47 protein-coding genes, 1 pseudogene and 1 other annotated feature (1 of these 49 running past the window's edge) are annotated in these 57,671 nt (G+C 40.6%); of the genes and pseudogenes, 28 read left to right on the top strand and 20 right to left on the bottom strand.

Translation table 11 applies throughout. The annotated features are described in order from the left end of the window. On the top strand, window positions 1-608 hold the 3' portion of the coding sequence (locus tag H7J92_RS03725) for an NAD(P)/FAD-dependent oxidoreductase (RefSeq protein WP_221835411.1). 589 nt of this gene lie to the left of the window's left edge; only the last 608 of its 1,197 coding nucleotides appear in the window; the start codon falls outside the window, past its left edge; the stop codon is at window positions 606-608. Between the two features lie 213 nt (window positions 609-821). Further along, a complete protein-coding gene (locus H7J92_RS03720) occupies window positions 822-2,249 on the top strand; it encodes a carbon starvation CstA family protein (protein ID WP_221835410.1) in 1,428 nt (475 codons plus the stop codon). A 51-nt stretch (window positions 2,250-2,300) separates the two neighbouring features. On the opposite strand, the gene H7J92_RS03715 is transcribed toward H7J92_RS03720, so the two are convergent. The 5 genes and pseudogenes from H7J92_RS03715 to H7J92_RS18020 form a co-directional block, all read right to left on the bottom strand. Then, window positions 2,301-3,623 (bottom strand): CitMHS family transporter, encoded by a 1,323-nt coding sequence (locus H7J92_RS03715; protein WP_246602491.1) that lies wholly within the window; start codon window positions 3,621-3,623, stop codon window positions 2,301-2,303. Window positions 3,624-3,811: 188 nt separating this feature from the next. Beyond that, on the bottom strand, window positions 3,812-4,513 hold the full coding sequence (locus H7J92_RS03710) for a response regulator (RefSeq protein ID WP_221835408.1): 702 nt from the start codon (window positions 4,511-4,513) through the stop codon (window positions 3,812-3,814). Window positions 4,514-4,528: 15 nt separating this feature from the next. Further along, window positions 4,529-6,169: an ATP-binding protein gene (locus tag H7J92_RS03705; protein WP_221835407.1), complete on the bottom strand. Its 1,641-nt coding sequence runs from the start codon at window positions 6,167-6,169 to the stop codon at window positions 4,529-4,531. A 210-nt stretch (window positions 6,170-6,379) separates the two neighbouring features. Continuing rightward, window positions 6,380-7,276, bottom strand: a complete 897-nt coding sequence (locus H7J92_RS03700; protein ID WP_425516841.1) for a DUF6612 family protein — start codon at window positions 7,274-7,276, stop codon at window positions 6,380-6,382. Window positions 7,277-7,294: 18 nt separating this feature from the next. Further along, window positions 7,295-7,645, bottom strand: a pseudogene (locus H7J92_RS18020) (stalk domain-containing protein); the annotation flags it as partial. A 336-nt stretch (window positions 7,646-7,981) separates the two neighbouring features. Between H7J92_RS18020 and H7J92_RS03695 the strand changes: the two are divergent. The 7 genes from H7J92_RS03695 to H7J92_RS03665 all read left to right on the top strand — a co-directional run bounded on the left by H7J92_RS03695 (window position 7,982) and on the right by H7J92_RS03665 (window position 15,074). Next, complete coding sequence (locus H7J92_RS03695) at window positions 7,982-9,559, top strand: ATP-binding protein (protein WP_221835405.1); 1,578 nt, start codon at window positions 7,982-7,984, stop codon at window positions 9,557-9,559. Then, window positions 9,552-10,220: a response regulator gene (locus H7J92_RS03690; RefSeq protein ID WP_221835403.1), complete on the top strand. Its 669-nt coding sequence runs from the start codon at window positions 9,552-9,554 to the stop codon at window positions 10,218-10,220. Before H7J92_RS03695 ends, H7J92_RS03690 begins: the two co-directional genes overlap by 8 nt. 137 nt (window positions 10,221-10,357) lie before the next feature. Then, a complete protein-coding gene (locus tag H7J92_RS03685; protein ID WP_221835401.1) occupies window positions 10,358-11,407 on the top strand; it encodes a DctP family TRAP transporter solute-binding subunit in 1,050 nt (349 codons plus the stop codon). Continuing rightward, entirely contained in the window at window positions 11,404-12,444 is a 1,041-nt protein-coding gene (locus tag H7J92_RS03680; protein WP_009765943.1) for a DctP family TRAP transporter solute-binding subunit, read from the top strand. Before H7J92_RS03685 ends, H7J92_RS03680 begins: the two co-directional genes overlap by 4 nt. Before the next feature lie 212 nt (window positions 12,445-12,656). Further along, window positions 12,657-13,154 (top strand): TRAP transporter small permease, encoded by a 498-nt coding sequence (locus H7J92_RS03675; protein WP_009765942.1) that lies wholly within the window; start codon window positions 12,657-12,659, stop codon window positions 13,152-13,154. Further along, on the top strand, window positions 13,135-14,406 hold the full coding sequence (locus H7J92_RS03670; RefSeq protein ID WP_078817198.1) for a TRAP transporter large permease: 1,272 nt from the start codon (window positions 13,135-13,137) through the stop codon (window positions 14,404-14,406). The genes H7J92_RS03675 and H7J92_RS03670 overlap by 20 nt, the downstream gene beginning before the upstream one ends. Before the next feature lie 101 nt (window positions 14,407-14,507). Continuing rightward, window positions 14,508-15,074, top strand: a complete 567-nt coding sequence (locus H7J92_RS03665) for a DUF488 domain-containing protein (RefSeq protein WP_245799465.1) — start codon at window positions 14,508-14,510, stop codon at window positions 15,072-15,074. Window positions 15,075-15,106: 32 nt separating this feature from the next. Here the strand turns inward: H7J92_RS03665 and H7J92_RS03660 are convergent, their stop codons facing one another. Both H7J92_RS03660 and H7J92_RS03655 read right to left on the bottom strand, forming a co-directional pair. After that, window positions 15,107-15,472, bottom strand: coding sequence for a DUF2188 domain-containing protein (locus H7J92_RS03660; protein ID WP_078817200.1), 366 nt, complete (start codon window positions 15,470-15,472; stop codon window positions 15,107-15,109). Window positions 15,473-15,766: 294 nt separating this feature from the next. Next, a complete protein-coding gene (locus H7J92_RS03655) occupies window positions 15,767-17,449 on the bottom strand; it encodes a M14 family metallopeptidase (protein ID WP_078817201.1) in 1,683 nt (560 codons plus the stop codon). Window positions 17,450-17,887: 438 nt separating this feature from the next. On the opposite strand from H7J92_RS03655, the gene H7J92_RS03650 reads away from it, so the two are divergent. Both H7J92_RS03650 and H7J92_RS03645 read left to right on the top strand, forming a co-directional pair. Beyond that, entirely contained in the window at window positions 17,888-18,079 is a 192-nt protein-coding gene (locus tag H7J92_RS03650) for a hypothetical protein (protein WP_009765937.1), read from the top strand. Beyond that, window positions 18,072-19,490, top strand: a complete 1,419-nt coding sequence (locus tag H7J92_RS03645; RefSeq protein WP_078817202.1) for an amidase — start codon at window positions 18,072-18,074, stop codon at window positions 19,488-19,490. Before H7J92_RS03650 ends, H7J92_RS03645 begins: the two co-directional genes overlap by 8 nt. A gap of 342 nt (window positions 19,491-19,832) precedes the next feature. On the opposite strand, the gene mgtE is transcribed toward H7J92_RS03645, so the two are convergent. Then, window positions 19,833-21,191 (bottom strand): magnesium transporter, encoded by a 1,359-nt coding sequence (gene mgtE, locus H7J92_RS03640; RefSeq protein ID WP_009765935.1) that lies wholly within the window; start codon window positions 21,189-21,191, stop codon window positions 19,833-19,835. Window positions 21,192-21,340: 149 nt separating this feature from the next. Further along, the gene (locus tag H7J92_RS03635) at window positions 21,341-21,826 is read right to left on the bottom strand and encodes a general stress protein (RefSeq protein WP_009765934.1); all 486 of its coding nucleotides are present in this window, start codon (window positions 21,824-21,826) and stop codon (window positions 21,341-21,343) included. Window positions 21,827-22,100: 274 nt separating this feature from the next. Between H7J92_RS03635 and H7J92_RS03630 the strand changes: the two genes are divergently transcribed. Then, the gene (locus H7J92_RS03630) at window positions 22,101-22,685 is read left to right on the top strand and encodes a 3D domain-containing protein (RefSeq protein WP_009765933.1); all 585 of its coding nucleotides are present in this window, start codon (window positions 22,101-22,103) and stop codon (window positions 22,683-22,685) included. Window positions 22,686-22,812: 127 nt separating this feature from the next. Here the strand turns inward: H7J92_RS03630 and H7J92_RS03625 are convergent, their stop codons facing one another. From H7J92_RS03625 to H7J92_RS03615, 3 genes are all read right to left on the bottom strand, one after another. Further along, window positions 22,813-24,225 (bottom strand): GGDEF domain-containing protein, encoded by a 1,413-nt coding sequence (locus tag H7J92_RS03625; RefSeq protein WP_221835399.1) that lies wholly within the window; start codon window positions 24,223-24,225, stop codon window positions 22,813-22,815. Between the two features lie 240 nt (window positions 24,226-24,465). Then, window positions 24,466-24,765, bottom strand: a complete 300-nt coding sequence (locus tag H7J92_RS03620; protein WP_040758379.1) for a hypothetical protein — start codon at window positions 24,763-24,765, stop codon at window positions 24,466-24,468. A 74-nt stretch (window positions 24,766-24,839) separates the two neighbouring features. After that, window positions 24,840-25,316 (bottom strand): VanZ family protein, encoded by a 477-nt coding sequence (locus H7J92_RS03615; protein ID WP_009765930.1) that lies wholly within the window; start codon window positions 25,314-25,316, stop codon window positions 24,840-24,842. A gap of 386 nt (window positions 25,317-25,702) precedes the next feature. Between H7J92_RS03615 and H7J92_RS03610 the strand changes: the two genes are divergently transcribed. Further along, on the top strand, window positions 25,703-28,231 hold the full coding sequence (locus tag H7J92_RS03610; protein ID WP_221835397.1) for an S-layer homology domain-containing protein: 2,529 nt from the start codon (window positions 25,703-25,705) through the stop codon (window positions 28,229-28,231). A 151-nt stretch (window positions 28,232-28,382) separates the two neighbouring features. Then, window positions 28,383-29,942: an FMN-binding glutamate synthase family protein gene (locus tag H7J92_RS03605; protein WP_221835395.1), complete on the top strand. Its 1,560-nt coding sequence runs from the start codon at window positions 28,383-28,385 to the stop codon at window positions 29,940-29,942. 39 nt (window positions 29,943-29,981) lie between these two features. Here H7J92_RS03605 and H7J92_RS03600 read toward each other — a convergent pair whose 3' ends face one another. The 5 genes from H7J92_RS03600 to H7J92_RS03580 all read right to left on the bottom strand — a co-directional run bounded on the left by H7J92_RS03600 (window position 29,982) and on the right by H7J92_RS03580 (window position 36,614). Continuing rightward, entirely contained in the window at window positions 29,982-30,662 is a 681-nt protein-coding gene (locus tag H7J92_RS03600; RefSeq protein WP_246602487.1) for a C40 family peptidase, read from the bottom strand. Between the two features lie 206 nt (window positions 30,663-30,868). After that, window positions 30,869-31,453, bottom strand: coding sequence for a YflT domain-containing protein (locus H7J92_RS03595; RefSeq protein ID WP_221835390.1), 585 nt, complete (start codon window positions 31,451-31,453; stop codon window positions 30,869-30,871). A 142-nt stretch (window positions 31,454-31,595) separates the two neighbouring features. Continuing rightward, on the bottom strand, window positions 31,596-33,863 hold the full coding sequence (locus H7J92_RS03590) for a VWA domain-containing protein (RefSeq protein ID WP_221835388.1): 2,268 nt from the start codon (window positions 33,861-33,863) through the stop codon (window positions 31,596-31,598). Window positions 33,864-33,881: 18 nt separating this feature from the next. Next, complete coding sequence (locus H7J92_RS03585) at window positions 33,882-35,315, bottom strand: S-layer homology domain-containing protein (protein ID WP_246602484.1); 1,434 nt, start codon at window positions 35,313-35,315, stop codon at window positions 33,882-33,884. A gap of 51 nt (window positions 35,316-35,366) precedes the next feature. After that, window positions 35,367-36,614: a hypothetical protein gene (locus H7J92_RS03580; protein ID WP_221835386.1), complete on the bottom strand. Its 1,248-nt coding sequence runs from the start codon at window positions 36,612-36,614 to the stop codon at window positions 35,367-35,369. An 85-nt stretch (window positions 36,615-36,699) separates the two neighbouring features. On the opposite strand from H7J92_RS03580, the gene H7J92_RS03575 reads away from it, so the two are divergent. From H7J92_RS03575 to H7J92_RS03560, 4 genes are all read left to right on the top strand, one after another. After that, a complete protein-coding gene (locus H7J92_RS03575) occupies window positions 36,700-37,119 on the top strand; it encodes a cation transporter dimerization domain-containing protein (RefSeq protein WP_221835384.1) in 420 nt (139 codons plus the stop codon). A 154-nt stretch (window positions 37,120-37,273) separates the two neighbouring features. Continuing rightward, on the top strand, window positions 37,274-37,858 hold the full coding sequence (locus H7J92_RS03570; RefSeq protein ID WP_221835382.1) for a TetR/AcrR family transcriptional regulator: 585 nt from the start codon (window positions 37,274-37,276) through the stop codon (window positions 37,856-37,858). 81 nt (window positions 37,859-37,939) lie between these two features. Beyond that, on the top strand, window positions 37,940-38,326 hold the full coding sequence (locus H7J92_RS03565; RefSeq protein ID WP_009765921.1) for a DMT family transporter: 387 nt from the start codon (window positions 37,940-37,942) through the stop codon (window positions 38,324-38,326). Next, a complete protein-coding gene (locus H7J92_RS03560) occupies window positions 38,289-38,603 on the top strand; it encodes a DMT family transporter (protein WP_009765920.1) in 315 nt (104 codons plus the stop codon). The genes H7J92_RS03565 and H7J92_RS03560 overlap by 38 nt, the downstream gene beginning before the upstream one ends. 46 nt (window positions 38,604-38,649) lie before the next feature. Here the strand turns inward: H7J92_RS03560 and H7J92_RS03555 are convergent, their stop codons facing one another. Together H7J92_RS03555 and sda are read right to left on the bottom strand one after the other, a co-directional pair. Continuing rightward, on the bottom strand, window positions 38,650-39,804 hold the full coding sequence (locus H7J92_RS03555) for a polysaccharide deacetylase family protein (protein ID WP_009765919.1): 1,155 nt from the start codon (window positions 39,802-39,804) through the stop codon (window positions 38,650-38,652). Window positions 39,805-40,014: 210 nt separating this feature from the next. Beyond that, window positions 40,015-40,152, bottom strand: a complete 138-nt coding sequence (gene sda, locus H7J92_RS03550; RefSeq protein WP_078817213.1) for a sporulation histidine kinase inhibitor Sda — start codon at window positions 40,150-40,152, stop codon at window positions 40,015-40,017. Window positions 40,153-40,721: 569 nt separating this feature from the next. On the opposite strand from sda, the gene ilvD reads away from it, so the two are divergent. The 9 genes from ilvD (at window position 40,722) to H7J92_RS03505 (ending at window position 53,580) form a co-directional block, all read left to right on the top strand. Beyond that, entirely contained in the window at window positions 40,722-42,389 is a 1,668-nt protein-coding gene (gene ilvD, locus H7J92_RS03545; protein ID WP_009765918.1) for a dihydroxy-acid dehydratase, read from the top strand. Window positions 42,390-42,576: 187 nt separating this feature from the next. After that, window positions 42,577-42,828, top strand: a binding site (T-box leader). Window positions 42,829-42,943: 115 nt separating this feature from the next. Then, a complete protein-coding gene (gene ilvB / locus H7J92_RS03540) occupies window positions 42,944-44,695 on the top strand; it encodes a biosynthetic-type acetolactate synthase large subunit (RefSeq protein ID WP_009765917.1) in 1,752 nt (583 codons plus the stop codon). Then, window positions 44,692-45,210, top strand: coding sequence for an acetolactate synthase small subunit (gene ilvN / locus H7J92_RS03535; protein ID WP_221835381.1), 519 nt, complete (start codon window positions 44,692-44,694; stop codon window positions 45,208-45,210). The genes ilvB and ilvN overlap by 4 nt, the downstream gene beginning before the upstream one ends. A gap of 27 nt (window positions 45,211-45,237) precedes the next feature. After that, window positions 45,238-46,272, top strand: coding sequence for a ketol-acid reductoisomerase (gene ilvC / locus H7J92_RS03530; protein WP_078817214.1), 1,035 nt, complete (start codon window positions 45,238-45,240; stop codon window positions 46,270-46,272). Continuing rightward, window positions 46,259-47,800 (top strand): 2-isopropylmalate synthase, encoded by a 1,542-nt coding sequence (locus H7J92_RS03525; RefSeq protein WP_078817215.1) that lies wholly within the window; start codon window positions 46,259-46,261, stop codon window positions 47,798-47,800. Before ilvC ends, H7J92_RS03525 begins: the two co-directional genes overlap by 14 nt. Window positions 47,801-47,867: 67 nt before the next feature. Further along, the gene (gene leuB / locus H7J92_RS03520; RefSeq protein WP_221835377.1) at window positions 47,868-48,968 is read left to right on the top strand and encodes a 3-isopropylmalate dehydrogenase; all 1,101 of its coding nucleotides are present in this window, start codon (window positions 47,868-47,870) and stop codon (window positions 48,966-48,968) included. Between the two features lie 162 nt (window positions 48,969-49,130). Continuing rightward, window positions 49,131-50,543 (top strand): 3-isopropylmalate dehydratase large subunit, encoded by a 1,413-nt coding sequence (leuC, locus tag H7J92_RS03515; protein ID WP_221835375.1) that lies wholly within the window; start codon window positions 49,131-49,133, stop codon window positions 50,541-50,543. Window positions 50,544-50,556: 13 nt separating this feature from the next. Beyond that, a complete protein-coding gene (leuD, locus tag H7J92_RS03510) occupies window positions 50,557-51,141 on the top strand; it encodes a 3-isopropylmalate dehydratase small subunit (RefSeq protein ID WP_078817216.1) in 585 nt (194 codons plus the stop codon). Window positions 51,142-51,330: 189 nt separating this feature from the next. Beyond that, window positions 51,331-53,580 carry an S-layer homology domain-containing protein gene (locus H7J92_RS03505; RefSeq protein WP_246602482.1) on the top strand — a complete coding sequence of 750 codons (2,250 nt, stop codon included), beginning with the start codon at window positions 51,331-51,333 and terminating at the stop codon, window positions 53,578-53,580. 45 nt (window positions 53,581-53,625) lie between these two features. Here H7J92_RS03505 and H7J92_RS03500 read toward each other — a convergent pair whose 3' ends face one another. Then, on the bottom strand, window positions 53,626-55,653 hold the full coding sequence (locus tag H7J92_RS03500) for an S-layer homology domain-containing protein (RefSeq protein ID WP_246602472.1): 2,028 nt from the start codon (window positions 55,651-55,653) through the stop codon (window positions 53,626-53,628). Between the two features lie 413 nt (window positions 55,654-56,066). Between H7J92_RS03500 and H7J92_RS03495 the strand changes: the two genes are divergently transcribed. After that, the gene (locus tag H7J92_RS03495; RefSeq protein ID WP_009765908.1) at window positions 56,067-57,524 is read left to right on the top strand and encodes an O-antigen ligase family protein; all 1,458 of its coding nucleotides are present in this window, start codon (window positions 56,067-56,069) and stop codon (window positions 57,522-57,524) included. The last annotated feature ends 147 nt before the right edge of the window (window positions 57,525-57,671 follow it).

Genomic DNA, 57,671 nt, shown 5'->3' with positions numbered 1-57,671 from the left:
GGATGGATGTTTTTGAATATACAGAAGTTCTGGAGATCGATGATCAAGATGAATATGCAGTAATAAATACATCAGAGGGAGATTTTTATACTCGGACTGTCGTAGTGACAACAGGTTACACACCGGCTCCAGAATTAGACGTTCCTCAGAAAGACCTCAAAATCACATACGCTGTCGCTACGCAGCCAATAGAGGATCTATCGTTTTGGCATGAGCGCATGATGATATGGGAGACAAAACGTCCTTACTTATACATGCGTTTGACGGATGATCAGCGAATCATTGCTGGCGGGCTTGATCAAGATGCCAAGAAACTGCTGAGTTCAACGGATGCAGCCGCAAAAAAGTTCGATGAGTTGAGAAGTGAATTAGAGAAGCTTTTCCCGAATGGAGAAATTCGATCTGAATATGAGTGGGTTGCTGTATTTGGAGAGTCGACTGATGAACTGCCAGTCATTGGCCGTCATCCAAATGAATCGCATGTCTATTATTTAATTGGGCTAGGTGGAAATGGCACAGTTTACAGCATGCTTGGTGCTTATTTGATTCGGGATGAGATAGCTGGAAAAGACAATCCCAATCAATCTATTTTGGAAGTTGAAAGATGAAAAACATCTGGAGAATAATTCATTCTTCAGATGTTTTTTGAGGATTTTTATGAAATTTTTCCGTTCATTATTTTAGTTTGTAAATTTTTTAACTTAATTAAAAAATCTATGTTGATATAATTTTCTAACTATTATATACTAAGATAATGAATTGTCTGATTAATCTACAGGCAGATAATGTTATAGAAAAGAAGACGAGAAAGAAGGGGTTTTATGCTTACATTTTTATCATCAATCGTCTTGCTGATTGTGGGATATCTAGTGTATTCAAAAGTGGTTGAACGAGTTTTCGTTATTGACGATTCGCGAAGAACTCCAGCCTATACCCAAGCAGATGGTATGGATTATGTACCAATGAGCTGGTGGAAGGGCTGGTTGATTCAATTATTGAACATTGCTGGGCTCGGTCCGATTTTCGGAGCGATTGCAGGGGCGTTATATGGTCCTGTGGCATTTATTTGGATTGTGTTCGGCAGTATTTTTGCCGGTGCTGTCCATGATTACTTTTCAGGCATGCTGTCCTTAAAGCATGGAGGCGCACAATTCCCTAAAATAGTTGGAGAATATTTAGGAGATTTTGCACGCCGGTTTATTAATGTTATTTCCGTTGTATTGATGGTATTAGTTGCGGCAGCTTTCACGGCAGGTCCCGCACAGCTAATTTCGTCTATTACACCTTTGTCATTCATGGTTTCACTTATTTTGATATTCGGATACTTTGTTTTAGCTGCAATTTTACCTATTAATAAGATTATTGGACGTTTGTATCCGGTATTCGGGATTGTCTTAATTATTATGGCTGTTGGGATTGGGGTCGCTTTATTATTTGGAACAGAAAAAATCCCGAATTTAACACTGCAGAACTTGCATCCAGGTGATTTACCAATTTGGCCGCTTTTGATGGTAACGATATCTTGTGGAGCCATCTCGGGCTTCCATTGTACACAGAGCCCGATTGTTTCAAGAACAATGAAAAAGGAATCAGAAGGCCGTAAAGTATTCTACGGAGCGATGATCGCAGAAGGAGTTATTGCGATGGTTTGGGCTGCTGCCGGCATGACGTTCTTTGGCAGTACAGCGGGTTTACAAGAAGCGTTGGCAGCAGGAGGACCTGCGGGGGCAGTCAATGAAATTTCAAGTACATTATTAGGTTCGTTCGGTGGGCTATTGGCTATTTTAGGTGTCATTATTTTACCTATCACTACAGGTGATACAGCACTTCGTTCGGCACGAATGATTTTTACTGAAGCCGTATCCAAGTGGATGGATCCTAATAAAAAGTGGGTCGTTTTAGCGGTTACACTTTTATTGGGCACACCTATGTTTTATTTGTCGATGATTGATTACTCTTTCTTATGGCGCTATGTTGGCGGTACGAATCAACTAGTCGCAGCTGTAATGCTGTGGACCGCTACCTCTTATCTAATGAGGGAAAACAAAGCACATTTGATTGCGGGGATTCCTGCATTGTTCATGACAGCAGTCGTCATAACGTATTGGATGTATGCACCGGAAGGTTTGAGCTTAAGCTATGGAGTTTCCGTGGGGACAGGAATTGTAGTTTCAGCAGTTATTGGTGTATTCTATGCACTAAAGGTCATTCAATCCAAACAGCAACGCGCAGTCGTGAAAATAGGATAAGAGAAAGGCTCTCAGCGACATTTTGCTGAGAGCCTTTTCGTACCATCCGACTTAAAATGTAATAACGCCAAGTGCCATTGTGATAAGGAACAATACGATACTGAAACCCCACATGATTAAGAAAGAGTAACGGATATGCTTACCCATTTCGAGACCCGCTAAGCCAAGTGCCAACCAAAGGGCAGGGGAGAAAGGACTGACGAATGTACCGATGATATTTCCAACGATCAATGCATAGGCAATGGAGATTGAAGGTACACCGAAGCCTGACACAACTTGTTCTACAATCGGCAACAATGCAAAGTAATAGGCATCCGTACTGAGTAATAAATCAAAAGGAACACCAAAGAATCCAATGATAATATGTAAATAAGGCACGATAAATGCCGGAAGAATTTTCACCAAATCTGTTGCAATGGAATCCAGCATATTGGCTCCATTCAATATACCTAAGAATGAACCTGCCGCTAAGATGATAGCTGCCATAAGCAAAGCATTTGGCGCATGGGCTTTAATTCGGTCCATTTGTTCATTCACTGTACGATAATTCAATGGCAATGCCAAACTGAATCCTATCATAAAGATAAAGCCGGCCGGGACTTTACCCCAAACGAGTAAACCGATAACAGTCAGTGCAATGACTACATTAATCCAAAGCAGTTTAGGACGGTGAAGAGAGTTAGCTGTTTTGGTTGATTCATCCTCAACCTCATCGAATATGGACTCACCTTCGTCAGAAGAATCATCTGTAACCTTTCTGGCAATTCGACGTTTTTCGCGCATTCCAAGAACAAAGGCGACTGCAACTAATAACACCAAACCGATCACTTGGATTTTAATCAAAGGACGCCATAATTCAGTGACATCAACGCCAAGGACGGCGGCAGCACGCCCAAGGGGACCTCCCCAAGGCACCATATTGACGATACTCGCAGACGTACCAACGAGTAATAATAATAAATATGGGCTCATTCTCAACCGTTTATAAAGAGGTAATAAAGCTGGAATCGTAATCAAAAATGTTGAAGCGCCTGAACCGTCTAGCTGGGCGATCGCAGCAATGACAACAGTCGCCATCGATACGGCAATCACATTTCCTCGAGATACTTTGATCATTGTATTGATAAGTGGATCAAAGACTCCCGCATCTTGCATAACTCCGAAGAACAGAATTGCGAAGATGAACATAATGACGACACTGATGACCGAGTCAATACCACTCCCGAAGAACTCTCCAATTTCTTTAAAGTTGTATCCGGCAAAAAATGCTCCGAAGATTGGTACAATGACCAGACCAACAATCGGTGTGATTCTGCCGCTGATCAGAAGAGCGACAATTATGAAAATAGTTAATAACCCTATGATACTCAACATAGCTTTTCCCTCCAAAGTACAAGTTATGAAAGAAAGGTGTAAGCGGATACAAAATGAGGTATCCGAAAATTCTTTCTTAAAGTTGTTCATAATGTATCATAGGAAAAAGCAGCTAAAAAGCTTATGGAAATAAAACAAATAGAGTTTATTGTATGCATTTTGTTCATTTTGCTCACGAATGGATTAGATTAAATTTTGACGTAAGTTCGCTCAGGTCTCCCAACATCACCATATTGCAGCTGGGCTTTTACTTTCCCAACAGACACCAAATATTCTAGATAACGCCTTGCGGTAGACCGGCTGACACCTGCTGCCTCGCCGGCATCGAAGGCATTAATGCCTTCTGCCGAGCTGTGTTCTGAGATTTCTTCTATACGTTCCAGCGTTAAACGATCAATTCCTTTTGGTAATCCGTCGGCAGTGATCGACTTGTCCGCACGTAATCCTGATCCGAATAGGAGACGGTCCAGCTCTTCTTGATTGACTTCTTTTTTGGAGGCTAATAAGACTTTTTGTTTTCGGTAGCGTGTAAATGTCTTATTGAATCGATCAAAATCAACCGGTTTAATCAAAAAGTCGAATACACCGCCTTGTAAAGCTGCTTCTACTGTAACTGTCTCCTTAGCGGCTGTTACCAATATGATAGCGATGGATGGAAAGTCTTTACGAAGACGCCAAAACAGTTCGAGTCCTGGACTATCCGGTATGTAAACATCCAATAAGATCAGATCAGGCAATTGTTCGGCTTGCTGTAAATAGTGCAGGGTTTCTGCTGCTGTCCTCAGTTCTGCCAATACATTAAACCCCGAAACTTGTTCAACAAACCGTCGATTAATTTCAGCTACTCGAAAATCATCTTCCACAATTACTACCTGCCATGTCTTTATCATTCGAAACACCTACTTTCAGTTGCTTTTTGGAATTGAAACGATGAAACAAACGCCTCCTAACTCACTAGGTTCTATGGAAAGTTGACCATTTGCTGCATCAATGGCTTGTTTTGTCAGCGCCAGACCATGACCTCTGCCCGTGCCTTTTTTTGTAGAAACGCCTCGAGTGAAAATTTTCTCGAGCAGAGTGTCTTCAATACCAGGTCCAGCGTCGTCAATTTCAAATAGAATATCCTGTCCGATATCCGTGAAATAAACAGATATTTCCCGGGAAATTGCCCGTTCATCATAAACCGCGTCAAATGCATTATCCAGCAAATTTCCGACAGCAGTCAACAGTGCTTGTCGGCTGCGCTCGGACAAAGCGGTATGCAAGCGGCTCCCCGGTTGAATAGAAATATCAACTTGCAATTCACTTGCTTGGTTTAGTTTTCCAACAAGCAGTCCACTTACGTAAGGATCTTGTATTTCATCAAGTAATGTATCGATCCATTGTTGCTGAATTTTCGTTTCATTTTGGATAAAGTCTAGCACTTCCTCTTTTTTATCGAGCCGTGTAAGTCCTGCGATTGTGTAAAGTTTATTCGAAAATTCGTGTGTCTGTGAGCGCAAGGCATCAACATATTGTTGGATGTGGGTCAATTTCTTCGTTAATTCCTCGATCTCTGTTTTATTACGGAACGTTGAAACGGCACCAAGTAATTTATCTTCATAGAAAATTGGGACACTATTGACATAAACACTGTGCGTACCAAAAAGTTTTTCTTGATCAAATACAGCTTGACCATTCTTCAACACATATGGCAAATCAGAATTTGGAAAGCTTGTGTGGATTGACTGACTAATCCAGGAGTTTGTATGCGCGTCGTCTCCAGTTAAAAGTTTCAATGCGGCAGAGTTGATCATCGTTATTTGTCCTTCTGCATTGGTCGCTACGATGCCTTCATGAATGGAGTGGAGAATGGTTTCTTTTTGAAATAATAAATAGGAGATTTCTTCGGGTTCTAATCCAAACAATGCTCTCTTGATATAACTTGCAATTACAATAGAACCTAAAATCGCTGCTGCTGTAATTCCTAGAAGGACGAACCAGATTTCTTTACTGTAATCCCAAATCACAGACTCGATGGAATCCACCAAAAATCCTACCGACACGACACCGACAATTTCTTCATTAGAATATATAGGCACCTTCGCTCGTAATGAATTTCCTAATGAGCCGACAGATTTTGAAATATATGATTCACCGAACATAAGAGCTCGTTCATTGTCCTCACCGATCATTTTTTTACCGAGGCGGTCGGGGTTTGGATGCGCATAACGAATTTCTTGGCGATTACCGACAACGATAAATTTTGCATCCGTTTGCTCCTGTATCTGTTGCACGATAGGCTGAATTACAGCAGAAGGGTCGTCTGAATGAAATGCGGCACGAATTTCAGGGATCAGCGATACACTGGTGGCAACGCTAAGAGCTCTTTCCCCAATTTGAGCTTCCGTTGTATCCGTTACAAAGAAACTCATAAATCCACCAATCAGCAAAATAATTGTGACGACGAGTGCACCGATCAGAACAATCATTTTCATATGTAAATTGACGAAAGGTTTAGACTGGATTTGATGGCTGGTTAAATCTTCTTTTCGGATGCGAATCATGTCCAGACCTCCCTTAGAAAAGGATGATGCATTTAGCATACCATGTGGTGAGTATGTTAAGGATGGAAAAATACGAAATACAGCCAGCCATTAATGGAGTGTCAGAGCCAATGTTATTAAAAAAGCCCATTCGCAATGGAATGGGCTTTTACTAGATTTATCGGTGAGAGGCTCTCAATACAGAACAAAGGAGCTCTCGTTGACTAGTTATTATGCTTCAAGCTCAGGCTCAGCTTCTTCTTCATCCAAGCCTAATTCGTTCAAGTATTCCTCCATTGTAATTGCATTTTTGATTACATCGGCAGGAATTTTAATTTCTTCGACGTTATTATGGTTGCTGTATGCACCTGAAATAAGTTGAGTGATTGAGATTGTTTCGTCTTCAATGCCCATCGTCATTTTCGTAACGCCTGACATTTCAAGTGGGAACAATGTCTTCTTATCGATAGTGGAAACAACAAGGAATTCGTCAATATTGATATCTAAAGCATCCAAGATACTTTCCAAATCGTCAGCAATTTCTTCGTCTGTTACTTCCTCTTCAGTTGTTTCTTCTTCGATTACTGCATCTTCAGAATCCGTAGCTTTAGCGTCAACTGACACACCTTCTACTTTTTGAATTACACTCTCAGTAGTTTCGTCAGGAAGTAAACCAGGCAGAAGCGCCATTACTTCATCCAGAATTTCACGGAATTGCTCATTCGTTATCGTTTGTGTCATAACATACTGGTCTTCATATTCGTAAATATGAATGCCGTCGATGAACTTTTTAGTTAGTTCGAGCTGTGCAAGTGGGTCCATTTGTTGAACGGATGAATCGAATAATGCATCTGTTAATTCGTCATCCATTTTAATCCACTTATCTACCATGCTATCGTATTGGAAGAAACCATCTTTCGTCAAATACGCTTCTGATGATTGATCGAGGTTCTCGCCATCCATATTCATTTGCATCTTCGTTGAAGTGTAAAGTGCAAGAGGATCTTCGATCACATCCATTTTCATGTCCATGATCATGTCGATTTCTTCTTCCTCAGGATTGGATGTTTTCATTTTCTGATCGATTTTCATCGTTGCAGAATAACTATTCAAATCAACGTCGAGCATCTTTTCAAGAAAACCTTCAACATCTTTCACACGATTTGTTGTTACTTGTACAGATTTTTTGTCATTTGAAACGGATACTTCAAAGCCTTCCAATGTAGATAGGAACGAATCTGAAATATAATTTCCTCCATTATTTAGTGTAAGGGGAAATACAGTATCTGCTTTCTTTCCATCGACCAAAATCTTTCCAGCACTAGCATTAAAGTCTACTGTCAATTGAGAATTTGTTGCCGTTACCACGCCTTTGTCTTTTGAGACAGAGTAACCAGCCTCTTTAAAAAGATTTTCAACTGGGATCAGCACTTCACCATGAGATAAAAACGGTTGCTCATAGCCCGCAACTTCCACGCCATCGACTACCAGCTTCATTGAGTCGTTACTTGCTGCTTGTACATTACTGTTTGGAACTGCAAAAGCCAACAGTAATACGAAAGCAAATAACCAAGAACCTAACTTCTTCACTACATAAAACCCCCATTTCTTATTTTGGAAAAACTCACCTGTTTTGTGTACAGGTATACTAGATTGTACGGACAACTTTATAAAAGGTTTCAAAAGAATGATAGTTTAATATATTTAGTGCGAAATGACTTAGTTATTGGAAAAATTAAGTATAACTGTTCTCCTTAATACCTTTCTACTATATAATTAATATTCTGTTAAAATAAAGCGTATCCCGCGATTAGGTGAGAGGAAGATTTCTGAATGAATCGAATATCGCTTCGTATGAAAATGTTTATCTTTTCATTTATTCTTGTGTTTTTCTCTGTCATGACGAGTGGAGCAATTATGATCCATAATATTTCTGGCGCTTTTGAAAAAGAACTCGGAGCAAGAGCTATTGCGATTGCCCGAACGGTAGCTCAGCTGCCAGATATTAAGACGCATGTTGGTGAAACGAACGGTGCTTCCTCCATTCAGCCAATTGCTGAGAGAGTTCGATTGGCAACAGATGTAGATTATATTGTTGTATTTGATATGGAAAGGATCCGCTATTCACATCCCTCAGAAAGTAAAATAGGTACAGTATTTGAGGGCGGGGATGAGCAGGCTTCACTTTCGGAACACGAATATATATCAAAAGCTCAAGGTGTTATGGGGTTTGCAATTCGAGCCTTCGTACCGATTATGAATGATGAAGGCGTCAAACAAATTGGTGTTGTTTCAGTTGGCATTCTATCACCGACATTTCAAAGCTTATTAAATGATTACAAGACCGATATTTTATTTTCATTGATGAGTGGTCTGCTCATCGGCCTGATCGGTTCGTTGTTTATTGCTAACCATCTAAAGAAACAAACCTTTAATATGGAGCCTTATGAAATTGCACGTCTGGTCGAGGAGCGTTCCAGCATGATGCAGTCGATGGATATCGGAATTTTGGCTACGGATGAGAAGGAACGAATTGTCTTTATGAACCGGTTAGCCCAGCAGTATACAGGTTTGGAGAACGAAATCATCCCAGTAGCAGACGCGTTTCCTGATACATGGGTAACAGAGGAAGTGTTGAAAAATGAAGCAGAAATGACGCATAGACCCTTACTTCTGAACGGCACGATGCTGTTAGTCCGTATCTTTCCTATAAACGTAAATGATCAACGTGTAGGTTCCCTTTTAATGATGACTAATCAGAAAGAGGCGCATACACTTGCGGAAGAACTAACAGGTATCAAGTCTCTAGTCGATTCACTGCGTTCGCAAAACCATGAATATATGAATAAGTTACATAGTATTGCAGGTCTGATACAGCTCAATCGTTCAAAAGAGGCACTTACTATGATTGTAGATGAAATTTCCGATGAACAAGAAGTGATGCAGTTTCTGAAAGAACGAATTTCTGATTATTCAATTTTAGGCATTCTAATAGGGAAGCGATCACGTGCTAGGGAATTAGGTGTTCTTTTTACTATTGACGATGAGTCTTATTTATCTGAAGTGATGACGGGGTTTTCAAGTGGCGATCTAGTTACAATTTTAGGGAATTTAATAGATAATGCTATGGAAGCTTGCTTACTGGAGCAAGAGAAAGAGATTGTGCTGTTGATTGAAGGTAATAGAGATTATTTATTTATCGAAATACAGGATAGTGGATGCGGGTTACCTGAAGAGGCAAATAAAATATTTGATTACGGATTCAGCATGAAGAGGAAAGAGGGAAGAGGAATTGGATTGGCTTTAATAAAGCAGATTTTGGACTCCAATAAAGGCAGTATTACGGCGTATTCTCCGCCAGAATCAGGGACAATCATTACATTGAAAGCAGGTGAAAGAAAATATGGATAAGTTAACGGTCTACATAATAGAAGATGATCCTATGGTGTTAGAAGTGAATAAAGGCTTTTTGCAAAGGTTGGATGGCTTCAAGTTGGTAGGTGAAGCCGCGGAAGGTAAACCGGCAATTGAAGACATACATAAACTTCAGCCTGATCTTATTTTACTTGATATGTACTTACCAGACATGTCAGGGCTTGAGTTACTAAGGGAACTTCGGTTGGAGAATATATCGAGTGACGTGATTATGATAACGGCTGCCCGGGATGCGGTTACCATTCGTGAAGCATTGCGGTTCGGGGCAGTGGATTACTTAGTAAAGCCCTTTCGTTTTGAACGCTTTCAAGAAGCGCTTCAAAAATTCAGTAAAAACTATTGGAAATTCAATACGATTGATAAATTAAAACAGGAAGATATCGATCTTTGGATTGGAAGTGCTGAAAAAATAAGTGCACTTCCAAAAGGGTTAAATGAATTTACCTTGGAGCAGATTTTTGTCGGTCTCAAGAATGAAGAACATCCGTTGACTGCCGAACAGTTAGCTCAAAAAGTTGGAATGGCAAGGGTAACTGTCCGTAAATATTTAGATTTTTTGTCAGTTAATGGGAAGGTTCATATTGAATTGCAGTACGGGAATATAGGTCGTCCAACTCGCTATTATTCAATAAAATAGAAGTTTCATGTGTTTAGGGAAAATACCATAAAGACCAAAACGTCCATTAACTTCATAATATTGTGTTTTCTTGAACATTATTTAAAATATAAAATATCAGACTACTGATGATTCAGGAGGGAGCATGAAGAAGTTCTATGTATGCTCTGAAGAAGCACTTTTGTTTTTTCGTAAGTTTTGTCGGATTACTGTTTTTGTTGGCAGGTTGTCAAAAAACTTCCTATCCAGTTGATTATGAACAATTAAGTGCAGAAGAACGATTGGTTATCCGTTTTTCACATGTTGTAGGAGAAGATACTCCAAAAGGATTGGCAGCCAGAAAATTTGCCAAATTAATGAAAGAGCGGAGCAATGGATATATCGAAGTACAAATATTCCCGAATAGTATCTTATATAAAGATGGCGAGGAAATGGAAGCGCTTTCTAATAATGATATACAAATGATTGCACCTGCTACATCTAAGGTTACGTCAACCGTACCGGAATGGTCTGTTGTTGACTTGCCATTTGCCTTTTATAGCTATGAAGAAGTACATGCATATATGCAAGGGAAGGTCGGTCGGCAGTTAATAGGGAAATTCGAAAAGCAAGGTCTCGTGATGTTGGGAATGTGGGATAACGGTTTTAAGCAATTGACGAATCGTGAGTATCCTATCAACATGCCTGCAGATATAAAGGGGCTTAACATGCGGATTATGCCAAGTGACATATTAGAGCAGCAATTTGAGCTCTTCGGTGCCTCCGCTATGAAATTGGATTTCAATAATGTGTTCCAGTCATTGGATAATGGATTAATTGATGCTCAGGAGAATACTTTGTCCAATATTGTGAGCAAAAGCTTACATTTAAAGCAAGGCTACATGACGGTTAGTAATCATGGGTATTTAGGGTATGTGCTGTTGATGAATAAAGAGTTTTGGGATGGGTTACCTGAAAATGTTCAGTTCTTAATCCAAGATACGTTGTCTGAGGTGAGCGAATGGCAACGAGAAATTGCACACCAACTAAATGAAAAAGACCTCTCTGAATTGGAGAAATGCGATTGTATTCAAATTCACAATTTATCGGAAGATGAGAGACAACAATGGGAAGAAGCTTTCAGCCCGGTTTACGATTTTTATCGGGGGCGGTTTGGGGCTAAATATATAAATTCACTTCCAAAAATAAAAGGGGGAAATAAAGAATGAAAAAAATTCTTTTAGTTGCAGTGATTAGTATGTTTGCTATCGTGGCGGCTGCTTGTTCATCTGACAAAGAGTCATCTTCTTCAGGCGACGGCGAAAAATCATCTTCTTCTGATAAGCCAGTCATTATCAAGTTTTCACATGTAACGGCAATTGATAGTGTAAAGGGGAAAGCTGCTGACCGTTTTGCGGAACTAGTTGCAGAAAAAACAGATGGAAAAGCGAAAGTAGAAGTATACCCGTCATCTCAATTATATGGAGATGCAGATGAATTAGATGCATTGGTATCAGGCAATGTTCATATGATTGCACCATCCGTTACAAAAATGGTGAAGTTGGATCCACGCTGGCAGTATGTAGATATGCCTTTCTTGTTTGAAGATCAAGATCATGCGCGCAAATTCTTTGAGAGTGATGTAGCACAAACAATCTTGAATAGTGATCAATTAGCAAATAACGACATTATGGGATTGGAATTCTGGGAGAATGGGTTCAAACACTTTTCAGATAATAAACATCCTTTGAAAACTCCAGAAGACTTCAAAGGTCTGAAATTCCGTGCGCAAGCAGGTAAAGTCCTTGAATCTCAGTTCAATGCTTTGAACGCGGGAAGTGCAACGATTTCATTTGGTGAAACCTATGCAGCCCTGCAACAAGGCACTGTAGATGGACAAGAAAATACATTCAATAACTTTGATACTCAAAAGTACCAAGAAGTACAAAAGTATTTGACGACAAGTGAACATGGCCGTCTAGACTATGCGATTTTTGTTAACAAATCATTCTGGGAAGGTATGCCAGAAGATATTCGTACGCAAGTCGAGGAAGCTTTGAAAGAAGCAACAGAACTTGAGTGGCAGTTGGCTGCTGATGAGAATGAAGCAAGTTTTGAAAACATCAAGAACTCTGGAAAAGTTGAAGTTACTGAGTTGACTCCGGAAGAGCGCCAAAAGTTCGTTGACGCTTTACAGCCGGTATACGATGAGTTCTCTGATGATATTACACCTGAACTGCTTGAAGGAATCCGTAGCTTGAAATAAGAAGAATTGTCATCTAAGTGGGAAAGCGGAGATCATAGTACCTGTTTATACAGGGATATGGATGCCGATCTGATTACCGGATCGGCATTTCTTTGTTTATAGGTTGGCATAGGGCATGACTTGTCGTCTTTCGAATGATTAGCAGTAGGTTGGAAAGACGACAAGTCACGCACTTGCAATGTATCTGAATTCAGCAGAAGGGGTGCGAACTATTGAAAACATTACAAAAGATTTGGAGAGCAGTTGAGGAAATCTCAGCAGGAGTATTTTTCTTTGGTGGAATTACACTCATATTCTATGGCGTCGTCATGCGCTATGGCTTCAACTCTCCTAAAGCATGGGTTGAGGAAGTAGTGAGATATGTTATTATTTGGGGCGTTTTCTTAGGTTTCTCTATTGCATTACGACATAATCAGCACATCCAAGTAGATCTCCTCTATGATAAAATGCCAGGTAAAATGAAAAAGTTTGTTGATTTATTTGCTACGCTTGTCAGCATCTTTTTCTGCCTGGCCTATACGTATTACGGTTATGTACTCGTAGAAGCACGTTATCATTCTGGCATGGTATCACTGGATGTCGGCATTCCAATGTGGATTGTCTACTTAATCTTGCCTATTTCCGGTGTATTATTTACATTGCGTTTTATTGAAAGACTGGTTCAATTGGTACGCGGAAAGGATGTAAAATATGACAATCCTCTTACTTAGTATTTTCTTTATTTTACTTCTGTTGCGAGTTCCGATTGCCATCAGTCTTGCTTTATCGACTATGGTTGTGTTGTGGCAGATCGACTTTAATATGACGATGGTACCGCAACGGATATTTACGGCTCTTGATTCCTTTCCAATGATGGCGATTCCAGGATTCGTCCTAGCGGGCGTTCTGTTGGCCCGTGGCGGAATTTCGAAGTATCTAATCGAGGCTTTGAAATCATGGGTTGGCCATTTACCGGGTGGTCTTTCGGTTGTTACGATTTTAGCTTGTATGATTTTCGCGGCAATCTCGGGTTCTAGTCCGGCTACAGCAGCGGCAATCGGTTCGATCATGATTCCTGCAATGGTGAATGCAGGGTATGATAAGAAGTATTCTATGGGTCTGGTAGCAGCTGGTGGTACGTTGGGGATTTTGATTCCTCCAAGTATTCCATTGATTATTTATGGTATTACAGCAGAAGTCTCGATAGGAAAGTTATTTATGGCCGGTGTCATTCCGGGAGTCCTATTAGGAGGAGTCCTTATTGCTTCAGCTATTTTTTATGCAAAGAAAAATGGCTATAAAAGTGAGCGGAAAGCTACTTGGGATGAGAGAAGAAAGAGTTCATTAAAAGCAATTTGGGGAGCATTTCTCCCATTCTTGATTTTGGGTAGTATTTACAGCGGAGTAGTTACACCGACAGAATCTGCTGTTATTGCGGTGTTTTATGGAATCATTGTATCAGCGTTTATTTATCGCGAACTTCATTTTCGGGATATTCGTCCGATCATTATTGAGTCCATCAACATTACTGCGATGATCTTCTTGATTATCGGCGCTGCAAGTTTGTTCGGATTGTATTTAACCAATGCACAAATTCCTCATGAAATCGGGGCGTGGATTTCGGAAAGTAATGTGAATAAGTGGGTATTTATCCTGCTTGTGAATTTATTACTGTTTGTGTTGGGAATGTTCTTAGAAGCAGTTTCCATCATTCTGATTACACTACCAATTCTATTGCCTATGCTCGTTCATTTTGATATTAATTTATTACACTTCGCGATCATTATGACAATCAACATGGAGTTGGGTATGATTACCCCGCCAGTTGGTTTGAACTTATTCGTAGTGAGCGGAATATCGAAAGAAAAACTTGGAGATGTTGTAAGAGGAGTTATTCCTTTTATCTTCTTGATGATTCTAGTGTTGGCGATCGTAGTTTTCTTCCCTCAATTGTCATTATGGTTAACAGAAAAGATGGATTAACAGAAGGTCTTCCAGTATTTTTGCTGGAAGGCTTTTTATTTATCTAAAAGTTTATTCATACAGGCAAGTAGGGAAGAGTGATGGTAAGGGGAGGGGAGAAGGTGGAGATTTATACAATTGGTCATTCTACGCATACAAAAGAAGAATTCTTAAAATTGCTTGATGATGCGAATATCGAAAGGTTGATTGATATAAGGGCATTTCCAGGCAGTCGAAAGTTTCCTCATTTTCATGAGGATCTAATGAAAGAATGGCTCCCTGCAAACGACATTGCATATGAACACTGTGGAAAACTTGGTGGGCGACGGAGGAAATCGAAGACGATTGATCCAGAAATAAATGATGCGTGGGACAATCAGTCCTTTCATAATTATGCGGATTACACATTAACTGCAGATTTTAAAGAAGGCGTTGATCAATTGATGGAAAAGGCTTTAAAGCAGAGGATTGCGATATGTTGCTCTGAACGCCATCCCGCACGATGCCATCGTCTGTTAATCAGTAATTGGCTGGCGCTGCACGGATGGGAAGTAAAACATATTATAGACGGTCCAAAAGAGAAAACGCTTATTGAAGATCATGTTATCGGAAAATGGGGACCACATCATATAGTGCTAGAAAGTAATGGCACGGTTATTTATCCTCCAGGGCCAAAAGAAAAAAACTAGCTTGCCCTTACAATGTTGAAAGGGCGAGCTAGTTACTCGTAGAGGGTCTTTTCATGTGATCCATCAGCAAGGAAAATGGATAAAACTCCATCATGTTCATTCACATATTTCTTGGCTTTCTCTAGTAGATCTGTTTTCGTAGAATCTTTAAAGATGACATGGTCGCTGTCGGTCTTTTTTAGAATCCATTCGTCTTGCCTAGGTTTCACTTCGTAGTGTGGACGTCCTTCACTTTTTCCTTCTACATATTCATGAGCTTGGGCGGTAGCTATTGAGATGGCGCGGCCTTCTTCGTAGTTCTCTCTTAATAAGGCGTTGGCAATTTCAATCGCTTTTTCTCGGACATCTGGATCTAAGTTCTTCATTGAAGCAGGATAATCATTTTTACTCCATGGCATGAACCGTCACCTCCTGCTTCATAAATTCCCGCTTAGTAATGAAAATAAACGTAAGAAGTCATGAAGTTTTAGACGGCTCTAGTATTTACTGAAGATCTTTTGTTTGTCATTTGCCGGCTGCTCTGTCAGGGGGAAAGTGCTGTCGGAAAAGAGGATGGTTCGGTAAGATGGTGTATTGGTTCATCCCGACGAAGCATTGAAGTGTTTCTTTACTGTCCGAAGTTTGATACAGAAATAAAAGCCTGTCCTGAAAGAAATTACTGACTTTCAAGACAGGCTTTTTGGCATTTATTTTTATTCCAGGACTAAATCCAACTCTTTCATATATCGGTAAACAGGTACTTCATCTTTTACATTTACAGGGATAAAGTTGAATGTCACATAGCTATCGACAGATTCAGGTTCTAGCGAAAGAGCGACCAGATTGGCGGTAGGTTGTGCCATACTGATGACGTAGCTGCCAGCAGGGAAGAATACTCTTTTCTTGGAAAGTTGGGCTTCGATATTTGCTCGCATATGTCCTTCGTAATAGCTTGTGTCTACCTTTTTATCTGTGACTATATAACTCTCCACTTCTAACTCTTGAGCATTCTTTGTTTTCTTAACAGTAGCTCCTTGAATTTTCAGCTTGTCCGCAATATGGTGATATGCTGGCGGTAAAATATAAGCGGTAGGGCGAACGCGTTCTAATGTAGCGATACCATTCGTTGCGCTGTTATAGCCAACCGGTATTTCTTTTACCGTTCCTGTTGCAACATCAACGACTTCGAGAGTTTGGTTTTTCACTTCTGTACGATCACTTCTCAAAATAAGTGTGTCTTTTTCCGACACTGTTTTTCCTTTTTCAACTATTTCATCGCGAGCATCTTGCACCATTTTCTTAACAGACTCTGCATTTTCTGCAGTTGTTCTCAAAATACTTGAGTGTGTTTCGACTTGTGATGCGACTCGGCGGACAAAGTTCTCTTTACCAATACCGATCCCGCGGCTTTCTACTAAGAAGGAGAAGCTTGGCTGCAATCCATTTGCGTTTCTACCGATTCTTGCTTCTGCGCCGCCTTCATCCAATGTCACATGACCATCTTTGGAGCTGTTAGTAAAATATTCTCTACTCGAATAGCCAGTACGCTCGAGTGCCTGAAAAACATTTTTTCCGAATAAATCATCTGATTGCTTTCGGATTTGCTCTGGAATATTTAAGTTCTTTCCGGATAGCAATAAGATATCATGATACTTGATGGAGCCTTGCTCGCCAAATTGCTTGAAGGTTGAATCGCTCAATCCGTATTCATGTGCATCGACTACTACTTCAGGTTGGAATTGATTCATGCCTTTATGAACTGCTTGGGTTTCAGGAAGCTCTAATTTTACGTGATCTCGGTTCGCATCTAAAGGAAGTGCCGTTTGACGCTGGAAGTATTCTGCGCCATCTGGATTGATACGTGGATAAATGACGACGTTGATCTTATCCAAAACTTCTTTTCCTAGGTTTCCATTTGCCAACTCATTAGCCATGACCAGCATGGATTCTCCACCGGCAGGCTCGTTACCATGGACATGTCCTTGTAGCCAAACTGTAGGCTTTGATTTAAATTCTGCTGAATCTTTTCCGCTTGTAGTAGTGAAAATGAGCATAGGCAATTCAACACCTTCAAGAGAGTGCCCGGCAATCTCCATACTGGCTGAAGGGTTATTATCCACGATATCTTGCAGGTAACGCATCATGTCGGGATTCGTAGTCATCCATTTATCCTTTTTCAAGCCTGGCGTTACAAGCTCCATTTCTGGTTCTTTGTATAACTCTAATACTTTGAGAGATTGTTCATAATGAGTGCCGGGAGAATAAGACATATGTGAAGAGTTTGTTTGGCCGGCAGCTGGAGGTAAGGAGTGTTCTGCAGTTGCAGCTGAAGAATAAGTGGGCGCAGCGACAATTGTTGCTAAAATAGCAGGTATAACTAGTTTTCTTTTTAACATAGAATTCCCCCTAGAATAATGTTTTTATATAAATAATAGTAGTAAGCGCTTATAAGTCGAAGTTATAATAGATTGCTAAATAACTCAAGCAACTAAGTTTACACCAACTAAAATTGATTCGTTTTATCTAAAATATTAATATGTTCCAGTACTGTTGGTACAATTAATATAAATAATCATGCTTTTAGGTTAATTGTATGTAACTTTAGTGATATTTGGTAAAATGTTTTTACTTTTAGTTCAATGTCATAAAAGCCATTGTAAAAGAGATAGCGCAGTAAAATATAATTAAACTAAAGACCCAGAAGAAGATCACTATATTTGAATTATTTTGAATAATTTATAACTTGATGATAGAGTTAAAGAGAGAGCTTAGTATTGGTTCACAATAAGCTTTCACTTTGCACTAAACAATGTAGCAAAAACAAATTAAAAGGAGTGAACACATTGTCTCTATCCGTTAAGCAACTATTGGAGAACAAAGGGATTCAGGCTAAGCCGGAACATTTGGAGATCTTGGAAAGTCGCTGGAAGGGTATGCAAGAGTTAAGAGGGACATTAAAGGGTGTTAAAATCGAAGACGCCGATATCGGGCTTCGCAATATTCCCGGAGGTGATCATATTGGCTAAAGAATTGATTCAGAAATCTGTTGAAGAATTGGCTCCGCTTATACAAAATGGCTCCTTATCTCCTGTTGATTTAACGAAGGCGGTTTTAGACCATGCTGAGGACACTCAGGAATCCATTAATGCGTATATGACCATCTATCGTGATGAAGCAGAGCAGTCAGCCCGTGAGGCAGAAAAAGAAATTAAAGAAGGAAAGTATCGGGGAATGTATCACGGTATCCCGATGGCCTTAAAAGATAATTTATATTTCAAAAATAAAGTGACTACAATGTCATCTAAAATCCATAAAGATTTTGTTCCGGACGATGATGCAACTGTTGTTAGCAAGTTGCGGGACGCAGGTGTAATTTTTACCGGCAAACTGAGTATGCACGAATACGCATGGGGGATCACTAATAATAATCCTCATTACGGAGCGGTCAGAAACCCATGGGATACCGATAAAATACCAGGCGGTTCGAGTGGCGGTTCCGGAGCAGCTGTGGCGGTAGGTTCGAGTGTTGCTTCACTTGGAACAGACACGGCAGGCTCCATTCGGATTCCGTCATCCATTTGCGGAATTGTCGGATTAAAACCGACGCATGGACGAGTTAGCAAATATGGCTGTTATCCATTAGCTTGGACACTGGACCATATTGGACCTATGACGAAAACAATCAAGGATGCGGCGGGAATGATGGATATCATTTCAGGATACGACCAGAAAGATCCCACTTCTGTGAATACACCGGTCAATCAGTATTTGCAAAAGATCCAAGGCAATGTGAAAGACTTGGTAATCGGAGTGAATGAAGAGTACTTCTTTAAACAAGTCGATAATGAAGTAGATCAAATCGTACGGAAAAACATACAAGCCCTTGTAGATCAAGGAGCTAAAGTAGAAATCGTTAATATTCCTTCACTTCAATATGCGGAGTGGGCAGAGCTGGTTACTTCGCTTTCTGAAGCATCTGCAATTCACCATGAAGATATGTTGAAGAGACCACAAGATTTTGGCGATGATATCCGCATGTTGTTTGAACTGGGTGAACTGCCGTCGGCTGTAGATTATTTACAAGCACAGCAAGTCAGACGACAGTTGAAACAGGAATTCCAACAAGCGTTCCAGAAAGTGGATGTAATGATCGCACCAACGTTGCCTGTAGTCGCCAGTACAATTGGGGATGATACCGTTGATCTGAATGGTCAGCAAGTCGATTTGATTGATAATATTATCCGTTTCACAGGACCAAGTAACTTAACAGGCTTACCGGCATTATCGGTACCTGGAGGGCTAAAAGGGAATCTGCCGGTTGGCGTCCAGATTATCGGGCCTGCATTTGCTGAAGCTCGTATACTTGATGTAGGATATGCAATTGAACAGACAAACCCAATGAAAGACAGAAAGCCTGAGTTGTTAACCCGAGCGTAAAATCAATTAAAAACTCCGCGATCAACCCATGATCGCGGAGTTTTGGTTAGGTACTCGCTCTTCGACTAAGCGGTACTTAACTATTCGACGTATAGTTTCTTCCCTATCACAAACCCAGCTGCACCAAACTTCAACCCAAATCCGTTTGTGCAATTGGTAGTACTATAAGTATAGCCTGTGAAGAACAGAATAAACGCAAATCATCGAACTGTGAGAAATGTCATACCCCTGTAGTGTTTGGCATCATAATGACATAAATTACACCAACCTTACAACTGTCTTTCATTAAGATAACATATGAAAAACCTTCCGACTTTATGCATGAAAAGTCGGAAGGTTTTGTTACATTAATTTAGAAATAAACATTGTCGCAATACCAAAATAGATCAGCAAGGAAAGAATATCATTGATCGTTGTGATCAGAGGACCGGATGCTACAGCAGGGTCGACTTTGAACTTATTGAGGATCAAGGGAATAACAGTACCGGCAATTGTCCCGATGATCAATGTCGCAATGAGTGAGGAACCTACTACCAATCCAAGAGTAAAGCTTCCTTGCCAAATATATGCAATGACAGAAATAACTGCCCCGCACACGACACCCAATATAACGCCAACAATTAATTCGCGAAATACTAAATGCAGAGATTTTTTCATGGTCATGTCTTCAGACACTAAACCGCGCACGACGACAGCGAGTGACTGTGTACCAGTATTACCTGTCATTCCTGCAATCATTGGCATGAAAAAGGCAAGTGCAACGACTGCTTCGAGGGTCTCTTCGAAACGAGAAATGATACTGCCTGAAACGAGCCCGATAAAAAGTAATAATATAAGCCAAGGAAGTCTACGATAGGCAGCAACTAGGGGTTTTGTATGGAAGTCAATCGATTTACCGGAAGCAAAAAGCATTTCTATGTCTTTATCTGCCTCTCTGACGACAATGTCAAGAACTTCGTCTGCCCTGATGATTCCGATCAATATATTATTTTCATTGACTACGGGAAGGGACACAAAATCAAAACGCCCAATCATTTTGGCAACTTCACCTTGCTTGGTCGTATCAAACACTTTGGCGATCGAAGTTTGCATAATATCTTTTACGCATTCATCAGCTTCAGCAAGCAACAAGTCCTTATAGGATAATACGCCAACTAATTGTTTATCATCGTTAATGATATATACATAATTTAGATAATGGGCGAAAGCTTCATAATGCTTTAATTTTTCCACAGCTTTTGTGACGCTATAAGATTGATGAACCCATACATAACGAGTCCTCATAATTCGACCTGCAGAATCTTTTGGATACTTTCTCTGTTGGCGAATATACTTTTTTTCTTCCTGTCGCATTTCAGCAATTAATTTTTCAACTTGTTTATCGGGAAGATCTGAAAGCAGATAGGATAAGTCTTCACTTTTCATTTGATCAAGTAATTCTGTTGAACGAATCGGGCCTACTAATTCAAGCACCCGCAGTTGTTCATTTCTAGTTAGGGACCCGAGCATTTTGATCAATTTATCAGTGTCCAATACTTCCAAAAAGATTGGATGTCGCTTTCTTGGCAACCGTCGGTATTGTGCAGCGACTTCAGAAGGCTCTAATTCATCAATCGCCTTTTTCAAGGACTCTAAATTACCGTCCTTCGTCAGTTTTATAATAGCTCTTGAAATATCATCTCTATTGTTTGTCAATGGCATGGTCAGCACCCCAATCGTTTAAAGATAATTGTTGTTTCTCTTGCTATCCCCCAAATGAAGAAAAAACAAACAATAGTAAACCTGGCTAAGTGCATAAGTTTTTCCAATCAAAAAAGAGCCTCCTTTGTGGAGACTCTTGTATCTTTAAATCAAATAAGTGGACCTCTGCCATGAGGTGCCGGGTCATTTAATGGGTCATAAAGATCGGAATCGACTAATACCAATATTTTCCCATGTTCGAATTGTTCATTATATTGATGTGCTTCTTCATCTGGAATCCCCATGCCGATTAAAGCACCCGCCAGACCGCCTACACCGGCACCTGCAGCCGCGCCCGTGATGCCCGCTACAATTGGTCCTGCTGCAATAATCGGACCGACGCCAGGTATAGCCAAGGCCCCAAGGCCCGTTAAAATGCCGCCTAATCCTCCAATTAACCCTCCAGTTGCTGCTCCTGTAGCTGCGCCTTCACCTGCATGCGTATCCGTTTCTTCCACTACATGTTCTACTTGATCGGAACTTCGACTGATTACTGAAATTTCATCCGCAGTAAAACCTTGGCGTTTAAGATTTTCAATCGCCGCAATTGCTTCTGTATCCGTGTCATATGTTCCTACCACTTGTCTTCTAACCATAAAAAATTCCCTCCTTGAACTAAAAGCTCTTATTTTCTCACTACAGAGAATTTACCCTTTTTTTAATAGATAAAACGTAAGAAGAAATAAGAGTTATTTCGACAGTAGTTGATAGACTTATTGGACAAAATACCTGTTTCTTAAGCAATTTTCTATTAAGGAGCCATACTTGTAACAATAGACTTATCTTTGTAATGGATTCGACTGATAGTTGTAATGTAACTGTAACAGTAGCTTGGTAAGCTGAGTCTATTAAAAAGTTAGGGGTGGCATATTGAAGAAGTTTTTATTTTCATTAACAGTAGCCATGTTGATTACTATTTTCACAAGCGGAATGAATGAAACATCTGCAGCTACATCTGTTCATACAGTGAAAAAAGGCGATAGCTTATATAAAATCTCACAGATACATAAAGTTTCCGTAGCAGATTTGAAAAAATGGAATAACTTAAAGTCATCGGTTATTCATCCAAACCAAAAACTGCGTTTAGTTAAGCCGTCAAAAGTTGCTTCCAGTACATCTTCAAACAAGAGCAAAACACCATCACGCTCTGACGGACCACAAGTCGTTAAAGAGTTCATGGTGAGTGCAACAGCATATACGGCACATTGTAATGGGTGTACGGGCTTGACGAAAACAGGTTTAAACTTACGTAAAAACCCAGATTTGAAAGTGATTGCAGTCGATCCAAGTGTCATTAAATTAGGCACGAAAGTCCATGTCGAAGGGTATGGATATGCGGTTGCTGGAGATATTGGCAGCGCAATTAAAGGAAATAAGATTGATGTATTCATTCCAAATAAGACACGCGCGTACCAATGGGGCCGCAAGAATGTGAAAATCAAGATTCTTGATTGAGAATAAACCTAGTTCGGCTTTATGCCGGATTAGGTTTATTTTATTTCTCTGTTCTTATTTCAGAATTGGAGAAGGTGAATACCATATAAAAAACATGAATCCTTTTCAAAAGGAGTTCATGTTTCTATTATACAAATGAAACGATTTGATTTTTCCCATTTTGCTTTGCTCTATAGAGCGCTAAATCAGCTAGGTGAAATAAATCTTTAAAGCTTACAACATCGCGCATCAGATTATCACCAATACCAATACTAATTGTAATCTTTTCAGAGACAGTTTGCAGATCCAGTGGTATAGTTTCAATTTTCTTTGCGATGAGTAAAGCTTTCTTCTTCGCTTGCTCTCGCGATATTCCATGCATGACCAACACAAATTCGTCACCACCGAAGCGCCCTAAGATGTCGTCTCTCCGAATTAGAGAAGAACAAACCTTTGCTACCATTTTAATTGCCTCATCACCTGCTAAATGACCGTACGTATCATTTATAGACTTTAAATTATCAATATCAAAGGCGATGCAAACAATAGATTCTTTCGTATGTGATGCAGCGGCCAATAAACGATCCGTCGTTTCCTCTAAATACCTTCGGTTATACAAACCAGTTAGATAGTCTAGATGCTCACTTGTTTTCTTAGAAGAGGCTTGCAATCGGAGTTTTAATTCTAAAGCAGCTTTCCCCCAATTGTAGCTTTCAAGTTCATGTAATAAATCAATATATTCCTTTTGTATAATCGCCAATTCATCATAACTAAAAAGATGTTCTGCAATTTCAATTCGTTTCTGTTGAATTTCTTTCAATAAAAAATTATCGTGAAGCAATAGGTCACTTTCTTTGACCGTTGTATAAAATTGAAACGCTTTCTTTTGGTCACCAAGGAGTTCGTAAAGCCGGCCTTTTAAGATTGTTAAAAAGGCCTTCTCCTGTGGATACTTTTGTATTTCTGGGAGCTGATCTAAACATTTTATACTTGTCATCGCAATGTCAGAACGTTTCATATTGAGGGCAGATTCAACTAAATATAGATGCCCGCGAATCGAAAGGATAAAGCGATCTGCCACGTATAAGTTTGCATATTTAACTGCAGATTGGGCAGCTTTCAGAGCTTCAGAAAATTGATTGGTTTTATTGAGCATATGGCTTAGGTTACTATAGGCCATGCTCACATACACGAAATTCTCTGTTTCTAGAGCGATCGAGAGTACGTCTTCCAGCAACTTTTGCCCATGTTCAAAGTCGTTTGATATAAAACTGACGAAATATTGTAAATAATACGAGCGCATCCAGTCTTGCTTGGCACCGAATGATAGACAATTTTCATGGTGAGCTTCAATATGGAAAAGAACTTTTTTGAGATCACCAACATAATAATTGGAGAGCGCACTGAAGTAATGAGCATATAAAATGGCTTTCGGATCTGCACACTGAGTGCCTTTCTTCAATAATTCCTCTGCAGTCTTTATGACTAGTTCGTATTTACCTTCACTTCGTAAATGGCTAATAGAGTTTTGTAATGTAGCTAACTCCTTTTCGTGAAGCATATTAGCCCCTCCCATAAACTTTGAATTTTACTAGCTATCATGAGTAAAGACCTATGTTTGTGAAAAATATATGCCTCAATTATAACATGATTTTCCAATAAAAATGACAGTTAAATGAAAAAGAACGTAAATAAATAAAGTTTTAGAACATTATTCTAGTTTTTTATACCTTTTGGTATGTTTGCTAAACATAATACTTTAGGTTTATTTAAAGGTTGGATAAGTGATTTGAAAATCAAATCAGTTAGATTGTATTTCTTTAAACAATTTAATGAAACGATCGGGGTTATCCACTACTTCAAATGTAAATACGCCTTCGTGGGTATGAAGATAAAAAAGACCTGTTTGACCAGAGAAAGGACGATATGATAGATCAAACACATGCTCAAGTGGAAATGTGCGTTGGGAGGTAGTGATACGATCCTGGAACAAATGAATAGAGTGAAAAGATTTAAGGTATGTTTGTTCCAGGCGGTCAACGACCCGTTGGATAGATACGTAAGAAATTGAATGGATTAGTTGATCAGCTGAGTTGCTCATAATAAAACCTCCTGTATCGCGTATCATATCATATGCGAACAACTTCACAAAAAGTTGCACTTACTATTTGGGCTCTAAATTTTCCTGATAGCTCGAATAAACTGAACAACGGCAACAATAAACAAAAAGGTAATCGCACCTGCCATGTCCAAATAGACATCTTGAAGGGTAGCGGTTCGTCCTCCTGTAAAAGATTGATGTAACTCATCAGCGCAAGCTAATATTAATGTAAGAAGGGCAGCCCCTAATAAGCGCCCTTTTCGTTTTGGCAGTACCCAATAGATTACTAAAGAAAGAAATCCGAACGTTAAAAAGTGTGCAGCTTTGCGAATTAAAAATTCTACAAAGTAATAGTAACCGCGTTCGTCAACTGAAATTATGCGGTCCCAATAGGAAAACTCCAATTCGGATAGGACAGCTTTGCCAGGTTCATCAGGCAGCAGCTGTTCAAGCGTAGAAACAAGTGATTGCTGTTCGTATGTTTGACTTGATGAAATTGCCAAGCCTACTAAAAGGGCTATAAGTATAAGAATCACAATAAATTTTTTCATAGTTGGATTGTATCACAGAACCCCCTTTCCTTGTCGTATAGTAAAATTGTAAACTCCTACATAAAAATATAAACATCTTCTATATATATACCGTACCCTTTGTAGAATACTAGATACCATTATACTTTAAATGTATCCTTAAATTCCCACTTACTATTGTAAAAAGATATGCTAATATTTAACTCGAGTGGTTGAAATAAGCCCTAACCCCCAATCATACATACAAGATATTCTAGCTATATCGAAAAACTGAATGATTACGGAATAATAAATAGGGTATAAGAACAAAAGAACGTTTTTATACTACTCAACGTTTTCTACAAGCTCTTTGGAAACCTAGTAGTTTCCAAGCAGTATTAGAAGAATTAAAAGGAGGAAATTTTTCCATGAAGGTTCAATCAAAAAAATACAGCAAATACATTACAGGCGTAGCATCAGCAGCATTAGTTGCATCAGCGGTGGCACCAGTTGTCAGTGCGGCAGATTTCAATGACGTACTGGAAAACAACTCTCACAAGCCGGCAATTGACGCTCTGTCAAACGCAGGTGTTATTTCTGGATATCCTGACGGTTCTTTTAAACCAAATAAAACGTTAACTCGTTCTGACGTAGTGAAATTGATGGGTAAATGGCTCGTTTCTATGGGATATGAAATTCCTAAAGACTATAAAACAAACCCTCGTTTCAAAGACTTAACGTCTAAGTCTAACGATGAACTCTTACAATCAGCAGCTATTGTTAAAGATAATAATGTCTTCAAAGGATACGAAGACGGCACATTAAAGGCAACTGGCAATATCACACGCGAAAATATGGCGATCGTCCTCGTTCGTGCATATGATGCAGTGAATAAAACAGATCTATTAACTTTTGTTAAAGAAGAAAAGTTTGATAAAGATGTTGTAGATTTGGCTAAAGCTAAAGCTGAAGCACGTCCTTACATTGACGTACTCGACTACTTCGATATCACGAACCCAGCTGCACCAAACTTCAGACCAAAAGAAACTACAACACGTGCACAATTCGCTTCTTTCTTATATAAAACTAGTGAAGTAGAGAAGCCAGGTGAAGAAACGCCTGAGGCACCGGAAGTAGCTGAAGTGACTGCAGTAGAAGCAATCAGCGACAAAGAATTGGAATTGAAAGGGACAAACCTACACCTTCTAAAAGCTGAACAGCTTAAAGTAGAAGGTAATGAACTAGTTTCATTCAATGCCAATCAAGATGGAACTCAAGCAACAGTTGAATTGAAAGACGAATTGACTTCTGGAAAAGAGATGACACTTACTGTCACGACTAAAACAGAAGGACAGCCCGATCAAGAGAAAACTTTCAAATTCACTTATGAGTTGAAGGTTGGTAAAGTGGTTGCGACTACTACTCAGGTGAATGAGACCGGCGAGCAATTCCTTGAATTCAATGTAGATGGTAAACTAGCAGACTTAAAGAAATTGAACGAAGCAGGTTATACAGTTGAGTTCCAAGCTACGAAAAATAATGTACTAAAGAATGCGAAGACCGGTGAATTGAATGCAGATCAACTAAATGCGAATGATACTTTCTCTTATAAAGTAGTAGTATCAAAAGACGGAAAAACGGTTGAATCGGACTTGGTAGATGTAAAAGTATTGAACTACGGTTCTTATGTTTCTACTATTAATGAAGTAACTGTTACGCAAGGTGGTACGACAGTAGAAAGCGGTAAAGTATCTCTTGATGAAGATGAAGGTAAAGTTACTGTAAAAGCGACTAAAGCGACAACAGTAAATGGCACTTCTGTAAGTAATCCTAATGCAACTTACACATCATCGAATCCTAGTGTTGCTACAGTCAACTCAAGCACTGGCGCTGTGGAACTTGTTAGCCCTGGTGAAGTCAATATTGTGGTGAAAGCAGATGGAGCTACTAAGAATGTTCCATTGACAGTGGTATCAGGCAAACGTGCAGCTGCTGAAGTAGTTGCTTCACCAACTTCAGCAAAAGTATTGAAAGACAAAACTTCAGATATCGGGTTGACAGTTAAAGATCAATACGGTGAGTTGTATACAGGTGCATTAACTGTTACTTCTAAGGACGAAACAATTGCTACAGCTACTATTGATACAGTAACTAAAGGTAAGTCAGCTGTTCACATTAACGGAGTGAAGACAGGAACAACAGAAATCCAAATCAAAGCAGGCGATAAAGTCCTTTCAACAATTGCAGTTAACGTTTCTGACAATTCACAAGTAGCTACTAGAAAATTAGAAACTAAATCGGCTTCTGACGATCTACAATTAGATGTGATGAAAGGTTCCGAAGACAAGACTGTAGAGTTGGTTTGGAAACAATATAATGAGCAAGGTTTCTACCTTGGAAATGATCTTATCCCAGTTGCGAATTATACTGTAACTTCATCTAATGAAGACGTAGCAAAAGTCAGCAAAGATGCTAATGGTGTAATTACAGTTGAAGGATTAAAAGCAGGAAATACAACGATTACGATTAAAGAAGGCAGTGTAACACGAGCGACAGCTGAAATTAAAGTAGTAAATACTACCCCTTCTATCGCTTCAGTGAATTTTGAGAAAACAGAACCGGTTACTAAAGTTGGAAACTTTAGTAGTGCTGTAGTGAAAGAAGAGGGTATTAAGCTAACTTCTTCTGAATACAAAGCTAAAATTGCTGCAGATGGTACGATTTATATTGACTTAGACAAAGTGGATGGTTACTCAGCGACTGAGGATGTTAAATTAGGAACTATTGCAACAAGCTACTCAGGTAATGCGACAGCACTTGGTTTGAAAGTAGTTAACGGAAACATTACAGGTACTGCAACAGCAGGCGACAATGGTACGATTGTTGTTAAAGTTAACCGTACAGATGAAACTGCTCCAGTTGGAACTAGTAATATTGAGGTAAGTGTACCAAAATAATAACGAAATTAATCATGTACATGAATAACTAACAACACCCAAGCTCTATTCCTTGAAGACGTTCAAGGAATAGAGCTTTTTACGTTTACTAAGCTACGTACCAAGGGTACAGATAGAATAGAAAGTTTAAAAGATTGAGAGGAGTGGGAGGATGCGTTGGTTTGAAGGAATCTATTTTACGACATCGTTGATTGTGCTTTTATTGCTAGCTGTACCAATTACAATTGCAATATTCCTGTATTTCTTTGATCGACGTCAAAAACAGCACGCGATTTTACGTAATTATCCTGTACTTGGCAGAGTACGTTATATGTTTGAGAAGGCGGGACCGGAAGTGCGACAGTACTTATTCAATGACGATAACAGCGGCAAGCCGTTTAGCCGAGAAGAGTATTTACATATGGTCATGCCGGGAAAGTATTTGAATAGTGTCATCGGTTTTGGTTCGAAACGGGATTTTCAAGAGCCGGGTCATTACATTCGAAACGCCATGTTCACGAAGCAAAATGATGAGATGCGTGTAGATAATGATAACTTGATGAAGACGATGCGCTATGAGGTAGATCAAGATAACTTATTTTCACGTAAAGAACATCGAGAGGAAATTACCACACTTCCTTGGCTGCTTCCTGAAGAAGATGCGATTGTGTTAGGTCCCAACTGTGAGCAGCCATTTGTCGTACGCAGTTTGCTCGGGCAGTCAGGAATGAGCTATGGAGCTTTAGGAGACCATGCGATCACTGCGTTGTCAAAGGGGATTGGCATGGCGCAGGGTGCGTGGATGAACACTGGGGAAGGCGGTGTCTCGGATCACCATCTAGCTGGCGGTGCAGATATCATTGCACAGATCGGCTCAGGTTTATTCGGTTTCCGAACTGAAGAAGGAGACTTTGATTTGGAAAAGGTGAAAGAAAAGGCTAAAGTACCTCAAATTAAAGCATTCGAAATCAAGTTGGCGCAAGGTGCAAAAATGCGTGGCGGTCATGTAGAAGGTGAAAAGGTGACCGAAGAAATTGCGGCCATACGAAATGTCGTTCCTTTTACTTCTATTAATAGCCCGAATCGCTTCAATCAGTTCAATGACTATCCTACATTGTTCACATTCATTGAAGATATTCGTACTGCTGGCGGCAAGCCGGTCGGCATGAAAATCGTCATTGGAGGGAAGGAAGACGCTGAAGAACTTGCGGAACAGCTGGCGGAAACTGGTATGGGGCCCGATTTTATTTCATTGGATGGGGCAGAGGGTGGTTCAGGTGCAACCTATCAAGACTTAGCGGATAGTGTTGGGCTGCCATTACGTTCTGCGCTTGTTTTATTGGATGATGCATTGCGGAAGTACGAGGTGCGGGATCGAGTGAAAATCATTGCTTCTGGAAAGATCATTACACCGGACAAAGCGGCCATCGCGTTGGCGTTAGGTGCAGATCTTGTGCAAATCGCCCGGGGATTCATGATTTCCGTAGGCTGTATTATGGCGGAACGCTGCCATACAAATACATGCCCGGCGGGGGTAGCGACGACGGATAAACACTTGCAGAGAGCGCTCGTTGTGGAAGAGAAAAAGTTTCGTGTCACCAATTATATCTTGACGATGAGGGAAGGATTGTTTCGCGTAGCTGCTGCGGCGGGTCTGGACTCTCCAACGAAGTTCGAACGTCATCATGTCATTTATAAGGATGAACGGGGAAGGATCCATTCTGTAGAGTAAAAAAGACTCGATGAATATTCATCGAGTCTTTTTTTAGGTTTATATTCTTCTGAAGCTATTGAATTTAGATTTCCAGTACGGGTTGCTTAAGCTGACAACCTCTGATTTTTTTCCACCAGCATGAACGAACTTGTTATTACCGACATAGATTCCAACATGGGAAATGCCTTTTCGATATGTATTGTGGAAGAATACGAGATCACCTGGTTTAGGTGAGTTGATTTTAGCGGACTGCGTGTACTGTCCTGTTGTTGTTCTGGAAACAGACTTACCATTTTTCTTGAATGCATATTGGATAAATCCGCTGCAATCAAATCCTTTTGTTGTCGTACCGCCGAAGCGATATGGAATACCTCTCAAATTCATTGCAGTTTTGACAACTCCCGCACTGCTTTTGGCAGGCGTAGATGCTGCAACCGACTTAGCAGAAGACTTTGCCAAAAGTGAGCTAAGTGCATAACCCTTTTTACCATTGATTTTTACTTTGTACCATAGTTCAGAACCTGAATTCTTTTGATGGGTCAGTTGTACTCGTGTACCTTTTTTTAATGTGAAGACAATTCTATGTTTAGTGCCCGCATCAGCACGGACATTTATATTATGTTTCGTTATGTATGTACCACTTTTCGCTGTTGCCTTACTTGCCGCATCAGCACTTCCTCCTGCAAACCCCGTGACCATTACTGCTGCCATCAATAGTGAACACAAAAACTTCTTCATCATGACTCTCCTTCGAAATAATGTATGTCTCTCTAGCTGCAAGTTACATCTTACATGACTTGTAGAAACGAAACATTACGTTCTTGTTAAGAAGAGGTTACAGTCTTGTAATCATATTAATAGATTGTAATAAAGCAAGCCAGCCGCCCCAAAATCGGAGCGGCTGTTATCAAACTATTTTATTGTCCTTCTCTTGGTACTGGACCTCAATCTTCCTCATTTAATAGGGGCTCGACTTGAATATCTGCAGCCAAAACTTCTGGAGGCACAGGGTTTTTCAATGGTTCATAGCCGCCATATGAAGGCTCATTTTCTTCAAACTGCCTTGCCTTTTTTGTATGTTGATTTTTTTTAAATGGATCTGCTTCATTTTCGGTATCCAAAATTTGTTTTGAAGCAGCCGGAGCTAGGTTATCTGTATAGAAGGGCTCGTCTTTTGAATACACGCTGAATGCCCAACCTTCATCCACATACAGCAGCATACCGCCATGCTGCACTTCTTCATAATAGCGATCGATTTCAATGTCATTCATACCGACACCATCCATCATGCGCTTCACATGATTTTCCCCGGTAAGGAAACCGATAAACCGATCTGTCCAAGTATCATAAGCTGCATGTACATCGGCTGCAGTTCGGTTTCTTAGCATGGAGACATCGTTTTCATTTTTGGCGATTACATAAATATTGTCGGCAAGATAGCCCGTCAGCTTTAGTTCCTCTATCTTGTCGAGAAGGTCAGAGTCATTATAATATACGCCGATAAATGTCTTGTTGTTTGGTTCTACCATTATTCTTCCTCCTCTATGTTTTGCAATTTTGATCGTATAGATACCATACCCCTTGGTGTTATATGAAAACCTGGATTCTTTTGAAGAGAAGTCAAAATAAAAACCGGTAAGAGTATGTTGGGCTCTTTACCGGTTTGAATCATTATTTTTGAATCTTTACCTTTTGCCTGGCTATCTCTTTGCCTTTCAAGTCGTAGGCAATGAATGTTGCATCGGCAGCTAATTGGAAGTCTTGAATTTCGAATAAGCCTTTGTTCATCATGTAGAAATTGTGGCCTCTATGAGCCAGTTCATAATCCAAATCGCCGGATTGCGAAGAAAAGCGGACAATGACTTTATTGATCGTACCGCACGCATTGGATACTTCGGTTTCCATCAAAATGTTGCGATTCGTCAGTTTAACGGATGGAGAATTGAAGACCGAAGCGATGACAGAACAAGTAGGCAATGGAATACCGCAGTTAATTTCTTGCAAAATCGATTGATAGACTAAAGACAGTTCAATATTTTCTTTAACGTGAAAATAACTGCCTTTTGTTTCTCTTGCAATATCCTTCAATAAAGCTTCGTCTAAATCTTTTCCGAGGCCAATTGTGAAGATTCGGATGCCCTGTCTTTTTGCCTCTTCCACTTGCTTAAGTATGGGTGTTTTGGAAGATTTGCCATCAGTCAATAAAATTAACACTCGCTGCCGTTTAGTAGTGAATTTGTTGAGGGCAACATGTAATCCATCGGCAATATTCGTACCACCGTTTGCTTTGACACCAACCAAGGAATTGATGACAGGCTCAGGGGCACCGCTTTTCAAAAACATACCACTAGTCGTAAAGTGAGTGGCGATGTTCTCTTCGGCATTTAGTGCCCTAATGAATTCTGTTGTTTTAGTTACACGCAGCCACTTTTCATCATTACGTTTCATACTGCCGGACGAGTCAATCAAAAATCCGATTTCCGGTTTTTCGGCCGTGCATGTTGTATCCACAGTAATAGGCGGAGAGAAAGAAACAGGCACAGTGAAGCTCTTATTTAGGATGGAGTAAATCGCATCCTCATCAGTTGTAGATCTGGATATTGCTTTTGCTGTAATCTCATCTTTTAATAAATAACGGGGTGTTGTAAAGGTTGTTGTTGCCACTCCGTTATAGAAATTAGGGTAGGAATCATTAAAAGGAATCCGCCCTGATGATGATTCAAGTTTCAAATATCCGTTGAAGCCATAGATGCGTTCGCCGCCGGGTCTAACAAGAGTAGCGGTCACTGTAGTTTGTCCCCATGGATTGTTTACAACATCAAGCTGAACTTCTGCTTTTGGTTCATATGTTAAGGTAGCAGTAGCGGAAGGAAGTGTGCAATTTCCTGTTTTATCAACGGGTGTAACTGTAATCGTATCCAACGTCCGCTCTTTTGTTTTTGGAGCGATAACTTTAACTGTCACTTCAGGGCCATCAGAACGTACTCTATGTGTCCTCCGAATGGTTTCTGCAACAGTAGAAACTTGTCCGTCATATTTATTATCTAGTGTTGGGTATTCCAGTATTTTAAAACTGGCTTCTTGCTGAGATGAAACTTCAAATTCCAATTCCCGCTCGTAAGGAATCAATTCACCATTACAATCCCTAAACGTAAACGTAATAAACGTTGAATCTTTGCCATTTGCTGTTAGAACCGGTTTCTCAATATCAACTTCTACAGCAGTCGGTGGCTTTACTCCACCTCCAATACCAGGCTGGGAAGGTTGATTTGGCTTTTCAAAATTTATCTCATCATCTTTCACGAAGTTAGCTGGATACGAATACTTGGCATTATGTTTTCCAGTTGCTTTGGAATTAAGACCTTGCAGTTCGCATCCCTGCTGAAGTGACATGTTATAGAGAAAAGTAACAGTTTCAGCACGCGTCAGTTCGTTGTTCGGACCGAAATCCAAATAATCATTTTTACCTGTGATGCCATTTGCCATATCATTTACGTACAGATAATAGACAGCTTCGTGCTTGGTAACGTCCACCCCCTGATAAGCGGAGAAGATACGGGCTGCATCTGCTCTTTTTACGGAAGCATCCCTTGCATAACGATTTGAAAACCCGTTTAGAGGTAGAAAATGACTTCTTAAATAACGGTAATTCCCCATAGCTTTATGTTCGCCCGGCAATGCTTCGAATGAAGAAGGGGAAGTGCAGTCGAATCGTACCAGCATTGTGACCAGCTGTGCTTCTGTAATAGATTGATCAGGTCTGAAAGTGCCGTCCTGGTATCCAGAAGTCAGCCCTTCGTTTTTTGCCCATTCAATCGCGTCTTTTGCCCAGTGGCGATCGGGAACATCTGTGAAAGAGCTCTTAGCGGAAACTTGCGACGGCAAAAGTGCAAAGAGAACAAACAGTACTCCCCATATAAATGAATTGCGAGCTTTCAATAGAGCCGACCTCCTTTCTTATTGGAAGAAAATTTCATCGCGATAATTTTGTTTCAGGTCATTTTCCAGGAAGTCCAGGAAGCGAGATGTAATAAGTGCTGCTTGGGCTCTCGTTAATTGTTGCTGCGGATTGAAACGGTTCATTTCATTCCCTTGAATCAGACCTAGCTCAGTAGCAACATATACACTGTCTTTTGCCCAACCTGAAATTTTATGATCATCTGCATACTGTGTTTTAAAGCCAGGGCTTGGTGCACGACCTTCCATTCCCAATGCTCGAACAAGAATTGCAACGGCCTGCACTCTGGTGACGGGGCTGTCTGGTTCGAATGAATCTGGTGTCACGCCTGTTATGATCCCTTGCTCCACTGCACTTTCGATATACATATAGTCAGGATCTTTCGTGGAAAGGTCCGCGAAAATTGGTTGGCGTGGAACTTTACTTTTTTTAGGCGGCTCTAGCACACGCAGATCCACAGCTTTCAGGATTCCTACAGTGTATTGATAACGTTTCATTGGTGTATTTGGAGAGAAAAACTGTGAGTTTTCATCGAAAATCCCCAATGAATATAGCTTTTGAATGGCATCTTTTGCATTATGGCGGTCTAGATCACGGAATTTCGGTACGATGAGCCGTTCAATTTTAGGGGTGTTTTTCTTTTGCAGCTCTATAGTTCCTTTCCCCGCGCCAAATGGGATGTTATAAGTGTATTCACTTACCATATCCGCACTGCTGATCACTGCATGTCCTCCCGTGAAGCTTGAGAGTGAAGGATCAAAAGGTTCATATTGCAAGGTGCGTGACTTACTGTCGGATGCTTTACTTGTGACAAAAGCATATCCTTGTGGGGTGATAATTTCTGAATCCATCAATTGAGTTTCAGTAGCGCCCCAGAAATTTTTATAGCCCATATTGCGGCCATTTAAATGGACTGTAATCAATTCATCCTTTTTTGTAGCGGCAATTTTATGCTTGTAGATTTTCCTCCCCACAATATTGCCTGAATAGTAGCTTGAGGCAGGGAGGTTGTCCGAGACCGTGCCTTCTGAATACTGATAATCATCAAGTGTGTAGGTATCTTTACCGATTGTCACTTTTTCGGAATAGCTCTTCACTTCGAATTGAGTCGTCGTTTGACCTTTGCCTTCGTGATCACTGATGTTAGCGGTATAGTTCACACTCCTCGTTAATTTTTCACCGCCGGGACCTGTCAGCGTAAAACGATAATTGCGGGTTAATGTTTTCTTGTTTTCTTTCTCAGTGACCACTGCTTTGCCTGAGAATTGAATTGGATAGCCTGTCAGAAAAAATAATTCTTTATATTCATATTCATTCATGACGCCGCCATTAACATCTACCGGACTAGCAGAAGCAGGAGACGCTTTCAGAGAAATAGTCACGAGCAGAATAGCGAACAGGACAAACAAACTTGCCTTTTGAAAAATCTTCATTGCATGACACCTTCTTTAAGGCAGCAAGAGAGAATCTCTCACTGCCATATTTTAATCAACTATGATTATTCTGCCTTTAACTATGTTTTCAGCAACTATATACAATCTATCGTTTATGCGTAGATCTTCTGGTTTGATAACTTTACCGTCTTTGATGAAAGTCGTTTGCTGAATATCCATCTTATTGATAGCACCTTGTGTAACCCAAGCACCGTTCATCCATTGACTGACATTGTGCACATCGATTGTCTGATGACCAGGAGAAAGATCCGACAGTCGTCCGACCGATACAATTCGAGCGGGAGTATTATCAGTGAAATGAACCGCGATGACCTGGTTATCCTTTACATAGAAATATCCGTACTTGCCAATTTTGAATGGTAAGTCCATTTGAGGAATTAAGGTGCTAGAAAAACTTTTCTTATCTTCAACGACAGCAGTTTCATTATTGAAATAAAAGTCTTGGTCAGCTAAGTTGGTCCATACATTAGACTCCAATTCCATAGCAAAAGACACTCTCAATTGATACCCAAGAACGCCAGAAACTTTTCCATAATAAATCTTGTGATCAGCTAAATTCGGACTGTCCAATCCATCATTGCTGATATGTATGATATTTGCGTATTGCTTGTTCATAGGGCCAGCCGCTGCGATGAAAGCTGTTCCGTAAGCACCTAAAGCGTCAGGTTCAATAAGTCTGCCATTTCGGATCAAAATCGTTCCGTCATGATAATTAAATCGCCCAGAACTCATTAAGCTCACTTGCTTCGTTTTTCCATTGAAGCTCTTCAGTGGTTCATAATAGGTCCGTTCTTCATTCTTCTGGATGATGATTCGCTCCACTTGCTCTTTGCCGTGTTTGCTGACCGTTGCGATATATACTTTATGATCCGCATATTTACGCAGCTGATTATGTGGGACAGGCTGATTATCCAAATAAATTGGAGTTTGAGCAGAGTAATAATAGCTGGAATTGCTATTTACTTTGTTAGGAAACCAATGCCAGTTCAAAAACTTCGTTTCATCACGCATGATGATCTTTCGGCTGGTTGGATCAATACGATGAAGAGTTCCTTTGTATAATCCAGCTACTTGAACACCAGGGTCCATTATTTCCAACATTGTAATATAGTTCGAGTTATAGACGGAAAATTTTATTTTGACCCGATCGCCTTCATATAAAGAGCCGATGTCCGTAAGCCTATTATTTTTGAATAGTTGCGTATCCGAATTTAGATAGACGTTTTTGATTCGGCCGTCATCCAACTTGATAGTGAGACCTTTTTGATTTCTTTCCATATAGGACACGATGCCGCTATAGACTTTTCCATTTTGTTCAATGATCGCGGGAGGCGTATCCGTTTTCCCGTTTAGTGTCTTGACAATGAAGAAAAGACATTTAATGGCGCCGCTTGGTTTATCTCTTCTATTATTAGGAGCTTGCAGTGGGGACGCTGAAGAAGATAAGAAAGCGGATCAGGAGCAAACCGAACCAGCTGAAAAAGAAACACCAGGCGTGGTAGATAAATCCGATACTACGACTTCCGACGATGAGCTAAAAGAGGAACTCGCTAAAGAAGAAGGTGTATCGCAAGTAAGCTTAATCATTACAGAAGATGCGGGTGGCTATGTTTTACTTGATTTCGAAGTATCTGAAGACATGAAAAAAGAGCAGGCTGAAGAGCTCGCCAAGAAATTCTTTACACGCATTGAAAAAGAATATCCAGATCACAGTATGGATATCCAAGCAAGGAAGAGCGGGGAAACCTTCGCTCAAGAAACAAAGGAAGCAAAAAAAGAATAATTACTATATAAACGATTGCCAAATGAATATTGGCAATCGTTTTTTTGAAACTATCCGTTGAATCGCGAGATAAAAGCAAGCCGAGAATGATTTGTGAGAAAAGCATATATGCTATATACTGTCTAAAAACGATTTAGAGGAAGTGAAGAGTTCAGTGGGAAAAAGAACAGCGATAATTCATTCAGCTATAGAGGTATTTCAAGAGCAGGGAATCGAGAAAACGAAGATCTCGGATATTGTTAAACGTGCTGGAATTGCACAAGGAACTTTCTATTTATACTTTCCATCCAAACTGTCATTGATGCCTGCAATCGCAGAAGAGATGGTGGCGAAGACAATGGATATTGTGCAACGTACAGTTGATGATCGAGCAGCTTATTCAAAGCAATTCGAACAGATGGTAGATGCGATATATGAAGTGAACAGGGAGTATTACGAAATAATGGCTGTAATTTACTCAGGACTTGCCTCCACAGAGCATATTAGGGAATGGGAATCGATATATGCTCCATTTTATGAATGGATCAGTGAGAAGCTTGAAGCGGCAAGGGAAGAAGGAGCTATTCGTCAGTCAATAAAGCCGGAGCGAACTGCAAAAGTCATCATAGGTCTGATCGAATCGACGGCAGAACAAGTATTTTTGTATGCTCATCGTGACGAAAGTGAGGCGGATCGCCAAAAAGAAGAGGTATTGGATTTTCTGTCACACGCATTACAATTCAAGACTGTGAAAAGTTAACATGGCACGTTGTTAACTTTTATGATAAAATGAATGACAGTCAGTCAAATAAATGAGACATAGAAATACGGAGGGAATAGTATGAGTAAGGCTTGGATGTATGTAGCGTTAACTAGCTTCTTTGAGTTAGTTTGGATATTTGGTTTTAACACAGCAAGTCAGTGGTGGCACTGGATTTTCATTGTCGGTTTTATATTTATTGATTTTCATTTCTTGACGAAGGCATGTGAAGGTTTGCCGACGGGCACGGTATACGCAGTATTTGCAGGTATCGGAACGGTCGGGACATCTCTGATGGACGTGCTTTTCTTCGGTGAACATATTAGTTTAGGAAAAATATTTTTTATATTCATCTTGGTTCTTGGAGTGGCAGGTTTAAAAATAGCGGATGGAATTGATGAGAAGAAAGCATTGAAAGAGGTGGAGAAGCATGGGATGGACGCTGGTGTTCTTGGCCGCTCTGAGTGAGTTTGTCGGAGTAATCGGATTGAAGAAATTTAGTGAAAACAGAAGCTGGGCTACTGGTTTAATGTATTATGGGGGTTTTGGGACGGCATTCTTCTTCCTCTATAACTCCTTTAAATATTTGCAAGTGAGCACGGCATACGCTGTCTGGATCGGCGTAGGTACAGCAGGGGCTGTTCTGATTAATATGATTTTTTTTGGCGAATCAAAAAGTGTCGGAAGAGTTGCGAGTTTATGTTTGATCGTATTTGGAGTAGTTGGATTAAAGGCTTTATCATAAAAAGAAGGAACAGTCGACGGTTTAGATCGACTGCCCCTTCTTTTTTTTATTGACCGAGCAACCTTCGCTCGAAATCCGAAATAGACATTCCAGAATGAACACGCTGGCGTTTTAGATGAAATGGTGAGTCCCCTTGGAAAACGTTTCCTTCGGTGATCGTATAAGCACTTTTCATGCCCGCCACTTTACTCGCTCGTATAGCCTCTGTGTTACGAAGACCATATGGATAGGCAAGCGCGGAAACTGGAGGTTGCTCAGGAAGGATGCTTCCTATTTTTTGATTGGCCATGGTAAGATCTGTATAGATTGCCGATCTTGGCGTATATTCCAAGAGTGCTAGTCCAGTCATCGAATTAAAACCATGCAAGTCATATGTGTGGTTTTGGTAGGAAATCATATCCTGAGTTGACCGAATTTGTTCTTCTGTTAAATAACCGGGACGTTCTATACGGCTCGCTATCAAGAATGCCGTCGCTTTGAAACGATGGGATTTTAAAATAGGGTATGCTAAATCGGCAGTTGAGGAATAGCCGTCGTCAAATGTAATAAGGACTGATTTTTCCGGAAGCTTAATTTTCTTTTGAAGCCAAAGTGTTAAATCATCAGTGGAAATCGTATGCCAATTGTTTTTCTTTAAATAGGCCATCTGAGATTTGAATTTATCCACTTCCAAAATAGAAACATTTGTACCTTCTTTTTTCTTGACTAAATCATGATACATAAGTACAGGTATACCTTTTTGAACTTTTACGTCTTTCCTGTAGATATACCCCGTCTTGCCGCCGAACACGATAGGATAGTAATCACCACGCAGACGTTGCGTGTAAATTACTTGCTTTGGTTGGATATGGCCAAGCTCAGTTGATTTAATGTTTCGATTCGAATAGATTTTCACATGCTTTTTTGTAAGCAGTCGAACAGGGTTTGCGCTTTTCAATTGATCTGCATCTTGATGAATCATTTTTGCTTTCTGCTTGGAAAATTTGACTTCCAAGTCACCGATCTTTGTATAGTGAAAACGTTGATCGGACTTGGTTATAGTATGTATTGTTCCTTTAGAAAACACTGCGATTTTTTCGGTGTCTTTAAAAACAGGTGTAGTAGCTGCGATCTTTATAACAGATGTGGTAGCTGCTTCAGTGGTAGGTGTGGAAATAAACAAGCTGCATAATAAAACAGCCACCAACAATAACTTCTTCATTCTTCTTTCTAACCCCTATCTATAATGTCCTTTTCTAATAGTATGTTGTACTCTGGGGTAAAGCAAGATGCATATACGAAAAATCATGCAGTTTTTGTGAAGAATCTGGTAAGGGTCTTGTGTACACTATATAGAAGAACAATTTCATACTCGAAAAAAGGACATACCCGAAAAATGCTAGGGCATGTCCTTTTTAATTGAATCCAAAGGCTAGCGATAGAGATGCGTAGATTCTAAGGAGCGCTTCTCTATTTCTCTTTCTAACAATCGTATGAACTCAGGGCTTAATTTTAGTCGTTGAGCTTGTTGATAAGAATAGAGCAGCATTTGATCGGACAATTGAAACATAATTGAACCGCCTCCCTTTCGGATGAATATCAAGCATCCAACCTGCATAGACTTTTTAGGATGTTATACAATACTTTAACAGTAAAGCAACAAAAGAACAACCGTTCGTTTTATCAACAAGAGCAGTGGATAAGCTGTGCGTACCCTGTGCATAGTTGTTCAAAACATAAAAGAGACGCGGTGGATTATGTGTGTAAAGTTATAAACAAAAATAAGTTGTCGTAAATTGTCGAAACATTCTTAACGATTTATTACCATTTTAAAGTGTTAGTGTGGATGGATCTAATAGTTGGGTTGCAACAAAGTTTAAAAAAAACATAATTTTTTTTTAGATTTTTTCAATATGCAATATATCGCTCCGTGCCGCGTATGTAAGCGTATTCAACTATTTTTGATTAGTCGCAATTGATTAAAAACTTTAAAAATACAGTTGACCTTTCATTGTTTACAAGATATGATAGCAACAATCTAGTTCATAGCTGTGAAACTTTTCACTGGCTGTTCAGAATATTCAACTGAATTCAATTGTTTGGAAATTGGTTCGTTCGATTAGTTTAGGAGAGATCGCAATGAGAAGTGACATGATTAAAAAAGGAATCGATCGTGCACCACATCGTAGCTTACTTTATGCAGCAGGTGTAAAAACGAAAGATATGAACAAACCATTTATTGGAGTATGTAATTCGTATATTGATATTATACCAGGACATATGCATTTGAATAAATTTGCAGAAGTCGTAAAAGAAGCAATTTGGGAAGCGGGCGGCGTACCGTTCGAATTCAATACAATTGGTGTAGATGATGGTATCGCGATGGGACATATTGGAATGCGTTATTCATTACCAAGTCGTGAACTGATCGCAGATGCGGCAGAGACTGTCATAAATGCACACTGGTTTGATGGAGTCTTCTATATACCGAACTGTGATAAGATCACACCTGGTATGTTGATGGCAGCAGTTCGTACGAATGTACCTTCCGTATTTGTTTCAGGAGGACCAATGGAAGCTGGCGTATCGGCAACAGGCGAACCCCTTTCATTAACATCCGTATTTGAAGGTGTCGGCGCTTATAAAAGCGGTCAGATGTCGGCAGAAACATTAAAGGATATTGAAGAAAATGCTTGTCCTTCATGTGGGTCTTGCTCGGGAATGTTTACTGCGAACTCCATGAACTCCTTAATGGAAATGCTCGGTATGGCCTTGCCAGGAAATGCGACAATTCTCGCAACTTCCGACGAACGTCATACGTTGATCAAGCAGGCAGCAAAGCACTTGATGAACTGTATTGAAAAAGATATTAAACCACGCGATATTATTACTAAAGAAACGATCGATGATGCATTCGCGCTCGATATGGCGATGGGTGGTTCGACAAATACTGTCCTTCATACATTGGCAATCGCTCACGAAGCAGAGATCGACTACAATATTGAAGATGTAAATGAAGTTGCAAAACGAGTACCATATTTGTCCAAGATCATGCCGGCATCCGATTATTCTATGCATGACATACATCTAGCCGGTGGTGTAAGCGCAATTGTCAATGAATTGTGTAAAATTGACGGGGCCATCCATAAAGATCGAATAACCATTACAGGTAAAACAATTGCAGAAGATGTCGCTGGACATGAGATCACGAATACAGACGTCATTCGAACAAAAGATAACCCATATAGTCCAGTCGGTGGTCTTTCAATCTTATTTGGCAATATTGCACCTGAGGGCTCTGTAATTAAAGTAGGAGCCGTAGATCCTTCCATTAAAGATTTTAGAGGAGAAGCGATTGTCTTTGAATCTCAGGAAGAAGCGCAGGAAAATATCGATAATGGCACAGTGCAAGCAGGCCATGTAGTCGTCATTCGATATGAAGGGCCTAAAGGCGGTCCAGGAATGCCAGAAATGTTGGCTCCTACTTCCGCAATTATGGGGAGAGGGCTCGGGAAAGAAGTAGCTCTTATCACAGATGGACGTTTCTCTGGAGCATCCAGAGGTATTTCCATCGGACACATTTCACCTGAAGCTGCAGAGGGTGGACCAATTGCTCTTGTTGAGAATGGCGATATTATTGAAATCGATCTGATCAACCGAACAATCGAGCTTGAAGTTTCGGATGAAGTGTTGGCGGAACGTCGACACGCTTTAAAACCATTTGAACCAAAAATTAAAAAAGGATATCTAGGTAGATATTCTAAGTTGGTTACTTCAGCAAGTACAGGTGGAGTAATGAAAATATAATAAATCAATTACGCCTCGGCGTAATTGCGTCCAGATTTTGAATTGTGCTTAGGCCAGCGTGACGCAGGTCAGTTAACCTTTGCCTGCGTACCTCTTTTGTTCAGCGGGTGTTTGAATACCCACTGAACAGGATAAAGATTACATTCATCTCATCACCTATATAGGTGAGAGTCTTCAGTTGAATAAAGATAAAACGTTGATGAGGTAAAAGTAAGTAGAAACTTGTATTCACAGAGAGCCGGTCATGCTGGAAGCCGGCAATACAACTATTTACGACATCCCCTCGGAGTGGACTGTTAAAAGGTATGCCGATTAGGCAGTCCCGGGCTCGGCAATTGGGCTCGTTAGCAATGAAAAAGTCAGGTTTCGACTTGCTTTTTCGTAAGGTGACTCAGGTCACGAACTAGGGTGGTACCATGAAAGCTTTTTCATCCCTATGTGAAGAAATTCGGTTTCTTTGCGTGGGATGAAAAGGCTTTTTTTTAGGAGAAAATGCTGAATATTATGCCATTGAGTATCATCATATAGAAGAAAATTGTAAGGAGGAGTTCATTATGAGTGCTAAAGTAAAAGAAGAACAAACTGCTGTAGCAACAAAACCTAGGGAACAATCCAATAAAAAACCTGCTGATGGCTCTGCTATCTTGATCCAATTATTAAAAGAACAAAATGTTGAGATGGTCTTTGGATATCCCGGAGGGGCAGTTCTCCCAATCTATGATGCTTTGTATAATGACCCCATTCCACATGTCTTGGCACGACATGAACAAGGAGCAATTCACGCTGCAGAAGGTTATGCGCGAGTTTCTCGAAAAACTGGAGTCGTTATTGCAACATCAGGACCAGGTGCGACGAACCTAGTAACAGGTATTACGGATGCCATGATGGATTCTTTGCCACTGGTAGTCATCACAGGCCAGGTTGCAAGCACGGTGATTGGAACCGACGCTTTCCAGGAAGCAGATATTATCGGAATTACACAGCCGATTACAAAACATAACTATCAAGTTCAAGACGTAGCAGATCTTCCGCGTATTATTCGTGAAGCATTTCATATTGCATCTACGGGAAGACCGGGACCAGTTGTTGTGGATATACCGAAGAATGTTGCTACAGAAATTTTTGTACCGGTGGAGAAGGACAATAAAGAAGTGAATTTGCCAGGATATCAGCCGACTAAGCATCCTAATTATCTGCAAATTCAAAAAGCGGCACAAGCACTTTCTACCGCAAAGAAACCTATGATTCTTGCGGGAGCAGGCATACTCCATGCAGGCGGGTCAGAAGAACTGAAAGAACTGGTGGAAAAGCATAGAATCCCAGTTACAAACACATTATTGGGATTGGGCTCTATCCATGGTGATCATGAATTATTCTTTGGAATGGCAGGAATGCACGGTACGGCAACAGCAAACTATGCATTAAGCGAATGTGATGTACTGTTGAATATCGGTGCCCGCTTCGATGACCGCCTGACGGGTAATTTGAATTCATTTTTACCGAATGCCCGTGTCATACACGTGGATATTGATCCCGCGGAAATCGGAAAAAATGTTCCAACTGAAATTCCGATTGTGTCGGATGCGAAGGAAGCTTTACTTGCGTTGATAAATGCGGATTTCAAATCACCGGACACAGACGGATGGGTTGAATATCTGAAAAATATGTCGAACGAATATCCACTTTGGTATAAGGAAGATGAAAATGATCTATTGCCGCAGCAAGCGCTTGAAATCATTCATCGCATAACAAAAGGGGATGCAATCGTTACGACAGATGTAGGTCAACATCAAATGTGGGCGGCTCAATATTATCGCTTGAATAACCCGGATAATTGGGTCACTTCAGGCGGGCTAGGGACTATGGGATTCGGCTTCCCGGCAGCAATTGGCGCTCAGCTTGCTAAACCTGAAGCGCGAGTCATCTCAATTGTGGGAGATGCAGGCTTTCAGATGACAGCTCAAGAATTATCGTTGCTTCAAGAACTTCGAATTCCGGTTAAAGTCATTATCTTAAATAACGGTGCACTCGGGATGGTTCGTCAGTGGCAAGAAACTTTTTATGAAGAACGTTATTCCCAGTCGCTAATTCCGGTACAGCCAGACTTTATTAAATTAGCTGAAGCATACGATCTGAAAGGATACCGGATTCAGACGCTGGAAGAAGCAGAAAAAGTATTTGAAGAAGCTCTATTGTCTGATGAACCAGTTGTGATCGACTGTCGGGTAAAACAATTGGAAAATGTCTATCCGATGGTTGCACCAGGCAAAGGCTTACAGGAAATGATTGGGGTGAGTCCTAAATGAAACGAATCATTACAGTAACAGTCATCAACCAAAGCGGTGTATTAAACCGAGTGACAGGACTTCTCATGAAGCGGCAATTCAATATTGAAAGTATCACTGTCGGTCCTACTGAACAGCCGAACAGATCCAAAATGACGTTTCAAGTTCATGTAGAAGATGAAAACAAAATCGAACAACTTGTAAAACAACTGCAAAAGCAGATTGATGTTATTACAGTTAAAGATATAACAGACAAAGCGATCGTGCTGCGTGAGCTGGCTTTAGTAAAGGTGATCTCACCACCGCAGATTCGTTCTGAAATGAATAGTATTGTGGAACCTTTCCGAGCGACAATTGTCGATTCAGGAAAGAATGTAGTAACTTACCAAGTAACGGGTGATCCAGATAAAATCGAGGCTTTTATCGATTTGCTGAAACCATATGGCATCAAAGAATTAACCAGAACTGGCGCAACGGCATTTGCCCGTGATATGCAAAAAGTTCAAGTACCACAGTTGTCAATCTTAAAACAATAATTCAAACACACTTAGGAGGAAATTAAAATGACAAAAATGTACTATAACCAGGATATCAACGAAGGACTATTACAAGGTAAAAAAATCGCAATTATCGGATACGGTTCACAAGGTCACGCACACGCTCGTAACTTGAAAGACTCTGGCTTCGATGTAGTAGTGGGAGTTCGTGCTGGTAAATCATTTGATCAAGCAAAGGCAGACGGGCTTGAAGCATTATCTGTTAAAGAAGCTTCAGAAAAAGCAGATATCATCATGATCTTGCTTCCAGACGAAAGACAAAAGCAAGTATACGAGGCAGAAATCGAGCCGGCTCTTACTAAAGGGAAATCACTAGTATTCGCTCATGGTTTCAACGTACACTTTGGCGAAATTAAACCACCTGCAGACGTAGATGTATTCTTAGTAGCTCCAAAAGGACCTGGACATCTTGTACGCAGAACATTTGAAGCGGGCGGCGGTGTTCCAGCACTATTCGCGGTATACCAAGACGTATCGGGCCAAGCGAAAGACGTTGCACTTGCATATGCAAAAGGTATTGGATCTGCACGAGGTGGAGTACTGGAAACAACATTCGAAGAAGAAACAGTTACAGACCTTTTCGGAGAGCAAGCAGTACTTTGTGGTGGTTTGACTTCATTAGTAAAAGCTGGATTCGAAACACTTGTAGAAGCTGGATACCAACCTGAACTTGCATACTTTGAAACATTGCATGAAACGAAACTAATTGTCGATTTGATGTATGAGGGCGGTATGGCAGGCATGCGTTACTCGATTTCTGACACTGCAGAATGGGGAGATTTCGTTTCTGGACCACGTGTAGTCGATGCAGATACGAAAGCTCGTATGAAAGATATTCTTACAGACATCCAATCGGGTAAATTCGCTAAGGAATGGATCGAAGAAAATGAAAACGGTCGTCCGAAATTCAATGCAATTGAAAAAGCAGAAGCAGATCACCAAATTGAACAGGTTGGACAAAAGCTTCGTTCTATGATGCCTTTCATCAACGAAGGAGCTAAATCGAAAGAGGAAGAAGTGGTAGCGAGTGCGAAAAATTGATATTTTCGATACAACTCTTCGCGACGGTGAGCAATCTGCAGGTATAAATTTAAATACAGTAGAGAAATTAGAGATCGCTCGTCAGCTAGAAAAACTTGGGGTAGCAGTTATTGAAGCAGGGTTTCCTGCTTCTTCCCCAGGTGATTTCGAAGCCGTTCAGCGCATTGCCAATACTGTAAAAAACTCAACAGTAACAGGTCTTGCCAGAGCGATGAAGAACGATATTGATATATCATGGGAAGCATTACGCGGCGGAGAACAACCGCATATCCATGTATTCTTAGCAACATCACCTATCCATATGGAGTATAAGTTGAAAAAAACTCCGGATGAAGTAGTCAATATTGCAGTGGATGCAGTGAAGTATGCAAAACAGTATTTCCCTCTCGTTCAATGGTCAGCGGAAGATGCTTTCCGTTCAGAACCAGAATACCTCGTGCGAATCATTAATCAGGTCATTGCGGCAGGTGCTACAACGATTAACATTCCTGATACGGTCGGCTATGCCACTCCCCAAGAATACGGTGCTCTTTTCAAGTATTTGAAAGAGAATGTGACAGGAGTGGAAAAGGTAAAACTTTCCGCACATTGTCACGATGATCTTGGAATGGCAGTTGCCAACTCCATCGCGGCGGTTGAAAATGGAGCAGATCAAGTAGAGTGTACGATTAATGGGATTGGCGAGCGTGCAGGGAATGCTTCATTGGAAGAAATTGCGGTCGCTCTGCATATCCGTAAAGACTTCTACAATATGGATACAAGTATTAACTTGCAGGAAATTAAGCGTTCCAGTCAGCTTGTCAGTCGTTTGACAGGAGTGATGATTCAACCGAATAAAGCTGTTGTCGGTAAGAATGCATTCGCACATGAATCTGGAATACACCAGGATGGCATGCTGAAAAATCGCCAAACATATGAGATCATTACGCCTGAATTAATTGGCGAAAGTGATATGCCGCTTGCCCTTGGAAAGCACTCTGGACGCCATGCATTTAAAGATCGCGCCGTTAGGATGGGCTTTGATTTAACAGAGAAACAATTAAATGAAGCATTTATCGATTTCAAGAAGCTGGCAGACCGCAAAAAAGAAATCACAGAAGATGATCTCTTTGTACTTTTCACTGGACAGCAATTGCAAGATACGGATACACCGATTTACGAATTGCATAACGTCCAAGTGCAGTATGGTACATCTAATATACCAACAGCAACAGTGACGGCTACTGTACCAAGTGGAGAAACTGTTACGGTGGCAACGACTGGTGCAGGTTCAGTTGAATCAATCTTTAATGCACTGGAACTGGTCATTAAAGGTGAAGTGTTAATTTTAGATTACCGCGTAACATCCATCGGCAAAGGCCGTGATGCATTAGGCGAAGCTGTAGTGAACTTAAGCTATAACGGCTTAGAACTAAAAGGACGCGACGTAGCACAGGATGTTCTTGAAGCATCTGCTAAAGCTTACTTAAACGCGATCAACCGCCAACTGGTACGTGAAAGATTGCGTAAACAAGAGGTAACTAACTGACTTTTTAAAAATAATGGATAGAGTATTCGATCGAGTGATACGAGATTGATCAAGGAGGAGAAGTTCTATGGAAAAGAGAGTAGCAGTATTGCCCGGCGACGGCATAGGACCAGAGGTAATGGCAGAGGCTGTTCGAGTGCTGGAAGTGGTTGGCAGACGCTTTAACCATACGTTCCATACTGAGTATGGATTGATTGGCGGAGCCGCTATTGATGAAAAAAATAATCCGCTTCCTAAAGAAACAATTGAATTATGTGAGTCAAGTGACGCCATTCTCCTCGGAGCTGTGGGTGGTCCGAAATGGGATCAAAATCCGTCTGAGTTACGGCCGGAAAAAGGATTGCTTGCGATCCGTAAACATTTTGATCTATTTGCGAACCTTCGTCCCGTTGCAGCTGTTCCTTCTTTAATCCATGCTTCTCCTTTAAAAGAAGAGATCGTCAAAGAAGTGGATATGCTGATTGTCCGGGAATTAACTGGGGGACTGTACTTTGGAAAACCGAGCCGGCATACAGATCAATCTGCAGTAGATACACTCGTGTATACACGTGAAGAAATCGAACGTATTGTCGACAAAGGTTTCGAGCTTGCCCGCTTACGTAAAGGCAAAGTAACTTCTGTGGACAAAGCGAATGTACTCGAGTCCAGTAAGCTCTGGAGAAAAATTGTGGAAGAGAAGAAAGCGGATTATCCTGATATTGAAGTGGAACATCAATTGGTAGACTCTGCGGCGATGAAATTGATCACGAACCCGTCAGTCTTTGATGTCATTATCACAGAGAATATGTTCGGAGATATTTTGAGTGATGAAGCCTCGGTCATAACAGGCTCACTTGGGTTATTACCTTCAGCAAGTGTTCGTTCAGACGGCTTAGGTTTATATGAACCAGTACACGGTTCAGCACCAGACGTAGCCGGTCAAGGTGTAGCCAATCCAGCGGCAGCCATTCTTTCCGTCGCGATGATGTTGAAATATTCATTCGGACTGGAAACAGAAGCTGCGGCAGTAGAGAAAGCAGTCAATACAGTTTTTGAAGAAGGACATTTTACAGCAGATTTAGCTGGTAAAGATCAACGTGCCTTATCTACGAAAGAATGGACAGATAAAATTGTAGACGAATTAGATCTTCAGTTCGTTTCTAACAGTATTATGTATTCTTACATCTAAGTATCAAAAGTGGAATGCACCGTATAGCCTCGACAGGCGTTGGAAGACCGGTAATAAAGGCGTTCTTTGCCTTTACTGTCATTCTGAAACGACCTGAGGGGCTGGTGCTTGGAACTAGATGTAACAAATTTTTAAGGGCATGGCTTGGAAGGAGAAACGATTATGGCAAAAACAATTATAGAAAAAATATGGGACCAGCATATTGTATACGAAGAAGAAGGGAAACCCGATTTGCTTTACATTGATCTTCACTTGCTGCATGAAGTAACTTCACCACAAGCATTTGAAGGCTTGCGCTTAGCAAATCGTAAAGTGCGCCGCCCGGATCTTTGCTTTGCGACGATGGATCATAATGTCCCGACAAAGAATTTACCGACTATAAATGATCCAATTGCAAAAAAACAAATTACGACTTTAGAGAAGAACTGTGAAGAGTTCGGCGTACAGTTAGCTCATATGGAACACCCAGACCAAGGGATCGTGCATATTATCGGACCAGAACTTGGATTGACGCAACCTGGAAAAACAATTGTCTGCGGTGATAGCCATACATCTACACATGGTGCGTTCGGAGCAATTGCTTTTGGCATCGGCACAAGTGAAGTAGAGCATGTATTGTCTACACAAACCTTGTGGCAAAATAAACCAAAGACGATGGAAATTCGTGTGACAGGTAAGCTGGGTTTTGGCGTTACCGCAAAAGATATCATTTTAGCGATCATTGCGAAGTTTGGAATCGATGTCGGAACAGGTCACATCGTGGAATATACAGGAGAAGCGATTCGGTCATTGTCTATGGAAGAGCGCATGACGATTTGTAATATGTCAATCGAAGCCGGGGCTAAAGCAGGCTTGATCGGCCCGGATGAAACTACGATTGAATACTTGCGTGGACGACGTTACGCTCCTCAAGGAGAAGAATTTGAAAAGGCGGCAGAGCGCTGGATCGCATTGAATACGGATGAAGGTGCACAGTTTGATCAAGTGTTGGAAATCAATGCGGATGAAATTGAACCATTTGTGACATGGGGGACCAACCCGTCGATGGGTTCCGGAATTTCGGCAAGTATTCCATCCGCTGCAGACTATAAAACAGAAACGGAAAAGTCCGCTCTTCGTTCTGCTCTCGAATATATGGGATTGGAAGAAGGTATGCCGTTAACGTCGATCGATATCCAGCATGTATTCATCGGTTCCTGTACGAATGCTCGTCTAAGTGATTTACAGGCAGCTGCAGATGTCATTGAAGGTAAACATGTTCATCCGTCTGTGACTGCGATTGTCGTGCCTGGGTCGCGCACAGTCAAAAAACAAGCTGAAGATATTGGATTGTCTCAAATCTTTATTGATGCAGGGTTTGAATGGAGAGAATCTGGTTGCAGCATGTGTTTAGCAATGAATGACGATGTTGTACCAGCTGGTGAACGATGTGCATCTACATCGAATCGTAACTTTGAAGGCCGCCAAGGCGCAGGCGCTCGTACACATCTAGTCAGCCCATCGATGGCTGCAGCCGCTGCAGTTGCTGGACACTTTGTAGACGTTCGGGACGTAAAAGCCGCTGTGCATAATTGAGGAGGGGATTCAGATGGAACCAATTAATATAGTAGAGAGTGTACTCACTCCATTAGATAAAAATAACGTAGATACAGACCAAATTATTTCTAAAGAATTTTTGAAGCGAATCGAACGTACGGGATTTGGAGAGTTTTTATTTTATCACTGGCGCTTCAATCCAGATGGTACAAAAAACGAGAACTTTGTATTGAATGATCCGCGCTATCAAGGTTCTACTATCCTTGTGGCTCATGAAAACTTCGGTTGCGGTTCGTCTCGTGAACACGCGCCATGGGCAATTTTAGACTACGGTTTCCGTGTTGTCATCGCACCAAGCTTTGCTGACATATTCCACAACAACTGCTTTAAAAACGGCATCTTGCCAATCGAACTATCGGTTGCTGAAATAGACGAGCTTTTGGCTAAAGGGAAAGAAGCAGCTTACCAATTGACGGTAAGCCTTGAAGATCAAACGGTGACGGGAGAAAATGGAAAAGTCTATCGTTTTGACATTGACCCATATTACAAAAAGATGCTATTAAACGGCTGGGATGAAATTTCATTGACGATCCAATATGAAGACCATATTGCCGCATATGAAAAACAACAGGCATAATAAAGACTATCCATCGCTTTCATAGCCATGGATAGTTTTTATTTCCTTTTACTAGTCTATTTTACGCGTTTTATGGATAACGGACGAAACAACTGTCGCATTATGCTATAATTGTTGGAGGTATATACATACTACTATAATGAAAGCAGTGAATGGAGTTGATTTAAAAAGATGGTGACCTCACCTAAAATGAAAAAAAATATTATTTTCATTCCTTTACTATTTGCGCTGTTGATCTATATCAGTTTGCCACAGCTTTATGTGAGTGCGGAAATACAAGATCAGCGCTTCTCTGATGTGCACAATGATTTCTGGGCTAAAGACGAAGTGACGCAATTGGTTGAAGAAGGGATTATTAATGGCTATCCTGACCTCCAGTTCAGACCAAGCGTAAGTATTATGCGTGGTCAAGCTGCCAATTTATTAGCAGGTGCCTTGAAATTGCCGGAAGCGCCCTATCAGCCAGTATTCAAAGATGTCAGCCCAAAATCATCCCATCTACGGGGAGCGATGGCTACGTATCAAGAAGGCATATTTGGAGGGAAACCGGATGGCACATTTGGAACCGGTGACCAATTGACACGGGAACAAATGGCAAGTGTCATTGTACGGGCATTTAAATTGGAAGACACCGGAGAAGATGTGCGGTTTACAGATGATAACAAAATTAGTGAATCTCATAAGTATGGCGTAAAAGTCCTAATGCAGCATGGAATCACTACAGGTAAAGAAGATGGGTCGTTTGATCCGAAATCACCTGTGAATAGGGCATCCTTTGTTGTGTTCTTACATAGAGCAATGATCCAGGCAGGCATGTTGGAAAAAGAGAGTCCTATTACGTTCAATAAACCAAAAACAATTGGGGATTTTGATCCGATCCGTTTTGAACAGCAGTTTGTAGAAGTGCCGTTAACAAATGAAGACAAAACTTTCTTACGTTCCAATCATTATCTTCAGCTTGTCACAAAGCGTGTACAGCCTTATGCGCATGCAACGGATCATGTGTATATATACGGCGTAAGCGGGATGAAATCGACTCGCGTCACGGTGACAAAGCGAGAACTGCCGAATGGAGATTACTTCGTATTTACAGAATTACGAAACCCTCAGCGACTGCCGATTCGTGTGGATCTGGTACAGATTGAAAAGGGAATAAAGGAAAATCGCTTAGAACCCTACAGTAAATATCCAATGAAAAAAGATATTGATGACACCTTTGGATTCGATATTGCAACCTCCCCAATTGGAGTGCTTGAAACTGTATCGGATCAAGGAACTGGACAACAGATGATTGCGAAATCCTATCGTTCACGTGATTTGGAAATGAAATATCCGAATGGTGCATTAAGTCAGACACGTGAATTGCATGATGAAAAAATAGCACACAGCAATATTGTAATGGGACCAAATCGCGTGACCGTCTATGAATTATATTCTCGCGGCTATGATATTGTAGATCAGTGGTATTTATCATCAGCTGAAAAACTATTCTCGAGCAACCAACGAATGGATGCTTGGATGCATGAGTCAATAATCAATTATAAAAAACGAAATAAATGGTATACCGCAAACGGTCCGTATAATAAAATGGCGACAACGATCGAACCAATGCCGGCTTCAGGAAGAGGATATGGCCGCAACTTATTGTTAGTGAAAGAAGACCGTGTTATGCTGCTGTACAATCAAACGCAAGAACGGTATTACGAAGATCTTTTGCATAATTCATTTGCGAACTTAACGATTTTTAGAGGGAATAAAACATATTGGGAGACAGAAGTGACAAGCACTTATTTAAAGAACTTGTATAACTTCACTGCCCCATTTGTCGATACGCGTTTCAATGAACAAATTGCATTATTCCTTTACAATGGAGGAAAAGCGTTTGGGCATAAAGATTACAATGAAGGTTTACGCAACTATGCAAATTTATTGGTTCAGCAGCAGAAAAAAGGTAATGTCAGCGCGTTAACGAAAAGTGCTTATTATATTCCGGACTATTTCCCAGCGAAACAGCAAGTGCGCACGCATACGTCTATGAATCATTTGCTTGGTGGGATGAATATCTTACTTATGGCTTATCAAGAGTTCAAAGATCCGATCTATCTACAGACAGCGAGTGCAATTGAAAAGGCGATCCAGCTGGAAGAGAAGAAGTGGATTCGTTCTGACGGGGATATTTGGTACAAACGCGATCCAAACGCTCAGTTTGCAGGAAGAGACTATACACATTTAACACTGGAAGATTTAATTCATTCCTATGAAAAGTGGTCTGCAGTAGACAAAACAAAATTGCCGGTATTTGAGCGCATGATCAAATCAAAAGCTGGCTATCTGAATAAAAATAAAAAAGGCTACACAACGAAAATTAAAGAAGGTCTTGAACGAATCAATATGTCGAACTTGTTACCTGCAGGAGCAGAACATACAGACGCGCTTTAAGTAAAAAACACCATCTCCCATGACGCGGAGATGGTGTTTTGCTGTTTATTTAACTAAGGTAACTAAGTCGGAACGAATCCAGCCATATGGTTCACTTGGCTTTTTATAATCAGGATTCGTATCTGCCAGCACTTTATACCAGACGTATCCGTCCGAACTATGTGTACGGTCCACAATGACTAAAGGATAACCGAATGCTGTCAGTTCGCCTGGATGTTTTGATTTGTAGGAGAACAAGATATTGCTAGAATTACGCACTTCCGGGCTTGTCCGAATATTGACATCGGCAGTGCCGGTAAATGAAATGAAAGCCAGCTCTGCTTGATTCGCATCTTTATTGCCTAGATACTGATCAATTCTCCACATATGGCCGGCGATTTTACTGCCCCAAAAAGGATCGGAAGCGTATTTCATATTAAATCCAACTGCTTTATTTCCTGGTGCAGCGCCGTTCGCATAAGCACCGAAAGGATTTGCATAGTTCAAGTTGATATAACGGCCTATAAACGCATCAATACTTTTGGTAGGGTCTTGATAAACTTCTCCTTTGTCCGGAGAAGAGTCGAATACTCGAATACCGAAAATATTATTTTTGTTTTGCGCATTTGCACTCATTCCATAATCACTTTCATGGATGGCTGTCGCCAAGATGAACATAGCGTTTACTTGGTGCAGTTTTTCTGTAGATTTAATATAAGATCCAAGACCAATTAACTTTGACTTGGTCGTCGCATTTTTATAGCGCGCAATACCTGTTTTTTCGCGGCTTTCTAATGCGGACTTAATGAATCGCTCCAAGTCTGTACCTGAATAAGAAGAAGGCTGACGAACAGATTGGAACTGGAAGTATGGATAATACTTCACAACGGTCTGACTACCGCGCTCTTTAAAGTGCACGCCGTCATTACTTGTGTAGGTTTGTCCTTTTTTCAAAGCAGAAGAAGCAACAGGTCCTACTGTATACTCTGCGTATTTACCCGTATATTTCTTAGTCTTCGAATCATATGTCCGGTAATATGGATAATGAACCAATAAACCGTCATTCGATACTTTATAGTAGCTGGAGCCTGCTGAAAGCTGAGTTGGCACGAGGTCGACTTCTGCGTGTTTCGCATAATATTTGTAGCCGCCTAACTCAACGATCACGTGATTTTCACTGCTGCCTACATAGTCCAATTCAAATCCTTTTTGGACGTATGTGACCTCTTTTTTCAAAGCCGAATCACTATATAATGATGTATATTGCTTAGGGTTTTCCGAAGCAAATACTTGTCCTGACTTCATTTTAATAATCACATTGTTTTGAGAAATCGTCTGAACAGAAGAGGACGCATTATAAGCTGCTAATGCATCCTCGAATTTTAAAAACGACTGGTTTGTTGGATTCAGCTGACCATTTGTAACTGAACTGATTTTATACACTTCGGGATCTACATTCCCGTTGGCGGGGGGAGTAGGAACTGAAGGTTTTGACGAATCCGTTACCGCAAACATTCTGAACAAAAATGCGGAAGCATGTCCAATGGTTGCATTATTTGTTGGCTTAAAGTAGCCTTGATCTCCTCGAATGATGTTTAAGTTCGAAGCGGCGGAAACAGCATCGACAAAGTTCGGAGAGATTTTCTTGCTGTCTTTAAACTGAACCAGTTTTGTATTGACCGGAATATCAAGATAACGGAACGCTTTGAAGATCATTCCAGCCATTTGCTGGCGAGTGATCTGCTGGTTCGGTTTGAATGAGCCGTCAGGATAACCGCCTAAAATTCCAGCGCCTGCTGCATTTTGGATTTCAATCGTACGTGATGTATTTGCTTTCAAATCCTTAAATGTATATTTCGTAGACGCAGGCAGTTCAAGAGAACGTGCTAAATAAGAAGCAAATTCACCTCTTGTCACCGCGCGATCCGGAGATACATTGCCTTTTGCATCGGTTTGAATTACACCCTTATTGACCCAATATGAAAGTTCCTCTTTCATTTGATGCCCTTTATAATCATTGGCGCTTGCAACTGAAGTGAAAAACGGAGAAACTACTAAAAGTAGAAGCGTAAACAGTGTGACCCATCGTTTCAATTTAAAACCCCCTCTATAAATCTTCCACTATTGTAACAGAAAGTGCTAACATTAGTAAGTTGCTTTTGACATATTGAGAGATTAATAGTATATAAAAGAAACGATTTGGTTGTTGCTATAATTACACTTCTCCAGTAATAGATGGGTTTCCTAAAATTGGGGAAGTTTACATAGAGAAGATTTTCGCTCCAGACGGTACGCTTTCCGGAGGGCGGCGACTCCTGTAGAAAGCGTCCGTCCGGAGCTGTCATCAACTGTGCTCGGTTAAGATGCATTTGCTCCTATAATTTTGACTTAGACAGGGGACTTTGAATTAATTCGAAAAGATGCAACGAAAGCTTGCACCATTACGTCCAAGAAAGTGATATAATGCAACAAGGAACAAGCATGTGTAGAAAGGGATTTATAATCGAATGAATAAATGGATACAGCGATTGGAAAAACAATCTACGGTTACAATACTGATTGCAGTAGCAGTTATGCTCATAGCTTTGTTGCTGCCTTCAAAAATAGCATTACTCGGTACGGCTTTATTTTTTGTCATATTTTCATTCCTTCAGCCGCAACAGAGCCTTCTCTTCTTGGTCATTTACGTCAACATCCGACCCTTCTTGATCGAAGTGAACAGTGGGCTGAAATTAATAGGAGATTTAATTATCTTCGTCGTATTCGCATGGACCTTACTGCGTTACAGACGAAATATCGGATCTTTATTTACGTTCAAATGGTTTGAATGGTCTTATTTTGCGTTTATTTTATTTGGATCCATTATTGGTCTGCTGAATGATGTAACGCCGACAGCGGTTATTTTCCAAATACGGACATTCATTATCATGTATTTGTTGTATTACACGATCTCTAGGATGGAATTGACGAAGAAATGGTTAATGCAGCTGGCATGGGTTACGGTGTGGATCAACCTTGTCATGTCGATTCATGGTCTGATTGAGAAACTATCCTTACGGCAACTATTGCTTCCGGAAGAGTGGAAATACAAGGTGTTATCCGCAACGAATGCAGTGCGTATTTATGGGCTTGCGGGAAATCCGAATTCATTGGCATTGGTCCTGTTTTTCGGAATTATTGGGGTTATTTATTTGCAACATGTCTATCAGGCGAATAAGTACAAATGGTCTTTACGGATTCTATTAGTTTTATTCTTAGGGATTCTCGTCCTTACATATTCAAGAGGTACATGGATTTCTGCGGTGACGTTCGGCATTGTGTTCATCGTGATGACGAGGAAATGGTATATCTTAAAACGTCTTGTGATATCAGGCATAGTTTCAATTATTTTGGTCTATTATCCAGCCAACTTAGCTGTTCATTATTTGCAAGAGTTTGGCATGAAGGTCGACCAGCCAGGTCCAGGTAGTATCGGGGGGCGCTTTGGTGAGACGTTTGATGAGAAGAATTTAGCGTTGATGACAGAGAGTGGAAGATTTTTCTATATCAAGAAAGGTTTTGAGATCTTTGGGGATCATCCGGTGACAGGAACTGGATTTGGTTCATTCGGCGGTTCTGCAACACTTTCATACGGTTCTCCTATCTATGATCACTATGGAATCAATTCGGATATTTACGGAGGCAAGTACTTCTATTCGGACAATCAATATATTCAGGTCATTGCAGAGACAGGCGTAATCGGTGTACTGATTTTCGCTCTATTCTTACTAAGTATGCTGTGGTACTTCTGGAAAGCGCGCCATACAAACTTCGGTGTCTTCATGATTGCCCTATGGTTCTCAACAGGGGTTTCGGGAATGTACTATAATATTTGGGAATTAAAAATGTACACACTGTTCTACTTTATTTTGTTGGGTACATTTACGGCTTTTACAAAACTTCAAACAAAAACTGCGAATGATTAATTCATTCGCAGTTTTTGTTTGTAGACACACATCAATTGACAAGTTGCATTAGCGTCAGAGAGAAAAATACATGAAAGACGCACCGGCTCGCGGACCGGGGATTTGCGCTGCAGACGGGACGCTTTCTTACCTCTAGTCAAGGGTTTT

Source organism: Sporosarcina aquimarina (assembly GCF_019748715.1).
In the GTDB taxonomy this organism is placed as follows: domain Bacteria; phylum Bacillota; class Bacilli; order Bacillales_A; family Planococcaceae; genus Sporosarcina; species Sporosarcina newyorkensis.
The sequence above is the reverse complement of the archived record's forward strand: the minus strand, read 5'-3'. Positions and strand labels throughout refer to the sequence as shown.

What these genes read in the sequence shown, in the direction of transcription:
- H7J92_RS03610 (WP_221835397.1), top strand. Translation starts at nt 25,703, where the DNA reads ATGAAGGTTCAATCAAAAAAATACAGCAAATACATTACAGGCGTAGCA.
- H7J92_RS03685 (WP_221835401.1), top strand. Translation starts at nt 10,358, where the DNA reads ATGTATGCTCTGAAGAAGCACTTTTGTTTTTTCGTAAGTTTTGTCGGA.
- H7J92_RS03600 (WP_246602487.1), bottom strand. Translation starts at nt 30,662, where the DNA reads ATGAAGAAGTTTTTGTGTTCACTATTGATGGCAGCAGTAATGGTCACG.
- ilvD (WP_009765918.1), top strand. Translation starts at nt 40,722, where the DNA reads ATGAGAAGTGACATGATTAAAAAAGGAATCGATCGTGCACCACATCGT.
- H7J92_RS03555 (WP_009765919.1), bottom strand. Translation starts at nt 39,804, where the DNA reads ATGAAGAAGTTATTGTTGGTGGCTGTTTTATTATGCAGCTTGTTTATT.
- H7J92_RS03565 (WP_009765921.1), top strand. Translation starts at nt 37,940, where the DNA reads ATGAGTAAGGCTTGGATGTATGTAGCGTTAACTAGCTTCTTTGAGTTA.
- ilvC (WP_078817214.1), top strand. Translation starts at nt 45,238, where the DNA reads ATGACAAAAATGTACTATAACCAGGATATCAACGAAGGACTATTACAA.
- H7J92_RS03670 (WP_078817198.1), top strand. Translation starts at nt 13,135, where the DNA reads ATGACAATCCTCTTACTTAGTATTTTCTTTATTTTACTTCTGTTGCGA.
- H7J92_RS03605 (WP_221835395.1), top strand. Translation starts at nt 28,383, where the DNA reads ATGCGTTGGTTTGAAGGAATCTATTTTACGACATCGTTGATTGTGCTT.
- ilvN (WP_221835381.1), top strand. Translation starts at nt 44,692, where the DNA reads ATGAAACGAATCATTACAGTAACAGTCATCAACCAAAGCGGTGTATTA.
- H7J92_RS03495 (WP_009765908.1), top strand. Translation starts at nt 56,067, where the DNA reads ATGAATAAATGGATACAGCGATTGGAAAAACAATCTACGGTTACAATA.
- H7J92_RS03710 (WP_221835408.1), bottom strand. Translation starts at nt 4,513, where the DNA reads ATGATAAAGACATGGCAGGTAGTAATTGTGGAAGATGATTTTCGAGTA.
- leuD (WP_078817216.1), top strand. Translation starts at nt 50,557, where the DNA reads ATGGAACCAATTAATATAGTAGAGAGTGTACTCACTCCATTAGATAAA.
- H7J92_RS03680 (WP_009765943.1), top strand. Translation starts at nt 11,404, where the DNA reads ATGAAAAAAATTCTTTTAGTTGCAGTGATTAGTATGTTTGCTATCGTG.
- H7J92_RS03695 (WP_221835405.1), top strand. Translation starts at nt 7,982, where the DNA reads ATGAATCGAATATCGCTTCGTATGAAAATGTTTATCTTTTCATTTATT.
- leuB (WP_221835377.1), top strand. Translation starts at nt 47,868, where the DNA reads ATGGAAAAGAGAGTAGCAGTATTGCCCGGCGACGGCATAGGACCAGAG.
- H7J92_RS03720 (WP_221835410.1), top strand. Translation starts at nt 822, where the DNA reads ATGCTTACATTTTTATCATCAATCGTCTTGCTGATTGTGGGATATCTA.
- H7J92_RS03715 (WP_246602491.1), bottom strand. Translation starts at nt 3,623, where the DNA reads ATGTTGAGTATCATAGGGTTATTAACTATTTTCATAATTGTCGCTCTT.
- H7J92_RS03635 (WP_009765934.1), bottom strand. Translation starts at nt 21,826, where the DNA reads ATGGTTAGAAGACAAGTGGTAGGAACATATGACACGGATACAGAAGCA.
- H7J92_RS03585 (WP_246602484.1), bottom strand. Translation starts at nt 35,315, where the DNA reads ATGAAGATTTTTCAAAAGGCAAGTTTGTTTGTCCTGTTCGCTATTCTG.
- H7J92_RS03560 (WP_009765920.1), top strand. Translation starts at nt 38,289, where the DNA reads ATGGGATGGACGCTGGTGTTCTTGGCCGCTCTGAGTGAGTTTGTCGGA.
- H7J92_RS03660 (WP_078817200.1), bottom strand. Translation starts at nt 15,472, where the DNA reads ATGCCATGGAGTAAAAATGATTATCCTGCTTCAATGAAGAACTTAGAT.
- H7J92_RS03690 (WP_221835403.1), top strand. Translation starts at nt 9,552, where the DNA reads ATGGATAAGTTAACGGTCTACATAATAGAAGATGATCCTATGGTGTTA.
- H7J92_RS03625 (WP_221835399.1), bottom strand. Translation starts at nt 24,225, where the DNA reads ATGCTTCACGAAAAGGAGTTAGCTACATTACAAAACTCTATTAGCCAT.
- H7J92_RS03580 (WP_221835386.1), bottom strand. Translation starts at nt 36,614, where the DNA reads ATGGAAAGAAATCAAAAAGGTCTCACTATCAAGTTGGATGACGGCCGA.
- H7J92_RS03575 (WP_221835384.1), top strand. Translation starts at nt 36,700, where the DNA reads ATGAAGAAAAGACATTTAATGGCGCCGCTTGGTTTATCTCTTCTATTA.
- H7J92_RS03505 (WP_246602482.1), top strand. Translation starts at nt 51,331, where the DNA reads ATGAAAAAAAATATTATTTTCATTCCTTTACTATTTGCGCTGTTGATC.
- H7J92_RS03620 (WP_040758379.1), bottom strand. Translation starts at nt 24,765, where the DNA reads ATGAGCAACTCAGCTGATCAACTAATCCATTCAATTTCTTACGTATCT.
- H7J92_RS03595 (WP_221835390.1), bottom strand. Translation starts at nt 31,453, where the DNA reads ATGGTAGAACCAAACAACAAGACATTTATCGGCGTATATTATAATGAC.
- H7J92_RS03700 (WP_425516841.1), bottom strand. Translation starts at nt 7,276, where the DNA reads ATGCTCGACGTTGATTTGAATAGTTATTCTGCAACGATGAAAATCGAT.
- H7J92_RS03705 (WP_221835407.1), bottom strand. Translation starts at nt 6,169, where the DNA reads ATGATTCGCATCCGAAAAGAAGATTTAACCAGCCATCAAATCCAGTCT.
- sda (WP_078817213.1), bottom strand. Translation starts at nt 40,152, where the DNA reads ATGTTTCAATTGTCCGATCAAATGCTGCTCTATTCTTATCAACAAGCT.
- ilvB (WP_009765917.1), top strand. Translation starts at nt 42,944, where the DNA reads ATGAGTGCTAAAGTAAAAGAAGAACAAACTGCTGTAGCAACAAAACCT.
- H7J92_RS03615 (WP_009765930.1), bottom strand. Translation starts at nt 25,316, where the DNA reads ATGAAAAAATTTATTGTGATTCTTATACTTATAGCCCTTTTAGTAGGC.
- leuC (WP_221835375.1), top strand. Translation starts at nt 49,131, where the DNA reads ATGGCAAAAACAATTATAGAAAAAATATGGGACCAGCATATTGTATAC.
- mgtE (WP_009765935.1), bottom strand. Translation starts at nt 21,191, where the DNA reads ATGCCATTGACAAACAATAGAGATGATATTTCAAGAGCTATTATAAAA.
- H7J92_RS03655 (WP_078817201.1), bottom strand. Translation starts at nt 17,449, where the DNA reads ATGTTAAAAAGAAAACTAGTTATACCTGCTATTTTAGCAACAATTGTC.